General features: G+C 62.1%; 63 protein-coding genes, 3 tRNA genes and 1 pseudogene (1 of these 67 running past the window's edge). 59 read left to right on the top strand and 8 right to left on the bottom strand.

Translation table 11 applies throughout. The features are described 5' to 3' along the window. Window positions 1-236, bottom strand: partial view of an HTH-type transcriptional regulator BhcR gene (gene bhcR / locus NKJ28_RS22565; RefSeq protein ID WP_352636974.1) — the start only. It extends 622 nt beyond the left edge of the window; the window shows 236 of its 858 coding nt (coding positions 1-236); it begins with the start codon at window positions 234-236; the stop codon falls past the left edge of the window. A 203-nt stretch (window positions 237-439) separates the two neighbouring features. On the opposite strand from bhcR, the gene gcl reads away from it, so the two are divergent. From gcl to NKJ28_RS22550, 3 genes are all read left to right on the top strand, one after another. After that, window positions 440-2,221 carry a glyoxylate carboligase gene (gene gcl / locus NKJ28_RS22560; RefSeq protein WP_023680426.1) on the top strand — a complete coding sequence of 594 codons (1,782 nt, stop codon included), beginning with the start codon at window positions 440-442 and terminating at the stop codon, window positions 2,219-2,221. 23 nt (window positions 2,222-2,244) lie between these two features. After that, entirely contained in the window at window positions 2,245-3,042 is a 798-nt protein-coding gene (hyi, locus tag NKJ28_RS22555) for a hydroxypyruvate isomerase (RefSeq protein WP_352636973.1), read from the top strand. 243 nt (window positions 3,043-3,285) lie between these two features. Continuing rightward, entirely contained in the window at window positions 3,286-4,170 is an 885-nt protein-coding gene (locus tag NKJ28_RS22550; protein ID WP_352623236.1) for a 2-hydroxy-3-oxopropionate reductase, read from the top strand. A gap of 336 nt (window positions 4,171-4,506) precedes the next feature. Here NKJ28_RS22550 and NKJ28_RS22545 read toward each other — a convergent pair whose 3' ends face one another. After that, entirely contained in the window at window positions 4,507-5,364 is an 858-nt protein-coding gene (locus NKJ28_RS22545; RefSeq protein ID WP_352570931.1) for a TrmH family RNA methyltransferase, read from the bottom strand. 202 nt (window positions 5,365-5,566) lie between these two features. Between NKJ28_RS22545 and NKJ28_RS22540 the strand changes: the two genes are divergently transcribed. Both NKJ28_RS22540 and NKJ28_RS22535 read left to right on the top strand, forming a co-directional pair. Next, a tRNA-Tyr gene (locus NKJ28_RS22540) sits at window positions 5,567-5,651 on the top strand. A gap of 67 nt (window positions 5,652-5,718) precedes the next feature. Further along, window positions 5,719-5,792 (top strand) — tRNA-Gly (locus NKJ28_RS22535). A 166-nt stretch (window positions 5,793-5,958) separates the two neighbouring features. Here the strand turns inward: NKJ28_RS22535 and NKJ28_RS22530 are convergent. Beyond that, a complete protein-coding gene (locus NKJ28_RS22530; protein WP_023680430.1) occupies window positions 5,959-6,426 on the bottom strand; it encodes a YidB family protein in 468 nt (155 codons plus the stop codon). 159 nt (window positions 6,427-6,585) lie between these two features. Between NKJ28_RS22530 and NKJ28_RS22525 the strand changes: the two genes are divergently transcribed. Then, complete coding sequence (locus NKJ28_RS22525) at window positions 6,586-6,843, top strand: GlsB/YeaQ/YmgE family stress response membrane protein (RefSeq protein ID WP_023717513.1); 258 nt, start codon at window positions 6,586-6,588, stop codon at window positions 6,841-6,843. A gap of 45 nt (window positions 6,844-6,888) precedes the next feature. Here the strand turns inward: NKJ28_RS22525 and NKJ28_RS22520 are convergent, their stop codons facing one another. From NKJ28_RS22520 to NKJ28_RS22510, 3 genes are all read right to left on the bottom strand, one after another. After that, window positions 6,889-7,548 (bottom strand): N-acetylmuramoyl-L-alanine amidase, encoded by a 660-nt coding sequence (locus NKJ28_RS22520; protein WP_352636972.1) that lies wholly within the window; start codon window positions 7,546-7,548, stop codon window positions 6,889-6,891. Between the two features lie 105 nt (window positions 7,549-7,653). After that, a complete protein-coding gene (locus tag NKJ28_RS22515; protein ID WP_023680433.1) occupies window positions 7,654-8,103 on the bottom strand; it encodes a GFA family protein in 450 nt (149 codons plus the stop codon). A 33-nt stretch (window positions 8,104-8,136) separates the two neighbouring features. Beyond that, a complete protein-coding gene (locus NKJ28_RS22510) occupies window positions 8,137-9,024 on the bottom strand; it encodes a DMT family transporter (protein ID WP_023680434.1) in 888 nt (295 codons plus the stop codon). A gap of 272 nt (window positions 9,025-9,296) precedes the next feature. Here NKJ28_RS22510 and tuf (NKJ28_RS22505) point away from each other — a divergent pair, with 272 nt between their 5' ends. From tuf (NKJ28_RS22505) to NKJ28_RS22440, 14 genes are all read left to right on the top strand, one after another. Continuing rightward, on the top strand, window positions 9,297-10,472 hold the full coding sequence (gene tuf / locus NKJ28_RS22505) for an elongation factor Tu (RefSeq protein WP_254817137.1): 1,176 nt from the start codon (window positions 9,297-9,299) through the stop codon (window positions 10,470-10,472). 159 nt (window positions 10,473-10,631) lie between these two features. Then, window positions 10,632-12,347 carry a COG3904 family protein gene (locus tag NKJ28_RS22500; RefSeq protein ID WP_352636971.1) on the top strand — a complete coding sequence of 572 codons (1,716 nt, stop codon included), beginning with the start codon at window positions 10,632-10,634 and terminating at the stop codon, window positions 12,345-12,347. Between the two features lie 96 nt (window positions 12,348-12,443). Next, complete coding sequence (locus NKJ28_RS22495) at window positions 12,444-12,926, top strand: group II truncated hemoglobin (protein ID WP_352636970.1); 483 nt, start codon at window positions 12,444-12,446, stop codon at window positions 12,924-12,926. 145 nt (window positions 12,927-13,071) lie between these two features. Beyond that, complete coding sequence (locus tag NKJ28_RS22490) at window positions 13,072-13,575, top strand: hypothetical protein (RefSeq protein ID WP_352636969.1); 504 nt, start codon at window positions 13,072-13,074, stop codon at window positions 13,573-13,575. Window positions 13,576-13,652: 77 nt separating this feature from the next. Continuing rightward, a tRNA-Trp gene (locus tag NKJ28_RS22485) sits at window positions 13,653-13,728 on the top strand. Between the two features lie 363 nt (window positions 13,729-14,091). After that, window positions 14,092-14,295 (top strand): preprotein translocase subunit SecE, encoded by a 204-nt coding sequence (secE, locus tag NKJ28_RS22480; protein ID WP_023680439.1) that lies wholly within the window; start codon window positions 14,092-14,094, stop codon window positions 14,293-14,295. Window positions 14,296-14,322: 27 nt separating this feature from the next. Further along, the gene (gene nusG, locus NKJ28_RS22475) at window positions 14,323-14,850 is read left to right on the top strand and encodes a transcription termination/antitermination protein NusG (protein WP_006333333.1); all 528 of its coding nucleotides are present in this window, start codon (window positions 14,323-14,325) and stop codon (window positions 14,848-14,850) included. A gap of 160 nt (window positions 14,851-15,010) precedes the next feature. Beyond that, complete coding sequence (rplK, locus tag NKJ28_RS22470) at window positions 15,011-15,439, top strand: 50S ribosomal protein L11 (protein ID WP_023680440.1); 429 nt, start codon at window positions 15,011-15,013, stop codon at window positions 15,437-15,439. 4 nt (window positions 15,440-15,443) lie between these two features. Continuing rightward, entirely contained in the window at window positions 15,444-16,142 is a 699-nt protein-coding gene (gene rplA, locus NKJ28_RS22465) for a 50S ribosomal protein L1 (RefSeq protein WP_023680441.1), read from the top strand. Between the two features lie 392 nt (window positions 16,143-16,534). Next, a complete protein-coding gene (gene rplJ / locus NKJ28_RS22460; protein WP_008875657.1) occupies window positions 16,535-17,053 on the top strand; it encodes a 50S ribosomal protein L10 in 519 nt (172 codons plus the stop codon). A 54-nt stretch (window positions 17,054-17,107) separates the two neighbouring features. Next, on the top strand, window positions 17,108-17,485 hold the full coding sequence (rplL, locus tag NKJ28_RS22455) for a 50S ribosomal protein L7/L12 (protein WP_023680442.1): 378 nt from the start codon (window positions 17,108-17,110) through the stop codon (window positions 17,483-17,485). 283 nt (window positions 17,486-17,768) lie between these two features. After that, entirely contained in the window at window positions 17,769-21,905 is a 4,137-nt protein-coding gene (rpoB, locus tag NKJ28_RS22450; RefSeq protein WP_023680443.1) for a DNA-directed RNA polymerase subunit beta, read from the top strand. Between the two features lie 131 nt (window positions 21,906-22,036). Then, entirely contained in the window at window positions 22,037-26,233 is a 4,197-nt protein-coding gene (gene rpoC / locus NKJ28_RS22445; protein ID WP_352636968.1) for a DNA-directed RNA polymerase subunit beta', read from the top strand. Between the two features lie 84 nt (window positions 26,234-26,317). After that, window positions 26,318-26,983, top strand: a complete 666-nt coding sequence (locus NKJ28_RS22440; protein WP_352474774.1) for an O-methyltransferase — start codon at window positions 26,318-26,320, stop codon at window positions 26,981-26,983. A gap of 49 nt (window positions 26,984-27,032) precedes the next feature. Here the strand turns inward: NKJ28_RS22440 and NKJ28_RS22435 are convergent, their stop codons facing one another. Further along, on the bottom strand, window positions 27,033-27,962 hold the full coding sequence (locus tag NKJ28_RS22435; protein ID WP_352636967.1) for a Gfo/Idh/MocA family protein: 930 nt from the start codon (window positions 27,960-27,962) through the stop codon (window positions 27,033-27,035). A 123-nt stretch (window positions 27,963-28,085) separates the two neighbouring features. Next, the gene (locus NKJ28_RS22430) at window positions 28,086-28,367 is read right to left on the bottom strand and encodes a transcriptional regulator (RefSeq protein WP_352636966.1); all 282 of its coding nucleotides are present in this window, start codon (window positions 28,365-28,367) and stop codon (window positions 28,086-28,088) included. Between the two features lie 462 nt (window positions 28,368-28,829). Here NKJ28_RS22430 and rpsL point away from each other — a divergent pair, with 462 nt between their 5' ends. The 39 genes and pseudogenes from rpsL to NKJ28_RS22235 form a co-directional block, all read left to right on the top strand. After that, on the top strand, window positions 28,830-29,201 hold the full coding sequence (gene rpsL / locus NKJ28_RS22425) for a 30S ribosomal protein S12 (RefSeq protein WP_006333356.1): 372 nt from the start codon (window positions 28,830-28,832) through the stop codon (window positions 29,199-29,201). Between the two features lie 85 nt (window positions 29,202-29,286). After that, a complete protein-coding gene (gene rpsG, locus NKJ28_RS22420; RefSeq protein ID WP_008875664.1) occupies window positions 29,287-29,757 on the top strand; it encodes a 30S ribosomal protein S7 in 471 nt (156 codons plus the stop codon). 30 nt (window positions 29,758-29,787) lie between these two features. Next, window positions 29,788-31,878: an elongation factor G gene (gene fusA / locus NKJ28_RS22415; protein WP_023680448.1), complete on the top strand. Its 2,091-nt coding sequence runs from the start codon at window positions 29,788-29,790 to the stop codon at window positions 31,876-31,878. A gap of 67 nt (window positions 31,879-31,945) precedes the next feature. Next, window positions 31,946-33,121 carry an elongation factor Tu gene (tuf, locus tag NKJ28_RS22410; protein WP_254817137.1) on the top strand — a complete coding sequence of 392 codons (1,176 nt, stop codon included), beginning with the start codon at window positions 31,946-31,948 and terminating at the stop codon, window positions 33,119-33,121. A 63-nt stretch (window positions 33,122-33,184) separates the two neighbouring features. Beyond that, a complete protein-coding gene (gene rpsJ / locus NKJ28_RS22405) occupies window positions 33,185-33,493 on the top strand; it encodes a 30S ribosomal protein S10 (RefSeq protein ID WP_006205468.1) in 309 nt (102 codons plus the stop codon). Window positions 33,494-33,589: 96 nt separating this feature from the next. Further along, the gene (gene rplC, locus NKJ28_RS22400; protein ID WP_023675141.1) at window positions 33,590-34,318 is read left to right on the top strand and encodes a 50S ribosomal protein L3; all 729 of its coding nucleotides are present in this window, start codon (window positions 33,590-33,592) and stop codon (window positions 34,316-34,318) included. Beyond that, window positions 34,318-34,938: a 50S ribosomal protein L4 gene (gene rplD, locus NKJ28_RS22395; RefSeq protein ID WP_023675140.1), complete on the top strand. Its 621-nt coding sequence runs from the start codon at window positions 34,318-34,320 to the stop codon at window positions 34,936-34,938. Before rplC ends, rplD begins: the two co-directional genes overlap by 1 nt. Then, entirely contained in the window at window positions 34,935-35,228 is a 294-nt protein-coding gene (locus NKJ28_RS22390) for a 50S ribosomal protein L23 (RefSeq protein WP_023675139.1), read from the top strand. The genes rplD and NKJ28_RS22390 overlap by 4 nt, the downstream gene beginning before the upstream one ends. A 22-nt stretch (window positions 35,229-35,250) precedes the next feature. Continuing rightward, entirely contained in the window at window positions 35,251-36,084 is an 834-nt protein-coding gene (rplB, locus tag NKJ28_RS22385; RefSeq protein WP_023675138.1) for a 50S ribosomal protein L2, read from the top strand. Window positions 36,085-36,100: 16 nt separating this feature from the next. Beyond that, a complete protein-coding gene (gene rpsS / locus NKJ28_RS22380; protein WP_006205463.1) occupies window positions 36,101-36,379 on the top strand; it encodes a 30S ribosomal protein S19 in 279 nt (92 codons plus the stop codon). Between the two features lie 2 nt (window positions 36,380-36,381). Beyond that, entirely contained in the window at window positions 36,382-36,771 is a 390-nt protein-coding gene (gene rplV, locus NKJ28_RS22375) for a 50S ribosomal protein L22 (protein WP_006205462.1), read from the top strand. After that, window positions 36,771-37,496 (top strand): 30S ribosomal protein S3, encoded by a 726-nt coding sequence (rpsC, locus tag NKJ28_RS22370; protein ID WP_023675137.1) that lies wholly within the window; start codon window positions 36,771-36,773, stop codon window positions 37,494-37,496. The genes rplV and rpsC overlap by 1 nt, the downstream gene beginning before the upstream one ends. A gap of 27 nt (window positions 37,497-37,523) precedes the next feature. Continuing rightward, entirely contained in the window at window positions 37,524-37,937 is a 414-nt protein-coding gene (gene rplP / locus NKJ28_RS22365; RefSeq protein WP_006205460.1) for a 50S ribosomal protein L16, read from the top strand. 13 nt (window positions 37,938-37,950) lie between these two features. Beyond that, window positions 37,951-38,151: a 50S ribosomal protein L29 gene (gene rpmC, locus NKJ28_RS22360; protein WP_006205459.1), complete on the top strand. Its 201-nt coding sequence runs from the start codon at window positions 37,951-37,953 to the stop codon at window positions 38,149-38,151. An 11-nt stretch (window positions 38,152-38,162) separates the two neighbouring features. Continuing rightward, complete coding sequence (gene rpsQ / locus NKJ28_RS22355; protein WP_023675136.1) at window positions 38,163-38,402, top strand: 30S ribosomal protein S17; 240 nt, start codon at window positions 38,163-38,165, stop codon at window positions 38,400-38,402. Window positions 38,403-38,484: 82 nt separating this feature from the next. Beyond that, entirely contained in the window at window positions 38,485-38,853 is a 369-nt protein-coding gene (rplN, locus tag NKJ28_RS22350) for a 50S ribosomal protein L14 (RefSeq protein ID WP_006205457.1), read from the top strand. A gap of 12 nt (window positions 38,854-38,865) precedes the next feature. Next, window positions 38,866-39,180, top strand: coding sequence for a 50S ribosomal protein L24 (gene rplX / locus NKJ28_RS22345; RefSeq protein WP_254817150.1), 315 nt, complete (start codon window positions 38,866-38,868; stop codon window positions 39,178-39,180). After that, on the top strand, window positions 39,173-39,751 hold the full coding sequence (gene rplE, locus NKJ28_RS22340; protein WP_008875670.1) for a 50S ribosomal protein L5: 579 nt from the start codon (window positions 39,173-39,175) through the stop codon (window positions 39,749-39,751). The genes rplX and rplE overlap by 8 nt, the downstream gene beginning before the upstream one ends. A gap of 26 nt (window positions 39,752-39,777) precedes the next feature. After that, the gene (gene rpsN / locus NKJ28_RS22335; RefSeq protein ID WP_023675134.1) at window positions 39,778-40,083 is read left to right on the top strand and encodes a 30S ribosomal protein S14; all 306 of its coding nucleotides are present in this window, start codon (window positions 39,778-39,780) and stop codon (window positions 40,081-40,083) included. Between the two features lie 12 nt (window positions 40,084-40,095). Next, entirely contained in the window at window positions 40,096-40,494 is a 399-nt protein-coding gene (gene rpsH / locus NKJ28_RS22330; protein ID WP_006205453.1) for a 30S ribosomal protein S8, read from the top strand. Window positions 40,495-40,583: 89 nt separating this feature from the next. Next, entirely contained in the window at window positions 40,584-41,117 is a 534-nt protein-coding gene (gene rplF, locus NKJ28_RS22325) for a 50S ribosomal protein L6 (RefSeq protein WP_023675133.1), read from the top strand. A gap of 85 nt (window positions 41,118-41,202) precedes the next feature. Further along, complete coding sequence (gene rplR / locus NKJ28_RS22320) at window positions 41,203-41,562, top strand: 50S ribosomal protein L18 (RefSeq protein ID WP_023675132.1); 360 nt, start codon at window positions 41,203-41,205, stop codon at window positions 41,560-41,562. Between the two features lie 155 nt (window positions 41,563-41,717). Beyond that, a complete protein-coding gene (gene rpsE / locus NKJ28_RS22315; RefSeq protein WP_006333394.1) occupies window positions 41,718-42,281 on the top strand; it encodes a 30S ribosomal protein S5 in 564 nt (187 codons plus the stop codon). Between the two features lie 24 nt (window positions 42,282-42,305). Continuing rightward, window positions 42,306-42,503 carry a 50S ribosomal protein L30 gene (gene rpmD, locus NKJ28_RS22310; RefSeq protein WP_006205449.1) on the top strand — a complete coding sequence of 66 codons (198 nt, stop codon included), beginning with the start codon at window positions 42,306-42,308 and terminating at the stop codon, window positions 42,501-42,503. A 22-nt stretch (window positions 42,504-42,525) separates the two neighbouring features. Further along, complete coding sequence (rplO, locus tag NKJ28_RS22305; RefSeq protein WP_352451045.1) at window positions 42,526-42,999, top strand: 50S ribosomal protein L15; 474 nt, start codon at window positions 42,526-42,528, stop codon at window positions 42,997-42,999. Window positions 43,000-43,190: 191 nt separating this feature from the next. Then, window positions 43,191-44,531: a preprotein translocase subunit SecY gene (gene secY / locus NKJ28_RS22300; protein ID WP_023675130.1), complete on the top strand. Its 1,341-nt coding sequence runs from the start codon at window positions 43,191-43,193 to the stop codon at window positions 44,529-44,531. After that, a complete protein-coding gene (locus tag NKJ28_RS22295; protein ID WP_023675129.1) occupies window positions 44,528-45,139 on the top strand; it encodes an adenylate kinase in 612 nt (203 codons plus the stop codon). The genes secY and NKJ28_RS22295 overlap by 4 nt, the downstream gene beginning before the upstream one ends. A 198-nt stretch (window positions 45,140-45,337) precedes the next feature. Beyond that, on the top strand, window positions 45,338-45,706 hold the full coding sequence (gene rpsM / locus NKJ28_RS22290; protein WP_006205445.1) for a 30S ribosomal protein S13: 369 nt from the start codon (window positions 45,338-45,340) through the stop codon (window positions 45,704-45,706). Window positions 45,707-45,845: 139 nt separating this feature from the next. Then, window positions 45,846-46,235 carry a 30S ribosomal protein S11 gene (gene rpsK / locus NKJ28_RS22285; protein WP_006205444.1) on the top strand — a complete coding sequence of 130 codons (390 nt, stop codon included), beginning with the start codon at window positions 45,846-45,848 and terminating at the stop codon, window positions 46,233-46,235. A 104-nt stretch (window positions 46,236-46,339) separates the two neighbouring features. Then, a complete protein-coding gene (locus NKJ28_RS22280; protein ID WP_023675128.1) occupies window positions 46,340-47,350 on the top strand; it encodes a DNA-directed RNA polymerase subunit alpha in 1,011 nt (336 codons plus the stop codon). 116 nt (window positions 47,351-47,466) lie between these two features. After that, on the top strand, window positions 47,467-47,898 hold the full coding sequence (rplQ, locus tag NKJ28_RS22275) for a 50S ribosomal protein L17 (protein ID WP_023675127.1): 432 nt from the start codon (window positions 47,467-47,469) through the stop codon (window positions 47,896-47,898). Window positions 47,899-48,090: 192 nt separating this feature from the next. Continuing rightward, on the top strand, window positions 48,091-49,578 hold the full coding sequence (locus tag NKJ28_RS22270; protein WP_352636965.1) for a DegQ family serine endoprotease: 1,488 nt from the start codon (window positions 48,091-48,093) through the stop codon (window positions 49,576-49,578). 43 nt (window positions 49,579-49,621) lie between these two features. Further along, window positions 49,622-50,932 (top strand): replication-associated recombination protein A, encoded by a 1,311-nt coding sequence (locus tag NKJ28_RS22265; protein WP_023675125.1) that lies wholly within the window; start codon window positions 49,622-49,624, stop codon window positions 50,930-50,932. Between the two features lie 136 nt (window positions 50,933-51,068). Then, window positions 51,069-51,899 carry an aspartyl/asparaginyl beta-hydroxylase domain-containing protein gene (locus NKJ28_RS22260; protein ID WP_023675124.1) on the top strand — a complete coding sequence of 277 codons (831 nt, stop codon included), beginning with the start codon at window positions 51,069-51,071 and terminating at the stop codon, window positions 51,897-51,899. A 31-nt stretch (window positions 51,900-51,930) separates the two neighbouring features. Then, window positions 51,931-52,317, top strand: coding sequence for a fluoride efflux transporter CrcB (gene crcB, locus NKJ28_RS22255; RefSeq protein WP_352593858.1), 387 nt, complete (start codon window positions 51,931-51,933; stop codon window positions 52,315-52,317). Between the two features lie 29 nt (window positions 52,318-52,346). Continuing rightward, entirely contained in the window at window positions 52,347-52,802 is a 456-nt protein-coding gene (gene crcB / locus NKJ28_RS22250; RefSeq protein ID WP_352637028.1) for a fluoride efflux transporter CrcB, read from the top strand. Continuing rightward, window positions 52,799-53,137: a DUF190 domain-containing protein gene (locus NKJ28_RS22245; RefSeq protein ID WP_254817158.1), complete on the top strand. Its 339-nt coding sequence runs from the start codon at window positions 52,799-52,801 to the stop codon at window positions 53,135-53,137. Before crcB (NKJ28_RS22250) ends, NKJ28_RS22245 begins: the two co-directional genes overlap by 4 nt. Window positions 53,138-53,199: 62 nt before the next feature. After that, window positions 53,200-54,180: an RluA family pseudouridine synthase gene (locus tag NKJ28_RS22240; RefSeq protein ID WP_352458558.1), complete on the top strand. Its 981-nt coding sequence runs from the start codon at window positions 53,200-53,202 to the stop codon at window positions 54,178-54,180. Between the two features lie 5 nt (window positions 54,181-54,185). Then, window positions 54,186-54,308 (top strand): annotated as a pseudogene (locus NKJ28_RS22235) (EamA/RhaT family transporter); the annotation flags it as partial.

Here is a 54,308-nt window from a genome sequence, read left to right as displayed (position 1 = left end):
TGGTCGATGCCGTCGAACTCGACCATGCCATGGTTCTCCAGCGTCGTCAGCATGCGGTAGGCGGTGGATGCCGGCAGACCGGAACTGGCAGCGATCTCGCTCAGCGACAGGCCACTGCCATCGGCGACGATTGCCAGGATGCGCAGCGCCCGGTCCAGCGACTGCACCGATGCGGCCTCGGACGGCCCGTTGAAGGCGCGCGGCCGGCCGCGCTGGCGTTTTTCGGTGGTTTCCATCGGGCCATTCTTCGCCCTGTTCGCCCAAACAGGCAATGAAAAAGTTTTCCAGTGATTTACGAAGCGAATTCATGGAAAACAAAAAGGCCAATCAGTTCAACCAACAAGAGCTGTTTTCTAGAAATGGAAAAATATTCTGAAAAAATTGAAAAATCATTGGTGCGCTGGCATCATCGGCTATCAACAATTCCGTGGAGGCTGACATGGCCAGGATGCGCGCAGTCGACGCAGCGGTTCTCGTTCTCGAAAAGGAAGGCATCTCCTGTGCCTTCGGCGTGCCGGGTGCTGCGATCAACCCGCTCTATTCGGCACTGAAGGCGAGGGGCAGTATCCGCCACATCCTTGCGCGTCACGTCGAGGCGGCCTCGCATATGGCCGAAGGGTTTACCCGCGCCAGATCGGGCAATATCGGTCTGTGCATCGGCACCTCGGGTCCTGCCGGCACCGACATGATCACCGGCCTCTATTCGGCCGCTGCCGATTCAATTCCCATCCTCTGCATCACCGGGCAGGCGCCGCGCGCGCGTCTCAACAAGGAGGATTTTCAGGCCGTCGACATTGCGGCGATCGCCGCACCCGTCGCCAAATGGGCGGTCACCGTCATGGAACCCTATCTGGTGCCGATGGCGCTGCAGAAAGCGTTCCATCTGATGCGCTCGTCGCGGCCGGGGCCGGTGCTGATCGATTTGCCTGTCGATGTGCAACTGGCCGAGATCGAGTTCGATATAGATGCCTATGAGCCGCTGGTGCCGTTCAAGCCGGCAATGTCGCGCGCTCAGGCCGAGAAGGCGTTGACGATGCTGAACGCGGCGGAAAAGCCTGTCATCGTCGCCGGCGGCGGCATCATCAACGCCGATGCGTCCGATCTGCTGATCGAGTTCGCCGAGGTCACCGGCGTGCCTGTCATTCCGACGCTGATGGGCTGGGGTGCGATCCCCGACGACCACCGCCTGATGGCCGGCATGTGCGGGCTGCAGACCTCGCACCGCTATGGCAATGCCACGATGCTCGAAGCCGATTTCGTTTTCGGCATCGGCAACCGCTGGGCCAACCGCCACACCGGTTCGATCGACGTCTACACCAAGGGCAAGAAATTCATCCACGTCGATATCGAGCCGACGCAGATCGGCCGCGTCTTCGCGCCGGACCTCGGCGTCGTCTCGGACGCCGGTGCGGCGCTGAAAATGCTGCTCGACGTCGCCACCGAGTGGAGGACGGCCGGAAAATTGCGCGACTGGTCGGGCTGGGCCGGCGAATGCCGGCAGCGCAAGAAGACAATGAAGCGCAAGACGCATTTCGACCAGGTGCCGCTGAAGCCGCAGCGCGTCTACGAGGAGATGAACAAGGCGTTCGGCCGCGACACCACCTATGTCACCACGATCGGCCTGTCCCAGATCGCCGGGGCGCAGTTCCTGCATGTCTACAAGCCACGCAACTGGATCAATTGCGGCCAGGCCGGCCCGCTCGGCTGGACATTGCCGGCAGCCCTCGGTGTTCGCGCCGCCGATCCGGACCGCACAATTGTGGCATTGTCCGGCGACTATGATTTCCAGTTCATGATCGAGGAACTGGCGGCCGGCGCACAGCACAGATTGCCCTACATCCATGTCGTCGTGAACAATGCCTATCTCGGGCTGATTCGCCAGGCGCAGCGCGGCTTTTCGATGGATTTCGAAGTCAGCCTGGCCTTCGAGAACGTCAACCGGAAAGACGAGCCTGAGGCGGGCTACGGCGTCGACCACGTCGCCGTTGCCGAGGCGATGGGCTGCAAGGCGGTCCGGGTGCGCCGGCCGGGGGAATTCGCCGGTGCCTTCGAAGAGGCAAAGCGCCTGATGAACGAGCACCAGGTTCCGGTGGTGCTCGAATTCATCCTCGAGCGCGTCACCAACGTTTCGATGGGTACCGAAATCGACAAGATCACCGAATTCGAGGAGCTAGCCGAACATCACGAAGATGCCCCCACGGCGATCGTCATGCTCGATTAAGCCGCATATGAGGAACTACTGCCATGCCACGGTTTTCAGCCAATCTTTCGATGCTCTTTGGCGAGCATGACTTCCTCGACCGCTTCGATGCCGCCGCCCGCGCCGGCTTCAAGGGCGTCGAGTATATCGGCCCCTATGACCATGCGCCGGATGTCGTCGCGGCCAGGTTGAAGAAGAACGGGCTGACGCAGGTCCTGTTCAACCTGCCTGCCGGCGACTGGGCCAAGGGCGAGCGCGGCATCGCGATCCTGCCCGACCGCATCCCGGAGTTCCGGCAGGGCATTGCCAAGGTCGTCACCTATGCCCATGCGCTCGGCTGCGAGCAGGTCAACTGCCTCGCCGGCATCGCGCCGCAAGGCGTCGATCGCTCCGTGCTGGAAGACGTCTTCGCCGAAAATCTGGCTTTCGCGGCCGAAAAGCTGGAGCAGGCCGGCATCAGGCTGCTGATCGAGCCGATCAACACCCGCGACATTCCGGGCTTCTTCCTGAATTACTCGGACCAGGCTCTGGCCCTGATCGACCGCGTCGGATCGAAGAACCTGTTCCTGCAATACGACATCTATCACATGCAGATCATGGAGGGGGATCTCGCCCGTACCATAGAGGCAAACCTCAACCGCATCGCGCATATCCAGCTTGCGGACAATCCCGGCCGTCATGAGCCGGGGACGGGCGAGATCAATTTTCCTTTTCTGTACAACCACATCGACCGCATCGGCTATGCCGGCTGGATTGGCGCGGAGTATAAGCCGAAGGCGGGGACGGAAGCCGGGCTTGGCTGGTTTCGGGACGCGGCCGGGCAGGGGAGTGCGGCGGCGTAGACGCTACGTATCGCACGTCGCGTTCCTGCGCGCCCCCCTCTGGCCTGCCCTCTTTGCCAAAACTTGGCATCTCCCCCACAAGGAGGGAGATTGGATGTCACCGCCGCTTTCGCCAATTTTCGAGGTCGGGAACGTTTAAGGGCCGGCGCGGGAACTGCCGATCTCCCCACTCGTGGGGGAGATGGCCGGCAGGCCAGAGGGGGGCGCGCAGGAACGCCCCCTTAACAAGAAACGGAGAAAGACATGGACACCATCGGCTTCATCGGTCTCGGCATCATGGGCGCGCCGATGGCGGGGCATCTGCTAGACGCGGGTTATCAGGTCGTCGCCAGCGACCACCGCTCGAAGCCGCCGGCCGATCTCGTCGCCAGGGGATTAAAGACCGTCACCGGCCATGATGCCGTTGCCCGCGCGGCCGACATCGTCATCACCATGGTTCCGGATACGCCGCAGGTGGCCGATGTGCTGTTCGGCCAAAACGGCGTCGCGTCAGGCCTTACTAAAGGCAGGCTGGTCATCGACATGAGCTCGATCTCGCCGATCGCGACCAAGGAATTCGCTAAAAAGATAAACGATCTCGGCTGCGACTATCTCGACGCGCCGGTGTCGGGCGGCGAGGTCGGCGCCAAGGCGGCTTCGCTGACCATCATGGTCGGCGGTGAGGAAAAAGCCTTCGAACGCGCCAGGCCCATCTTCGAGAAGCTTGGCAAGAACATCACTCTGGTCGGGCCGAACGGCGTCGGCCAGACCACCAAGGTCGCCAACCAGATCGTCGTCGCGCTGACCATCGAGGCCGTCGCCGAAGCGCTGGTTTTTGCATCGAAAGCCGGCGCAGACCCGGCCAAGGTCAGGCAGGCGCTGATGGGCGGGCTCGCAAACTCGCGTATCCTGGAAGTGCATGGCGAGCGCATGATCAAGCGCAGCTTCGCGCCGGGCTTTCGCGTCGAACTCCACCAGAAGGATCTCAATCTGGCGCTGGAAGGCGCGAAGGCGCTTGGGGTAGCACTACCCAACACCTCGATGACGCAGCAATTGTTCAACTCTTGCGCGGCGAACGGTGGAGCAAAGGAAGATCATTCGGCACTGGTCAGGGCACTGGAGCGGATGGCTGGTCACGAGGTTGGGTGAGAGTGAAGTGAATTAGTCTGCAATACCTTCGATGGGCCGACTTCGTTCGACCGCATAGCGTATGAGATCGGCAAAACGTTTCAGAAAATCTTTGGATTCCTCCGACATTCCTTCAGTTCGCACAAGTGCCTCAACTTGCTTGGTCAAGGAAGGTAGGGATTCGATCGGAAGAGTGACGTCCTCATAGAAATCTTCGAATTTCAGTATGAGTTCAAACGCGTTTTGGTTTGCGATTGACACGATTTTTCATGATGCGCAGAGGGACCTACCGATACGCATCGATCGATATGTCCATCTGGATTGAGAACGGCAAAATCCAATGACATGCATTGCGCCCTATTTGCCGCGCGCGAACCACCGCCTCGCCGCATAAAGGCTCACCGCCGCGGCATTCGAGACGTTGAGCGAACGAATGGCGCCGGGCATGTCGAGCCGGGCGAGCGTCGTCACCGTTTCGCGCGTTTTCTGGCGCAGGCCTTTGCCCTCGGCGCCGAGCACCAGAGCGATCTTGTCACCGGCAAAGCTGGTTTCAAGTTCCGCCGGCCCGTCCGAATCCAGCCCTATCGTCTGGAAGCCGGCCTCGTGCAGCTGCCCCAGCGCATCGGCGAGGTTCTTCACCTCGATCTGGTCGATATGCTCAAGCGCGCCGGAGGCCGACTTCGCCAGCACGCCGGATTCCTGCGGGCTGTGGCGCGCCGTGGTGATCAGTGCGCCGGCGCCGAAGGCGACCGCCGAGCGCAGGATCGCGCCGACATTGTGCGGATCGGTGATCTGGTCGAGCACCAGCACCAGCCTGGTGTCGCCGAGCGCATCGAGGCGTTTCGGTTTCAGCGGCTCGGCCTCGATCACCACGCCCTGGTGCACGGCATCCGAGCCGGTGACCTTGTCGATGTCCCTTGGTTCGACCAGTTCCGCCTTGAAGGGCAAAGCGCCGAGATCGGCGATTGCCAGTCGCTCGGCAGCGTTGCGCGTCACCAGCATCTTTTTGATTTTGCGGCGCGGATTGTCGAGTGCGGCCCGCACCGTGTGCAGCCCGTAGAGCCGCACCAGCCCATCCGCCGGGTTCTCGCCGGGCGGCACCGGCTGGCGTGGCCTGAACGCCGGCGCGCCGCCGCTCTTCTCGTCGCGATGCGCGCGGCGCAGCTTGGCGTAGTGGGTGTCTTTAGGGGTCTTGGATTTGTTATCGTTGCTCATGGCCGGCTTCTATAGCCGTGTCGTCCCGTCATGGATACAGCTGCAGAAGCTGCTTGTCGGGCGAGGCGTGAGATTCAGCGCTTTTTGCCGGGCTGTTGCGGTTGACAGTTTTGGGCGCTGCCGCCATAAGGCGCTTCGCGGAAGGGCTGCTTTGGCGGCCGCGACGCGTCGATGCCTCGTTGCATGGCTCCGGCGGCAGACTGGAGAGGTGCCCGAGTGGTTAAAGGGGACGGACTGTAAATCCGTTGGCTATGCCTACGTTGGTTCAAATCCAACCCTCTCCACCACTGCCGGCCCGGAAGCCCTGAAACGCAGAGCGAGCGTCGGAGCGGATCCGATGCTTGACTGAAAGGCGCGGGTATAGCTCAGTGGTAGAGCAGCAGCCTTCCAAGCTGAATATGCGGGTTCGATTCCCGCTACCCGCTCCAGATTTCCCCCAAGCCGCGGCGCACCTCGCGCACGATGCCGAAGCAGGCACCGCCAAGCGAAGCGCTTTGCCGATAATTCAAAGTATTCGTTGCGCGTCCAGACGGACGCGCATCTTAATCTGTGTTATCGTTGTCCCGAACCGCAGGCGGCGTTGGGCGACAGGCGTCAGCTCGCGAATTTGCTGAATATGGACGCGAGCTGGTTCTGCTGCGGCACCTGCCCGTTCGGCGTCAACTGGTCGACAAGCCCTGGCAAGGCCGCGGACAATTGCTTGAGCAGATCCTGCTGGTTCAGGCCCGTCCTTTGCGCGATCTCCTGAATGATTTGTGGCCCGAGAGCACTGCCCAGATCGCTGGGGTTGATCGGCTGGTTCTGACCGGTACCGACCCACGAATTGGCAACGTTGCCGTGGCCGGCGTCCTTCAGTTTGTCGAGCAGGCCGCCCAGACCGCCGAGCAGTCCGCCATCGGCGGATGCGGTTGTATCAGGCGGGACGGGGGCAGGGCTCTGCGCCGCCTCCGGCTGGGCGGAACTTCCACCGCTCAGCATTTTTCCCACCAAAAGTGCGCCGAGCGCGATCATCAGCGGCTTGGCGACGTTGCCGCCGGGAACGGCATTGTCAAACAGTCCCATTGTGGATCTCCATGTCAAATTGCCCGTCCGTCTCCAACAATGACGCATTCATGGCGAATTTCAAGCCGGTTTGAGCTTTCCGTAATCATGATTTTCAAGTTGGCTTGAGCTTTGCTTAATAATGTGGAAGTAATCGGGTGCGGGGAACGGAGAGGAAAAATGTCAATATTAAGCTGGATTATTCTCGGCGTCATCGCCGGCTTCATAGGCAGCAAGATCGTCAATAAAAGCGGGCAAGGCCTTGTGCTCGATATCGTGCTTGGGATCGTCGGCGCCATCGTCGGCGGGCTCATCTTTAGCGCCTTTGGAGCGTCGGGCGTTACCGGGCTCAACATCTATAGCCTGATCGTCGCCGTGGTCGGTGCCGTGGTGGTCCTGTGGGCCTATCACCAGTTCAGCGGCAAGAGGGCTCTGTAGAAGCCGCTCGGCAATTGCGTCGGCATTCACCCGAATGCCGACCGCCTATCTGATCCTTTTGAGGATTTCGCGGATCAGCGTGTTGAGGCCGGCTTCCAGCCCTCTCACCATGATCGGCCATGATTCCTCGAGCAGTCGCTGCCATGCGGCATCGCGCCCGTTCCTCACCGGCAGATTTGGCATCGCGCCCATTGCCGCCGTCACGTCGCGGCGCAGCCGGTCGCCGCAGGCGCTTGCGCCGCTGATCGTCGGATCGAAGGGCAGCCGGGTGAAATCCCATTTTCCGCGTTGCTCGATGCCGAGATTGCTTTCGACCTCGGCGTGCGAGAGCACCGTTTTGGGCGTGACCTTGATGCGGTAATATTTGCAGAGTTCGGCGACAACCGTGGTCATCGCGTCCCACTGCGCCCTGGTCATCGGATAGCGGCCGGCATCGAACGGCCTTTCCTCCGCCCCGGCCATGCAGCAGAGCGAAACCCCGATCGAGCCGCCGTTGCAGTTGAGCGTGTGCGCGGCATATCCCGGTTTTACCCGGCTCGAATTGAGCGCGATCGAAGGCCGGCCCCTGACCAGGCGGCCATTCCCCTCGACCAGTATGTGATACGCATCCCTGTCGGTATCGCCGGCCGAATGCGAGCCGGCCGTCCAATGGCAAATGACGCGCCTCATCGCAACATTGGGCAACCAGTCGGGCGGCAATGCCACAGAAATCCCCGCGACATAAGTTCAGTGACGGAGCACAGTATAGTTTCGTTGGCGGCCGACGCGAAAACGAAACGATAATTTGGTTGAGCGTTTTCTAACGGTCAGCTATTCGCCGGCATCTCCGGCGACCGCGTGTTCTCTGTATTGCGGCAGATCGTCGGTGATCGTGAACCACTTCGCCTTCGAGCCGACGAAGATGTGCTGCGTCGGGCGGATGGTCGGCTCGTCGACCAGGGTTCCCATGGCGACATGCACGAAGGCACCGTCGCGGACCACGGAATAGAGCAACGAGCCGCAGGTCTTGCAATGCGCGTCATGGCCGGTTTCGTCGCCGAAGATCATGAGATTGTCCTCGCCCCTCGCCAGGCTCAGCCTGTCGCGCTCGATGCCGGCGAATGGCTTGAAGGCCGAGCCGGTGGTGCGCCGGCAGTTCGAGCAGTGGCAGTTCGTGGCATAGACGAACGCGTCCGCCACCGCGTACTGAACGGCGCCGCACAGGCACTTTCCGATAAGCCTGCGGTTGCGTGAATTCTGGTTGTCATCCGGGCTTGCCACGCGCTCCTCCTATTGTGCAGGCCGATTTCAGTTTCAAGCGACGACGGTCAACCGGCGCTTGCGCTCGTCGAGCGAGACGATGGTCAACCCGCTGGCCACCACCAGCAGGATGCCGCAGATGGCCAGCGCATTCGGGAGCTGCCGGAATACCACCAGGCCTGAAATCACCGCCCAGACGGTAAAGCAATAGTAGAACGGCGCCACCACGCTGGTCGGCCCGACGCGATAGGCCATGAAGATAAAGAAGTGGCCGAAGATCAGGAACAGTCCGGCGCCGCCCATCAGCAGCAGGTGACGGATTTCAGGCACCACCCACTGCTCGGAAACCAGATGCGCAACGCCGGCGCCGGTGAGCACCACAATCACCGCGGAAATAGCGACGATCATCCCCGGCACGTCGGCGGCGACCTTGCGTCCGGCCAGATCGCGCGCCGCGGACAGGGCGGCATTGCCTAGCGCCAGCAGGGCATAGACCGAAATCCCCTGCATCGTCGGTTGTGCAACCATCACCGCGCCGATAAAACCAAGGCCGATCAGCGCCATGCGCAGCCCGCCGATCCGTTCGCCAAACAGCATCGAGGAGCCGACCAGCATCAGCAAGGGCGTGATCTGCCCGAGCGCGGTCGAATCGGCGATCTGCATGTTGGCGAGCGCCACCACGTAGCAAAGGATAGCACCCAGTTCGAGCAGGTTCCTGCGCAAAACCTTCGCGTCGAGGATCAGCGGAATTTGCTTGCCATAGCCCAACATGAACAGCAGCGGAATGCCCCACAATGTTGCCGCAGCGCCGCGCAGGAACAGCACCTCATAGGGCGGCAGTCCCGCGGTTGCGAGCTTCATCATCGTGTCGTTGACGATGTAGGACCCGGTCGAAACGACCATGAACAGCGGGCCTCGTATGGCAGTCGGGATGAAATGCATCGGCCCACGAAATCAGACCGGCGCCAGGGCGGCAATGGGCCAGATCCGGCTGTAAATCCGACAAAGCCGTCAGCCGCCGCCGTAACCATTCCATTTGCCCTTGTTCGTTCCTATATCCGCGCCACATTCTCCGAAACCGGATCACACGTTCGGGCCGGGCGAGCGCGCTCGGCGACAAGGCACTTGTGTTTTTCGGCCTTAGTCGCTAATCGCCCCGCATTCGACTGAACTGAAGGTCCAGGCCGTCCCCAGGCCGTCCAAGGAAAGAGACTATGGCAAAAGGTAAATTCGAGCGCACTAAGCCTCATGTGAACATTGGCACGATTGGTCACGTCGATCATGGCAAGACGTCGCTGACGGCGGCGATCACCAAGTATTTTGGCGAATACAAGCGCTACGACCAGATCGATGCGGCGCCCGAAGAGAAGGCCCGCGGCATCACCATTTCGACGGCGCACGTCGAATACGAGACCGCCAACCGCCACTATGCCCATGTCGACTGCCCCGGCCACGCCGACTATGTGAAGAACATGATCACCGGTGCCGCGCAGATGGACGGCGCGATCCTGGTGGTGTCGGCCGCCGACGGCCCGATGCCGCAGACGCGTGAGCACATCCTGCTCGCCCGCCAGGTCGGCGTGCCCTCGATCGTGGTGTTCTTGAACAAGGTCGACCAGGTCGACGACGCCGAGCTGCTCGAGCTGGTCGAGCTCGAGGTGCGTGAGCTTTTGACCAAGAACGAGTTCCCCGGCGATGACATTCCGATCGTCAAGGGTTCGGCGCTTGCCGCACTTGAAGATTCCGACAAGAAGATCGGCGAGGACGCCATCCGCGAACTGATGGCTGCGGTCGATGCCTACATTCCGACGCCGGTGCGTCCGCTCGACAAGCCGTTCCTGATGCCGATCGAGGACGTGTTCTCGATCTCGGGCCGCGGCACGGTTGTGACCGGCCGCGTCGAGCGCGGCGTGGTCAAGGTCGGCGAGGAGCTGGAGATCGTCGGCATCCGTCCGACCACCAAGACGACCTGCACGGGCGTCGAGATGTTCCGCAAGCTGCTCGACCAGGGCCAGGCCGGCGACAACATCGGCGCGCTGTTGCGCGGTGTCGACCGTGAGGGCGTCGAGCGCGGCCAGGTCCTGGCCAAGCCCGGCACCGTCAAGCCGCACAAGAAGTTCGTTGCCGAAGCCTACATCCTGACCAAGGACGAGGGCGGCCGCCACACGCCGTTCTTCACCAACTACCGTCCGCAGTTCTATTTCCGCACGACGGACGTGACCGGCATCGTGTCGCTGCCGGAAGGCACCGAGATGGTGATGCCGGGCGACAACATCACCGTCGATGTCGAGCTGATCGTGCCGATCGCCATGGAAGAGAAGCTGCGCTTCGCCATCCGTGAAGGCGGCCGCACCGTCGGTGCCGGCATCGTCGTCACCATCAAAGAGTAATCGCCGGCGCTGCCGGTTGAGATCGGATGCAAAGGGGCGGTCTTCGGGCCGCCCTTTTTGATTCTGATATTCTGGCAATGGATTAACCGCATTGCTTCAAATCCTGTTGCAAGCGCCTCTGCCATAACTAGTATAGGTTGCATCGAGGGGGCTGCCCGAATGGTTCCATGGCGCCGTTTGCATAGTCAGGCATGGTGGTCGCTAGGGCTGATCTGCCTGGTGTCGTTGCTCATTGCGGGGTACGCTGATGCCCTGGCGGCAGCTATAACAGAAACCACGCCCGATCTTGGTCCGACGATGCGGTTTGTTGTCGTGCGCAGCACCGCGCCGGGCTGTGAGCCCAACTGCCCGGAATGGATCTCGGCGGAAGGCACCATAGAAGCCGGCACGCCCGCCCTGCTCAAACGCACGTTGAAGACGCTTGGTGGCCGCAAATTGCCGATCGTCGTCAATTCTCCGGGCGGCAATGTCGATGCAGCGCTTCAACTCGGCCGTATGATCCGCAAGAACAAGCTCGATATCGCTGTCGGCGCGACGATGTTTTACGGCTGCGAGCCGCAGATGAAGAATTGCCGGGCCAATGACGGCAAGGGCGCGGCCTATTTCGGGTTCAGCTATGCCAGCGGCGCCATCTGCAATTCCGCCTGTCCGCTGATGTTTGCCGGCGGAACGCGGCGCGTGGTAGGCGAATGGGCCTTTCTCGGCGTTCATCAGATCACCACGACCTACATCCGGACGAAACTGCTGTACCGCACCACCTATCGCATGGTGAAGGGCAAGAAAAAGATCCTCAGCACCCGGATCGTCAGCCGAAGAGACGCCGGCAGCTACAAGACCTACGAGATGAACAAGCCGCTGGAGAGGCGGCTATCGGCCTATCTGAAGGAGATGGGTATTGATAAGGGCGTGCTGGATATCATGAAGGCAACGCCAGCCAGCGATATAAGGCAGATCAAGCCGGGAGATATGCTGGCGATGAAGCTCGTCACCAGCCTCGAGTCCGTCGACATCCTGACGGAAGCAGCCATATGCCGGCGGAGCCCGGCGCCGGCGAACTGCAAGGAAATCCCTGCGAATGCCAAGCCGGCCGAGGTGGCAGCGATCGATGCTAAGGCCAGACCTTCTCAACCGGCTCAAGTCCCACTTTCTCAGCCGGCGAAGGTGGCACCTACCCAGCCGGTCGAGGCAGCGCCAGGGAATGGGGCGCCGGAGATGCGCTTCGTTGTGGTTCGCGGAAGCAATCCGCTGTGCAATCCCAACTGCCCGGAATGGATCTCGGCGGAAGGCGCGATTGCGCCTCAGACCCCGCAGAAGCTGCGCCAGTTGCTCGCCATGCTTGGCAACCGACGGCTGCCGGTGGTGGTCAGCTCACAAGGAGGCGACCTGTTCAGTGCTCTGGCGGTGGGGCGACTTATCCACGAAAAGAAGCTCGACATCGCCGTCGCCCGCACCGATTTCGTTGGCTGCGACCCGGGAGAGTGGAGTTGCTTGGCTAAAGAGGGCGCCTATGCCGGCCTGACCGTCGATTCGGGAGCGGCATGCGATTCGGCTTGCGCGCTCATGCTTGCCGGCGGCGTCAGACGGTTTGTCGGTCCGCAAGCGCGGCTCGGCATGTACCTGATGGGACAGCAGCAGATAATTAAGCCCTATCTCGAGGACATGGCGATTGGTCCCGGTCTGTTCGCCGCGCTCGAGCAGCGCTCGGTCGAGCGCCAGCTCGAACCCGACCTAATGCTGAAGGTTGGACTGACGACGGGGCCGCAATCGGTGGACGCGCTGACGGGCGCCACCATCTGCAAGTCGTCGCCGAAGCCCGACAACTGCCGCGTTCTGCCGTCCGCCAGCGCCGAGGCAGAGACGCCGGCGAAGCTTTAGCGCAACCTTGCACTGCCCATCGAGGCAGGTTGAGCGGCGCTCGATGTTTCCGCTATCGTCCAGCGCGGTTGAAGACCAGCATGGGAGGGATCGCGAATGAGCCAGGATGTCCCGACATTGTTTGAATGGGCCGGCGGCTCCGAAGCGCTGAACCGCCTGACCCAGACCTTCTACGACAGCGTCTCTCGGGATCCCATCGTCGGGCCGGTGTTCAAACATATGTCGCCGGACCATCCCGCTCACGTCGCAGCCTTCATCGGCGAAGTCTTTGGCGGACCGAAAACCTACAGCGAAAAGCATGGCGGCCACCGCGAGATGGTGATGCACCATCTCGGCAAGCATCTGACCGAGGAGCAGCGCCGGCGCTGGATCAATCTTCTCGCCGACGCCGCCGACGAGATCGGGCTGCCTGACGATCCCGAATTCCGCTCGGCCTTCATGGCCTATGTCGAATGGGGATCGCGGCTGGCCAAGATGAACTCCAACAAGGGCCCGACCTGCGATCCCGAGGCGGAACCAATGCCGGCCTGGGGTTGGGGCGTGCCGGGCGGCCCCTACAAGCCGCCTTCGGGAGACTGACCGGGGCGCGAATCGGTCGAAAACCCTGCCGCCAGGACCCGATTTGCGGGAAATGGGTGGCGGTGAATGGTTCGGTCCGCCAGGCTGGAACGGTTTGAGGCCACCGTGGCCGGCGGGGGCCGCGCTGAAAAACCGGAGGCCTGCGATGGGATCGGACAGCAAAGCAAATTCTGACAGCGACCGCGGACTCCGAAATCCGTTTGGCGTCATGGACGTCCCTACTCCCGACGACGAGGAGGTGTCGGCGTTCGCCGCCGGCGTGAAACCGGAGGGAACTCCAAGCGATGAAAATGCCGAGGCCTGGGGCACCGAAAGCGACCGCGACCGCAACGACACCATCGAAGGCAGCTGGTCCAGCCGTTGGAACGGCGGTGCCGATCCCACGATTCCAGGCGACAGCAAGGATAAATGGAAGTCTGGCTGGGGCGAGGTGAAGACGGCGGGAGAGAGAGTTTACCTGCTGTTCGATTGGCATAATGGCGTGCGCAAAGGGCTCATCGATGCCCGGCGCCAGGGTGCGAAAGGGCTGGTGGGAAAATACATCAATCTGACCGACCCGGAAATCGTGCGTCCCTGGGTCGGCTTGATCGTCAGCAATCAACGGATCGACGGGAAATGGCCGGGAGGACGCCTGGACTTTCGAAGATGAAGGCCGGGTAGCGCACGTCGCTCTTTACAGAGCGCGCGGAAGCTTTTAGGAAGCGCCTGCTGCGCCGACATGCGCATACGGGCATAGCTCAGTTGGTAGAGCGGCGGTCTCCAAAACCGCAGGTCGTAGGTTCGAGCCCTGCTGCCCGTGCCATTCTTCGAATGGATACCTAAAACGATTCTTTTGCGGTGCGGCCTTTGAAAACCGGCTTGTGACTTGCCATATAGCATAAGTTGCGGCATAAGGGCCGCATAGCCGGGACGGGACGACTGGATGGTTCCGAGGCGGCGTTTGGCCATAAAGCGGACACTTGCCACTTGCGTGGATCAAGAATCGGTTTTATGTAGACGAGACAGACACGCGACGCGTGGAGCTGGGAAGCCGGCTTTACGCGTCTGATTTGCATGGGCGAAATGATTGCGCTGATTCGGCGCGAACGCACGCTCAAGCGGCACGTCCCGGCCAGCGGGATCATCCAGGAGGCCCGGCCAACGGGTCTTGCAGACAGAGCGGCATATGGCTTCGAAAACCACAAATCCCTTCACCTTTCTCCAGCAGGTTCGCGCGGAGACCGCCAAGGTCACTTGGCCGTCGCGGCGCGAAACGATGATCTCGACGGTGATGGTCCTTGTGTTCGCGGTCATCGCGATGATCTTTTTCTTTACCGCAGACGTGGCCATGGGCTTTGCGGTCGAAAAAATCCTCGGCCTCGGACAGTAAGTCCGGCGATTACGGAGAAGTCTTGAAATGACCGCGCGGTGGTACATCGTCCACGCCTACTCGAACTTTGAAAAGAAGGTCGCCGAGGACATCGAGAACAAGGCCAAGCAGAAGGGCCTGTCCGCCGACATCGAGCAGATCGTGGTGCCGACCGAGAAGGTCGTCGAGATCCGCCGCGGCCGCAAGGTCGATGCCGAGCGCAAGTTCTTTCCGGGCTATGTGCTGCTGAAAGCCAATCTGACCGACGCCGTGTTTTCGCTCGTCAAGAACACGCCGAAGGTCACCGGTTTCCTGGGCGACTCCAAGCCGGTGCCGATCACCGAAGCCGAGGCCCAGCGTATCCTGAACCAGGTTCAGGAGGGCGTCGAGCGGCCGAAGCCGTCGGTGACGTTCGAGATCGGCGAAGCGATCCGCGTTTCGGATGGACCATTCGCGTCCTTTAACGGTTTCGTCCAGGAAGTGGACGAGGAGCGGGCGCGGCTCAAGGTGGAAGTTTCGATCTTCGGGCGCGCTGTGCCGGTCGATCTGGAATTCGGACAGGTCGAGAAGGGCTGATCCGAAATCCCTGCACCGGTTTCGGCGGCAGGGAAGGCGGCGCGGAGATCGCGCGGCCAAAAACGGGTGGGAGGCGAATGCGGCTTTAGCCGGCCGCGCGGACCGCACCACCAGACTGCAACCGCCGGCAAGACCGGCATGAGAAAAGGCAGGAAGAGAGATGGCTAAGAAAATTGCAGGCCAGCTCAAGCTCCAGGTTTCCGCGGGATCGGCCACGCCGTCGCCCCCGATCGGCCCGGCGCTTGGTCAGCGTGGCATCAACATCATGGAGTTCTGCAAGGCGTTCAACGCGCAGACCCAGGAAATGGAAAAGGGCTCGCCGGTTCCGGTCGTCATCACCTACTACCAGGACAAGTCGTTCACCTTCGTCATGAAGACGCCGCCGGTGAGCTACTTCCTGAAGAAGGCTGCGAACCTGAAGTCGGGCTCGAAGGAGCCGGGCAAGGTCAAGGCCGGCACGATCGGCCGCGACAAGGTGCGCGCCATCGCCGAGCAGAAGATGAAGGATCTGAACGCAAACGACGTCGAGGCGGCCATGCGCATGGTCGAGGGCTCCGCCCGCTCGATGGGTCTGGAAGTGGTGGGCTGAGATCATGGCAAAGATTGCAAAGCGTGTATCGAAGACCCGCGAAGGCATCGATCCCAACAAGGCTTATGCTTTGGGTGAGGCGCTGAAGCTGCTCAAGGATCGCTCCTCGGTGAAGTTCGACGAGACGATCGAAGTCGCGATGAACCTCGGCGTCGACCCGCGCCATGCCGACCAGATGGTCCGCGGCGTGGTCAATCTGCCGAACGGCACCGGCCGCAGCGTTCGCGTCGCCGTCTTCGCGCGTGGCGACAAGGCCGAGGAGGCCAAGGCCGCCGGCGCCGACATCGTCGGAGCCGAGGATCTGGTCGACATCGTCCAGAAGGGCACGATCGACTTCGACCGCTGCATCGCCACGCCGGACATGATGCCGCTGGTCGGCCGTCTCGGCAAGGTGCTCGGTCCGCGCGGCATGATGCCGAACCCGAAGGTCGGCACCGTAACCACCGACGTTACCGCCGCCGTCAAGGCATCGAAGGGCGGCGCCGTCGAGTTCCGCGTCGAGAAGGCCGGCATCGTTCACGCCGGCGTCGGCAAGGTCTCGTTCGACGTCAAGGCGCTGGAAGAAAACGTCCGCGCCTTCGCTGACGCGGTGACCAGGGCAAAGCCGGCTGGTGCCAAGGGCAACTACGTCAAGAAGGTGTCGGTCACCTCGACGATGGGCCCGGGCCTCAAGCTCGACGTCTCGACGCTCGCAGCGTCCTGATACGAACAATTGGATCGGCCGCTAAAACGCTGATCCGTGAAAGAATTCCGGGCCTCCGACCTGTCGGCGGCCCGGTACCGGAAGTCGAAAGGCTTCCGGACATCCTGTCCGAGATTGCAGGCGGCCCCCAAGCCTTAGGTGATGTGGGCCTTAATTCATGCGGGCCTGCATGAGACGGGTGAAGACCGGACAAAGGAGCGAAAGCTCCAATGAAAGGTTCGAACCGTGTTTGCCTTTTGTCTGCGCACCGTCCGGCTTGCCGGCAGGTGTGGCGAAAGGGGGCAGGATCCTCGAGCGTCGTTCGGGAGATCCGTTACTGGATGGCCCGGCCGGCAAAAAGGCAACCCGACGCCTGTCCTTCGTAGAGGGCAGGGGTCAACTGGAGATAGGCAGTGGACAGAGCGGAAAAACGCGAACTCGTCACGGGCCTGAATGATGCGTTTTCAAGCGCTGGTTCAGTCGTCGTGGCCCACTACGCCGGTATCACCGTCGCGCAAATGAACGACCTTCGGTCGAAAATGCGCGCCGCCGGTGGCACCGTCAAAGTCGCGAAGAACCGTCTCGCCAAAATCGCTCTTCAGGGCACGGACTCCGCATCGATCATCGAGCTGTTCAAGGGACAGACGCTGATCGCCTATTCGGAGGATCCGATTGCGGCGCCGAAGGTCGCGTCCGATTTCGCCAAGGGAAATGACAAGCTCGTCATTCTCGGCGGCGCAATGGGTACCACCTCGCTCAATGCCGACGGTGTGAAGGCACTCGCCACACTTCCGTCGCTCGATGAGCTGCGCGCCAGGCTGGTTGGCATGATCGCCACGCCGGCAACCCGGATCGCCCAGATCGTCAATGCGCCTGCGGCTTCGGTCGCGCGCGTCATCGGCGCTTACGCCCGGAAGGACGAGGCGGCATGAGGCCGTTCCTCGCTATCACAAACACACGTTCGAACCTTATGAAGGAACATTGCAATGGCTGATCTGGCAAAGATCGTAGACGACCTTTCGAAGCTAACCGTCCTCGAGGCGGCCGAGCTGTCGAAGCTTCTTGAAGAAAAGTGGGGCGTTTCCGCCGCTGCTCCGGTGGCGGTTGCCGCTGCCGGCGGCGCTGCGGCCGCTGCTGCTCCGGTCGAGGAAAAGACGGAATTCGACGTCGTCCTCACCGAGGCAGGCGCTCAGAAGATCAACGTCATCAAGGAAGTTCGCGCCATCACCGGTCTTGGCCTCAAGGAAGCCAAGGACCTGGTCGAGGCGGCTCCGAAGCCGGTCAAGGAAGCCGTTTCCAAGGCCGACGCGGACAAGTTCAAGGCCCAGCTGGAAGCAGCCGGCGCCAAGGTCGAACTGAAGTAAGCGTTGAGTACAGGCGGACGGAGTCGCGCCGTACGCCAATCCTTTCGCGTCTAAGGGAGGCTGCGTAACGCGAAGAGTGCGAAAACCTCTTTCCTGAGGGCCGCAAACCGGCCTTCAGGAAACGGGTTTTCTCCCGTTTCTGGCCCGCCGCCAATTGGCGGCGGGTGAAAAGACAAGAAGCCGCCGACAGGCGGCGGGCAACAAGACAGGGCCGCCAAGGTGGCCCGAGATGCAAGGCGAGCCGCGGCGAGGCTCGTCCCGAGAATTGAGCTAAGGAGCGACGATGGCCCAGACCCAGACTTTCAATGGCCGCAGACGCGTACGCAAGTTTTTCGGAAAGATCCCGGAAGTTGCGGAGATGCCGAACCTGATCGAGGTTCAGAAGGCATCCTATGACCAGTTCCTGATGGTGGAGGAGCCCAAGGGTGGGCGTCCTGACGAGGGACTGCAAGCAGTTTTCAAGTCGGTCTTCCCGATTTCCGATTTTTCCGGCTCCTCGATGCTGGAATTCGTGAAGTATGAGTTCGAGGGACCGAAATTCGACGTTGACGAATGCCGGCAGCGCGACCTGACCTATGCGGCGCCGCTCAAGGTGACGCTGCGCCTCATCGTGTTCGATATCGACGAGGATACCGGCGCCAAGTCGATCAAGGACATCAAGGAGCAGGACGTCTACATGGGCGACATGCCGCTCATGACCTTGAACGGCACCTTCATCGTCAACGGCACCGAGCGCGTCATCGTCTCGCAGATGCACCGTTCGCCAGGCGTCTTCTTCGACCATGACAAGGGCAAGTCGCACTCGTCCGGCAAGCTTCTGTTTGCCGCGCGCGTCATTCCCTATCGCGGTTCGTGGCTCGACATCGAGTTCGATAGCAAGGACGTCGTGCATGCCCGCATCGATCGCCGCCGCAAGATTCCGGTGACGTCGCTGCTGATGGCGCTCGGCATGGACGGCGAAGAGATCCTGTCGACCTTCTACAACAAGATCACCTACAAGCGCGCCGGCGACCATTGGCGCATCCCGTTCAACGTCGAGCGTTTCCGCGGCCTCAAGGCCGTTGGTGACCTGGTCGACGCCGACACCGGCGAAGTCGTCGTCGAGGCCGGCAAGAAGATCACCGCCCGCCAGGCCAGGGCACTTGGCGAAAAGGGTCTCAAGGCGATCAAGGCGACCGACGAGGATCTGCTCGGCAACTACCTTGCCGAGGATATTGTCAACTACGCGACCGGCGAGATCTTCCTCGAAGCCGGTGACGAGATCGACGAAAAGACGCTGAAAGTGCTGCTTGGCACCGGTGACGATGAGATCAAGGTCCTCGACATCGACCACGTCAACGTCGGCGCCTACATCCGCAACACGCTCAACGTCGACAAGAACGAGAGCCGCCAGGACGCACTGTTCGACATCTACCGCGTCATGCGCCCCGGCGAGCCGCCGACGCTCGAGACCGCCGAAGCCATGTTCAACTCGCTGTTCTTCGACAGCGAGCGCTATGATCTTTCGGCCGTCGGCCGCGTCAAGATGAACATGCGCCTCGAGCTCAAGGCCGAGGACACCGTGCGCGTGCTGCGCAAGGACGACATCCTGGCCGTGGTCAAGACGCTGGTCGAACTGCGCGACGGCAAGGGCGAGATCGACGACATCGACAATCTCGGCAATCGCCGCGTGCGCTCGGTCGGCGAGCTGATGGAGAACCAGTACCGCGTCGGCCTGCTGCGCATGGAGCGCGCGATCAAGGAACGCATGTCCTCGATCGAGATCGACACGGTGATGCCGCAGGACCTGATCAACGCCAAGCCGGCGGCTGCCGCCGTGCGCGAGTTCTTCGGTTCCTCGCAGCTGTCGCAGTTTATGGATCAGACCAACCCGCTTTCGGAGATCACCCACAAGCGCCGTCTTTCGGCGCTTGGACCGGGCGGTCTGACCCGCGAGCGTGCCGGTTTCGAAGTGCGCGACGTGCACCCGACGCATTACGGCCGCATCTGCCCGATCGAGACGCCGGAAGGCCCGAACATCGGCCTGATCAACTCGCTTGCGACCTTCGCGCGCGTCAACAAATACGGCTTCATCGAGAGCCCGTACCGCAAGATCGTCAACGGCAAGCTGACCAATGAGGTCGTTTACCTCTCGGCTATGGAAGAGGCCAAGCACCACGTCGCGCAGGCCAATGCCGAGCTCGACAAGAATGGTCATTTCGTCGACGAATTCGTCATTTGCCGCAACGCCGGCGAAGTGATGATGGCGCCGCGCGAAAACGTTGATCTGATGGATGTGTCGCCGAAGCAGATGGTGTCGGTGGCCGCGGCCCTGATCCCGTTCCTCGAGAACGATGACGCCAACCGTGCGCTGATGGGCTCGAACATGCAGCGTCAGGCCGTGCCGCTGGTGCGCGCCGAAGCGCCGTTCGTCGGCACCGGCATGGAGCCGATCGTCGCCCGTGACTCGGGCGCCGCCATCGGCGCCCGCCGCGGCGGCATCGTCGACCAGGTGGACGCGACGCGTATCGTCATCCGCGCCACGGAAGATCTCGATCCCGGCAAGTCCGGCGTCGACATCTACCGGCTGATGAAGTTCCAGCGTTCGAACCAGAACACCTGCATCAACCAGCGTCCGCTGGTGCGCATGGGCGACCGGGTCAACAAGGGCGACATCATCGCCGACGGCCCGTCGACCGAGCTCGGCGATCTGGCCCTCGGCCGTAACGTGCTGGTCGCGTTCATGCCGTGGAACGGCTACAACTACGAGGATTCCATCCTCCTGTCCGAGCGCATCGTCGCCGACGACGTCTTCACCTCGATCCACATCGAGGAGTTCGAAGTCATGGCCCGCGACACCAAGCTGGGGCCGGAGGAGATCACGCGCGACATTCCCAACGTCTCGGAAGAAGCGCTGAAGAACCTCGATGAGGCCGGCATCGTCTACATCGGTGCGGAAGTGCAGCCGGGCGACATCCTGGTCGGCAAGATCACGCCGAAGGGCGAAAGCCCGATGACGCCGGAAGAAAAGCTGCTGCGCGCCATCTTCGGTGAAAAGGCCTCGGACGTGCGCGACACCTCGATGCGCATGCCTCCGGGAACCTTCGGCACCGTCGTCGAAGTGCGTGTCTTCAACCGCCACGGCGTCGAGAAGGACGAGCGCGCCATGGCGATCGAGCGCGAGGAGATCGAACGCCTCGCCAAGGACCGCGACGACGAGCAGGCGATCCTCGACCGCAACGTCTATTCGCGTCTTTCCGACGTTCTCGTCGGCAAGGAAGCGATTGCCGGGCCGAAGGGCTTCAAGAAGGGCTCGAAGCTGTCGAAGGACACGCTCGACGAGTATCCGCGTTCGCAGTGGTGGCAGTTTGCCGTGGAGAACGAAAAGCTCCAGAGCGAACTGGAAGCCCTGCGTGGCCAGTACGACGATTCCAAGAAGGCGCTCGAGCAGCGCTTCATGGACAAGGTCGAGAAGGTGCAGCGCGGCGACGAAATGCCTCCGGGCGTCATGAAGATGGTCAAGGTCTTCGTGGCCGTGAAGCGCAAGATGCAGCCCGGCGACAAGATGGCCGGCCGGCACGGCAACAAGGGTGTCGTGTCGCGGATCGTTCCGGTCGAGGATATGCCTTTCCTCGAGGACGGCACGCATGCCGACATCGTGCTCAACCCGCTGGGTGTGCCGAGCCGCATGAATGTCGGCCAGATCCTGGAAACGCATCTGGGCTGGGCTTGCGCCGGAATGGGCAGGAAGATCGGCGATCTGATCGACGCGTACAAGACGGCGGGCGACATCAAGCCGCTGCGCAAGACGCTCGAGAGCTTCATGCCTTCCAACGACCGCAACGAGCCGGTCCGCGAATATGACGACGAGAGCATCGTTCGCCTCAGCGAGCAGATGCGCCGCGGCGTCTCCATCGCGACACCGGTGTTCGACGGCGCGCACGAGGCCGACATCAACATCATGCTGGAGCAGGCGGGCCTGCACACCAGCGGTCAGTCGCAGCTCTATGACGGGCGCACCGGCGAGCCGTTCGATCGCAAAGTGACGATGGGCTATATATATATGCTCAAGCTTCACCACCTTGTGGACGACAAGATCCACGCGCGTTCGATCGGGCCGTACTCGCTCGTTACCCAGCAGCCGCTGGGCGGCAAGGCGCAGTTCGGTGGCCAGCGCTTCGGCGAGATGGAGGTCTGGGCGCTCGAAGCATACGGCGCCGCCTACACGCTGCAGGAGATGCTGACGGTGAAGTCGGATGACGTCGCCGGCCGCACCAAGGTCTACGAGGCGATCGTCAGAGGCGACGACACATTCGAGGCCGGCATTCCCGAGAGCTTCAACGTTCTCGTCAAGGAAATGCGGTCTCTCGGCCTCAATGTCGAGCTGGAGAACACCAAGCTCGACGACAACCCGATCCGGCTGCCCGACGCGGCCGAGTAAGCAAGACGTCCGGCCGCGGTCTTCCCGCGACCGGACGCACCAAATTCTCGGCCGATGGCCGATCAAGTCGGCGGGCGTTTGGCCCGCGCTAGATGCAAGGGGTTTTCGAGGACCCCGAAAAGGAGAACGGCATGAACCAAGAGGTCATGAATCTCTTCAATCCCCAGGCGCCTGCGCAGGTGTTCGATTCCATCCGGATCTCGCTTGCCAGCCCTGAGAAGATTCTGTCCTGGTCGTTCGGCGAGATCAAGAAGCCGGAGACCATCAACTACCGCACCTTCAAGCCGGAGCGTGACGGCCTGTTCTGCGCGCGCATTTTTGGCCCGATCAAGGACTATGAGTGCCTGTGCGGCAAGTACAAGCGCATGAAATACAAGGGCGTCATCTGCGAGAAGTGCGGCGTCGAAGTGACGCTGTCGCGCGTCCGCCGCGAGCGCATGGGCCATATCGAGCTGGCGGCACCGGTCGCCCACATCTGGTTCCTGAAGTCGCTGCCGTCGCGCATCGGCACGCTGCTCGACATGACGCTGAAGGACATCGAGCGGGTCCTCTACTTCGAGAACTACATCGTTACCGAACCCGGCCTCACCGCGCTGAAGGAGCACCAGCTGCTCAGCGAGGAAGAGTACATGATGGCCGTCGACGAGTATGGCGAGGATTCGTTCACCGCCATGATCGGCGCCGAGGCGATCCACGACCTGCTGGCCGGCATGGACCTCGAGAAGATCGCCGGCGATCTGCGCTCGGAACTGGCTTCGACCACCTACGAGCTCAAGCAGAAGAAGTACCTGAAGCGGCTCAAGGTCGTCGAGAACTTCATGGAGTCCGGCAACCGTCCGGAATGGATGATCATGAAGGTGGTTCCGGTGATCCCGCCGGACCTGCGTCCGCTTGTCCCGCTGGACGGTGGCCGTTTCGCCACGTCGGATCTGAACGACCTCTATCGCCGCGTCATCAACCGCAACAACCGCTTGAAGCGGCTGATCGAGCTGCGCGCGCCCGGCATCATCGTGCGCAATGAAAAGCGCATGCTGCAGGAAGCCGTCGATGCGCTGTTCGACAATGGCCGCCGTGGCCGCGTCATCACCGGCGCCAACAAGCGTCCGCTGAAGTCGCTGTCCGACATGCTGAAGGGCAAGCAGGGCCGGTTCCGCCAGAACCTGCTCGGCAAGCGCGTCGACTATTCCGGCCGCTCGGTCATCGTCACCGGTCCGGAGCTCAAGCTGCACCAGTGCGGCCTGCCGAAGAAGATGGCGCTCGAGCTGTTCAAGCCCTTCATCTACGCCCGTCTCGACGCCAAGGGTTACTCCTCGACCGTCAAGCAGGCGAAGAAGCTGGTCGAGAAGGAGCGTCCGGAGGTCTGGGATATCCTCGACGAGGTCATCCGCGAGCATCCGGTGCTTTTGAACCGCGCACCGACGCTGCACCGCCTCGGTATCCAGGCGTTCGAGCCGATCCTGATCGAAGGCAAGGCGATCCAGCTTCACCCGCTGGTCTGCACGGCCTTCAACGCCGACTTCGACGGCGACCAGATGGCGGTCCACGTGCCGCTGTCGCTGGAAGCGCAGCTCGAAGCCCGCGTGCTGATGATGTCGACCAACAACATCCTGCACCCGGCTTCCGGTGCGCCGATCATCGTGCCGTCGCAGGACATGGTTCTCGGTCTCTACTATCTCTCGATCGTCAACCAGAACGAGCCGGGCGAGGGCATGGTGTTTGCCGACATGGGCGAACTCCAGCACGCGCTCGAGACCAAGGCGGTGACGCTGCATGCCAAGATCAAGGGGCGCTTCCGCACGGTCGACGCCGACGGCAAGGTCGTGTCGAAGATCTACGACACCACGCCTGGCCGCATGATCATCGGCGAGCTGCTGCCGAAGAATCACAACGTGCCCTACGAGACCGCCAACCAGGAGATGACCAAGAAGAACATCTCCAAGATGATCGACACCGTCTACCGCCATTGCGGTCAGAAGGAGACGGTCATTTTCTGCGATCGCATCATGGCTCTCGGCTTCAGCCACGCCTGCCGTGCCGGCATTTCGTTCGGCAAGGACGACATGCTGATCCCGGACGCCAAGATCAAGCTGGTCTCCGACACCGAGGCTTTGGCCAAGGAGTACGAGCAGCAGTACAATGACGGTCTGATCACCCAGGGCGAGAAGTACAACAAGGTCGTCGACGCCTGGGCCAAGTGCTCGGAAAAGGTCGCCGACGAAATGATGGCCCGCATCAAGGCGGTCGAGTTCGAGGACAACGGCCGTCAGAAGCCGATGAACTCGATTTACATGATGTCGCACTCCGGTGCGCGCGGCTCGCCCACCCAGATGCGCCAGCTCGCCGGCATGCGCGGCCTGATGGCCAAGCCTAGCGGTGAAATCATCGAGACGCCGATCATCTCGAACTTCAAGGAAGGCCTCACCGTGCTCGAGTACTTCAACTCGACCCACGGCGCCCGCAAGGGTCTGGCCGACACCGCCTTGAAGACGGCGAACTCGGGTTACCTGACGCGTCGTCTCGTCGACGTGGCGCAGGACTGCATCGTCAACTCGCTCGACTGCGGCACCGACAAGGGCCTCACCATGCAGCCGATCGTCGATGCCGGTCAGGTCGTCGCCTCGGTTGGTCAGCGCGTTCTCGGCCGCACCTCGCTCGACGACATCACCCACCCGGTCACCGGCGAGGTTCTGGTCAAGGCCGGAACGCTGATGGACGAGCGTGACGTGGAACTGATCGAAAAGGCCGGCGTGCAGTCGGTTCGCATCCGTTCGGCGCTGACCTGCGAGGTCAGGGTCGGCGTCTGCGCGGTCTGCTACGGACGCGATCTGGCCCGCGGCACTCCCGTCAACCAGGGCGAGGCTGTCGGCGTCATCGCGGCGCAGTCGATCGGCGAGCCGGGCACCCAGCTCACCATGCGTACCTTCCACATGGGCGGCACGGCGCAGGTGGTGGATTCCTCGTTCCTTGAAGCCTCGTATGAGGGCAAGGTCGAGATCCGCAACCGCAACGTGGTGCGCAACTCCGACGGCCAGCTGATGGTCATGGGCCGCAACATGGCGGTGCTGATCCTCGACGAGGCCGGCAAGGAACGCGCCACGCACCGCGTCACCTACGGTTCGCGTATCTTCGTCGACGATGGCGACAAGGTGAAGCGCGGCCAGCGCATTGCCGAGTGGGATCCCTATACCCGCCCGGTCCTCACCGAAATCGAGGGCAGGGTAGCGTTCGAGGATCTGGTCGATGGCATTTCCGTTCAGGAAACCGCCGACGAATCGACCGGCATCACCAAGCGCGAGGTCATCGACTGGCGTTCGACGCCACGCGGCAACGACCTCAAGCCGGCGATCGTCGTCCAGGATGCCAAGGGCAAGGTCGGCAAGCTGTCGAAGGGCGGCGACGCCCGCTTCCTGCTCTCGGTCGAGGCCATTCTTTCGGTCGAGCCGGGCGCACAGGTTCGCCCCGGCGACGTGCTGGCGCGTATCCCGATGGAAAGCGCCAAGACCAAGGACATCACCGGCGGTCTGCCGCGTGTGGCCGAACTGTTCGAGGCACGCCGTCCGAAGGATCACGCCATCATCGCCGAGATCGATGGCACGATCCGCTTCGGCCGCGACTACAAGAACAAGCGCCGCATCATCATCGAGCCGCATGACTCGACGCTTGAGCCGGTCGAATACCTGATCCCGAAGGGCAAGCCGTTCCATCTCCAGGACGGCGACGTCATCGAGAAGGGCGACTACATCCTCGACGGTAATCCGGCGCCGCACGACATCCTGGCGATCAAGGGCGTGGAGGCGCTTGCCTCCTACCTCGTCAACGAAATCCAGGAGGTCTACCGACTGCAGGGCGTGTCGATCAACGACAAGCACATCGAGGTGATCGTTCGCCAGATGCTGCAGAAGGTCGAGATCACCACGCAGGGCGATTCGACCTACATTCCGGGCGACCACGTCGACGTGATCGAGCTGGAAGAGGTCAATGAGCGCCTGGTCGAGGAAGGCAAGAAGCCGGCTGAAGGCCAACCGGTGCTGCTCGGCATCACCAAGGCCTCGCTGCAGACGCCGTCCTTCATCTCCGCCGCCTCCTTCCAGGAGACGACGAGGGTGCTGACCGAAGCTGCGGTTGCGGGCAAGACCGACATGCTGCAGGGGCTGAAGGAAAACGTCATCGTCGGCCGGCTGATCCCGGCCGGTACCGGCGGTACGATGAGCCAGATCCGGCGCATCGCCACCTCGCGCGACGAGTTGATCATCGACGAGCGCCGCAAGGCGTCCGGCGTCGAGGTCGCCGAGCCGATGCTGACCGACATGGTTAACGCGGCGCAGTAAGCGCGCAAGCAAGAGAAGATAGAAAAGGGGCCTAAGTGGCCCCTTTTCGCATTTTGGTTCCTCAATCGGATCGGAGAGGAAACGATGAGCAGGAAGATTTGGGCTTCTGTCGACGACTACATTGTCGAAGCTCTTTTCGAGGCGGATCCCGCTCTTGATGCCGTTCTGGCGGCCAACCATGATCAGGGCCTGCCGCCTATCGACGTTTCCCCAGCACAAGGCAAGCTGCTCTCACTTCTTGCGCGAATGCAGGGAGCGAGGAAGGTACTCGAAATCGGCACGTTGGGCGGTTATTCGACAATCTGGATGGCGCGAGCATTGCCGATGGATGGCAAGGTCGTGACGCTCGAGCTTGATCCGCACCACGCCAGTGTCGCGCGGTCGAACTTTGAACGGGCAGGGGTGTCTGACCGTGTGGAACTGCGGGTCGGACCGGCGCTTCAATCGCTTGCGGCCTTAGGCGCCGAGAATGCCGGGCCGTTCGACTTTATCTTCATCGACGCCGACAAGCCGAACAACCCGCACTATCTGTCCTGGGCCATGCGTCTTTCGAGGCCGGGGACCGTCATCGTCTGCGACAATGTCATCCGTGACGGCGCGGTGGTGAATGAAGATGGTCGCGACGCCAATGTCGAAGGGGCACGCGCGGCGTTCTCGTTCATCGGCAGCGACAAGCGTCTGGAAGGCACCGCGATCCAGACTGTTGGCGCCAAGGGCTATGACGGCTTTGCAATAGCGATCGTCAATTGATTTTGTGCGGTGCGCCGACCAGACCTGCGATCCGGCCGGCGCCCACTCGTCAATCGAAAAAAGCTTCCACCACATTGCGCTTGCCGAGCATGAAGGCGTCGGCGACGTGCTGCAGGGGCGCGAGATCGACGTCGGAGGTGCCGGCGCGCACGATCTCGGCGAAGCGCTTGTAGAGCATCGGATATTCGGCTTCCGGCTCCTCGTGAACGACGCGGCCATCGATGGCGAGCTTTGAGCCGCCGCCAGAAAGCACCATCGATCCGGCCTCGGTATCGGCCAGGATGTCCCAGCTTTGCGGGCCGGTCTGACGCCAATCGAGTTCCATCGTCACCGGCAGACCGTTCGAAGTGCGGAAGGCGATATGGGCGGCGATCGGGGCCGCGCGGTTTTCGGGGAAATCGAGCTCTGCCGAGCTGATGAACATCGGCGGCAGGATGTGGGTCGCGATCGACAGCGCGTTGATGCCGGGATCGAAGACGCCAAAGCCGCCGGGAGCCCAGATCCACTCCTGGTTCGGATGCCAGCGGCGCACGTCTTCCTTCCAGTTGATGGCGGCCGACCTGATCGTAGTCGAGCTGAGGAATGTGCGCGCTGCTTCGACAGCTGGCGCATAGCGCGAGTGCCAGCTGGCGAACAGGCAGACGCCGTTCGCTGCCGCCAGCGCCTTCAGGTCTTCGACCTCGCTGACCGTGGCGCCGGGCGGCTTTTCCAGGAAGACATGCTTTTTCGCCGTGAGCGCCAAGCGCGCGGCGTCGTAACGAAACTGCGGCGGCATGCACAGCGACACCGCCTCGAGCTCTGGCGTTGCGTCGAGCATCGCCTCGATCGTCGGGAAGTTCGGGATGTCCTCCACTTTGCCATGCCGGCTCGCTGCAGCAACCAGGCGATAATCCTGGTCCTTCGCCAGCGCCGGCAGATGCTGGTCACGGACGATCTTCCCCACGCCGACGATGCCGAGCTTGATGGGATTAGAGGACATGGGAGCTCCGCAGGTTGAGTGTGCTTGGTTTTGCCAGAGGTCGCTTCTTAGCAGAGAACTTGTGCCGGGCAAGTCGCCGGGCTTTGTCGCCGGCCCGCAAGATCGACCGCGATTCAGATCTCTTCAGATCGGCACATCGAACGTCACGATCGACACTTCGCCTTCGAGCGCGCCCTGATAGGCGGACAGATGCGGCTCCTCGTCGGGCACGCCGTCCATGTCGCCGATCTGGTCGAGCTCTGCCTCGGCATAACCTTCCGCGGCAAGCGATTCGAGAGCGCGGCGCACCGCCGAATCGTCGTCCGGCGCGACCAGCATCACATGCACGCCTTCCGCCTTGCCGCCTTTGCGCTTCCACACCCGGCCGGTAATAATGGTGACCGGGCGCTCCTCATTGTCATTCACGGGTTCGTACCTCCGGGCGAGGGGGTTTGGGCTGCTCATGCCGCCTTTTCGCACGAAGCACGGCCTGGAAACAGCCGCAAGCCGGTCACTTTCTGGCTTCCTCTTGAAAAACGGCGCAAGAAAATTACATGCGCTTTTCGCATGGCTGCCACGCCTCGGGTTCAGCGCAATATTTGCCGCTCCGGGGTTGACGGACAGTGGTCATACGAGTAGAAGCCGCCCAGTCAGAACCGATGTGAGGCTCTTGCTTCCGAAGCGACACGCTTTGGAGTTTGCCTCAAACAGGGTTCGTTTTACGAGCGAAAAGACATTTCCGGCGTGCATGAAGCGGCTTCCGCTTCCTCTGCCATTTGTTCGGGCAAGACCGCGAGGCGCGGTTTGTGGCCCGAATTTGCGTATGGAAGTGACGCTTTGAGCGGCCCTGACCGGGCGAGATACGGAATTGAGAGACAAGAGGGTTTAATGCCTACCGTCAACCAGCTGATCCGCAAGCCGCGCATTGCGCCGGTGAAGCGCAACAAGGTCCCGGCCATGCAGCAGAACCCGCAGAAGCGGGGCGTCTGCACGCGCGTCTACACCACGACGCCGAAGAAGCCGAACTCGGCGCTGCGCAAGGTGGCCAAGATCCGCCTGACCAATGGTTTTGAAGTGATCGGTTACATCCCCGGCGAAGGCCACAACCTTCAGGAGCACTCGGTGGTGATGATCCGCGGCGGCCGCGTCAAGGATCTTCCGGGCGTCCGTTACCACATCATCCGCGGCGTGCTCGACACGCAAGGCGTGAAGAACCGCAAGCAGCGCCGTTCGAAATACGGCGCCAAGCGTCCGAAGTGACCGAAGCGTAGCCAAGGTCGTTCCGGGCGGCGTCAAGCGACGATCCGGGATCCAGGCCACCGCGTAGAATTGAGGCAGAGAAAAAATGTCCCGTCGTCACAGTGCAGAAAAGCGTGAGATCAATCCGGACCCGAAGTTCGGCGATCTGATCGTCACCAAGTTCATGAACGCCGTCATGTATGACGGCAAGAAGTCGGTTGCCGAGACCATCGTCTACGGCGCGCTCGACCAGGTTCAGTCCAAGACCAAGCAGGAGCCGGTCACCGTCTTCCATCAGGCGCTCGACAATGTCGCGCCGCATGTGGAAGTGCGTTCGCGCCGCGTCGGCGGCGCCACCTACCAGGTTCCGGTCGACGTGCGCCCCGAGCGCCGTCAGGCATTGGCCATCCGCTGGCTGATCGCCGCCGCCCGCAACCGCAACGAGACCACTATGGTCGACCGCCTCTCCGGCGAGCTGATGGATGCGGCCAACAACCGCGGCACCGCCGTCAAGAAGCGTGAAGACACCCACAAGATGGCAGAAGCCAACCGCGCTTTCGCGCACTACCGCTGGTAAAGCGCGAACGAGACTGAAGAGGCACCTCCCATGGCCCGCGAATATAAAATCGAAGACTACCGCAATTTCGGTATCATGGCGCATATCGACGCCGGCAAGACGACGACCACCGAGCGCGTCCTCTATTACACGGGCAAGTCGCACAAGATCGGGGAAGTCCACGACGGCGCTGCGACCATGGATTGGATGGAGCAGGAGCAGGAGCGCGGCATTACCATCACGTCCGCCGCGACCACGACCTTCTGGAAGGGTCGCGACGGCAAGATGCACCGCTTCAACATCATCGACACCCCCGGCCACGTCGACTTCACCATTGAGGTCGAGCGTTCGCTGCGCGTGCTTGACGGCGCCATCGCGCTGCTCGACGCCAATGCCGGTGTCGAGCCGCAGACGGAAACCGTCTGGCGTCAGGCTGACAAGTACCGCGTGCCGCGCATGATCTTCTGCAACAAGATGGACAAGATCGGCGCCGACTTTTACCGCTCGGTCGAGATGATCGGTTCGCGCCTAGGTGCGCATGCCGTCGTCATGCAGCTGCCGATCGGCGCCGAGACCGAGTTCAAGGGTGTCGTCGACCTCGTCGAGATGAACGCGCTGGTCTGGCGCGACGAGACGCTGGGCGCTGCCTGGGACATCGTCGAGATCCCTGCCGACCTCAAGGCTCGTGCCGAAGAATACCGCGAGAAGATGATCGAGGCCGCCGTCGAAATGGACGAGACGGCGCTCGAGAATTACCTCGAAGGCAAGATGCCGAGCAACGACGAGATCCGTGCGCTCATCCGCAAGGGCACGATCGCGGTGAAGTTCTATCCGATGTTCTGCGGCTCGGCCTTCAAGAACAAGGGCGTGCAGCCGCTGCTCGACGCCGTCGTCGAATATCTGCCGTCGCCGGCCGATGTCCCGGCCATCAAGGGCGTCGACGCCAAGACCGACGCCGAGATCGAGCGTCATGCAGACGACAACGAGCCGCTGTCGATGCTTGCCTTCAAGATCATGAACGACCCGTTCGTCGGTTCGCTCACCTTTGCCCGCATCTATTCGGGCAAGCTCACCAAGGGCATCTCGGTCGACAACACCGTGAAGGGCAAGAAAGAGCGCATCGGCCGCATGTTGCAGATGCATGCGAATTCGCGCGCCGACGTGGAAGAGGCGTTTGCCGGCGACATCGTCGCCCTCGCTGGTCTCAAGGACACCACCACCGGCGACACGCTCAGTGATCCGCTGCATCCGGTCATCCTCGAGCGCATGGAATTCCCCGATCCGGTCATCCAGATCGCCATCGAGCCGAAGACCAAGAACGACCAGGAAAAGATGGGTCTCGCCCTTCACCGCCTGGCCGCCGAGGATCCGTCCTTCCGCGTCAAGACCGACGAGGAATCGGGCCAGACGATCATTTCCGGCATGGGCGAGCTTCACCTCGACATCATCGTCGACCGCATGCGCCGCGAGTTCAAGGTCGAGGCCAATGTCGGCGCGCCGCAGGTGGCCTACCGCGAGACGATCACCCGCAAGCACGAGCAGGACTACACGCACAAGAAGCAGACCGGCGGTACCGGCCAGTTCGCCCGCGTCAAGATACTGTTCGAGCCGAATCCGGAAAGCAGCGAATTCGAGTTCGAAACCAAGATCGTCGGCGGCGCTGTGCCGAAGGAATACATCCCCGGTGTCGAAAAGGGCATCAACAGCGTCATGACCTCGGGCCCGTTCGCCGGCTTCCCGATGATCGGCGTCAAGGCGACGCTGATCGATGGCGCCTACCACGACGTGGACTCGTCGGTTCTGGCCTTCGAAATCGCCGGCCGCGCCTGCTTCCGTGAAGCAGCGCCCAAGCTTGGCGTGCAGTTGCTCGAGCCGATCATGAAGGTCGAAGTGGTGACGCCGGAAGATTACGTCGGCAGCGTTATCGGCGACCTGAACGGCCGTCGCGGCCAGATCCAGGGCCAGGAAGCCCGTGGCGTGGCTGTGGTCATCAACGCGATGGTGCCGCTCGCCAACATGTTCAAATACGTGGACAACCTTCGCTCCATGAGCCAGGGCCGCGCGGCCTACACGATGCAGTTCGACCACTACGAGCCGGTCCCGACCGCGGTCGCCCAGGAAGTCCAGAAGAAATACGCGTAACTCGAAACGAGTTGCATCAGTAACTTAATTCAAGGCCCGCACGGGCTGGCAGGAATGGAGAGATCACATGGCAAAAGGTAAATTCGAGCGCACTAAGCCTCATGTGAACATTGGCACGATTGGTCACGTCGACCATGGCAAGACGTCGCTGACGGCGGCGATCACCAAGTATTTTGGCGAATACAAGCGCTACGACCAGATCGATGCGGCGCCCGAAGAGAAGGCGCGCGGCATCACCATTTCGACGGCCCACGTCGAATACGAGACCGCCAACCGCCACTATGCCCATGTCGACTGCCCCGGCCACGCCGACTACGTCAAGAACATGATCACCGGTGCTGCGCAGATGGACGGCGCGATCCTGGTGGTGTCGGCCGCCGACGGCCCGATGCCGCAGACGCGCGAGCACATCCTGCTCGCCCGCCAGGTCGGCGTGCCCTCGATCGTGGTGTTCTTGAACAAGGTCGACCAGGTCGACGACGCCGAGCTGCTCGAGCTGGTCGAGCTCGAGGTGCGTGAGCTTCTGACCAAGAACGAGTTCCCCGGCGACGACATTCCGATCGTCAAGGGTTCGGCGCTTGCCGCACTTGAAGATAGCGACAAGAAGATCGGCGAGGACGCCATCCGCGAACTGATGGCTGCGGTCGATGCCTACATCCCGACGCCGGTTCGTCCGCTCGACAAGCCGTTCCTGATGCCGATCGAGGACGTGTTCTCGATCTCGGGCCGTGGCACGGTTGTGACCGGCCGCGTCGAGCGCGGCGTCGTCAAGGTCGGCGAGGAGCTGGAGATCGTCGGCATCCGTCCGACCACCAAGACGACCTGCACGGGCGTCGAGATGTTCCGCAAGCTGCTCGACCAGGGCCAGGCCGGCGACAACATCGGCGCGCTGTTGCGCGGTGTCGACCGTGAAGGCGTCGAGCGCGGCCAGGTCCTGGCCAAGCCCGGCACCGTCAAGCCGCACAAGAAGTTCGTTGCCGAAGCCTACATCCTGACCAAGGACGAGGGCGGCCGCCACACGCCGTTCTTCACCAACTACCGTCCGCAGTTCTATTTCCGCACGACGGACGTGACCGGCATCGTGTCGCTGCCGGAAGGCACCGAGATGGTGATGCCGGGCGACAACATCACCGTCGATGTCGAGCTGATCGTGCCGATCGCCATGGAAGAGAAGCTGCGCTTCGCCATCCGTGAAGGCGGCCGCACCGTCGGTGCCGGCATCGTCGTCACCATCAAAGAGTAATTTGGACTTAAACCGATCTGTCGCGGGCGCTGCCCGCGCCGCGCCAGAACAAGGAAGTGACGCATGAACGGACAGAATATCCGCATCCGCCTGAAGGCGTTTGATCACCGGGTGCTCGACGCCTCGACACGGGAAATCGTGTCGACCGCCAAGCGCACCGGCGCCAACGTCCGCGGCCCCATTCCGCTGCCGACGCGGATCGAAAAGTTCACGGTCAACCGGTCGCCTCACGTCGACAAGAAGAGCCGCGAGCAGTTCGAGATGCGCACGCACAAGCGTCTGCTCGACATCGTCGACCCGACCCCGCAGACGGTCGATGCTTTGATGAAGCTCGACCTGGCCGCCGGTGTCGACGTCGAGATCAAGCTCTAAGGAACCAGAGGTCAGCGGGGCGACCCGCAACTCTGAAGGAACAAGAGGCGTGGAGGGGCGACAGCCCCGACAGGGAACTCTAAAGGAATTGAACCGATGCGTTCAGGTGTGATTGCAAAGAAGGTGGGAATGACCCGCATCTACAACGATGCCGGGGAACATGTTCCCGTCACTGTTCTCCAGATGGAGAACTGCCAGGTCGTGGCGCAGCGCACGCAGGAGAAGAACGGCTATACCGCCGTCCAGCTCGGCGTTGGCCTTGCCAAGGTGAAGAACACGTCGAAGGCGATGCGCGGCCATTTCGCGACCGCTTCCGTCGAGCCCAAGGCCAAGGTTGCCGAGTTCCGCGTCTCCGCCGACAACATGATCGATGTTGGCGCCGAGATCACCGTCGAGCACTTCGTCGTCGGCCAGAAGGTCGATGTGACGGGAACCACGATCGGCAAGGGTTTCCAGGGCGTCATCAAGCGGCACCACATGGGTGGCGGCCGCGCGACGCACGGCAACTCGGTGTCGCACCGTACACACGGCTCGACCGGCCAGCGCCAGGATCCGGGCAAGGTGTTCAAGGGCAAGCATATGGCCGGCCACATGGGCGACACCCGCGTCACCACGCAGAATGTCGAGGTCGTCTCGACCGACGCCGATCGCGGCCTGATCCTGATCCGCGGTGCGGTCCCGGGTTCGAAGGGTGCATGGATCCTGGTCCGCGACGCGGCCAAGGTGGCGCTTCCGGCCAATGCGCCGAAGCCCGCCGCGATCCGCGCCGTTGCGACTGACGGTGCCGCCACGAACGAGGCGCCGGCCACAGAGGGAGCGGAATAATGGACCTCAAGATTACAACGCTTGGCGGCAAGGACGCCGGCAAGCTGAAGCTCTCCGAAGAGATTTTCGGCCTCGATCCGCGCGAGGACATCCTGCAGCGCGTCGTGCGCTGGCAGCTTGCCAAGAAGCAGCAGGGCACCCACAAGGCCAAGGGTCGCGCGGAAATCGCCCGCACCGGCGCCAAGATGTACAAGCAGAAGGGTACCGGCCGCGCCCGTCACCATTCGGCTCGCGCTCCGCAGTTCCGCGGCGGCGGCAAGGCCCATGGCCCGGTCGTTCGCAGCCACGAGCACGATCTGCCGAAGAAGGTGCGTGCACTCGGCCTCAAGCATGCGCTTTCGGCCAAGGCCAAGAGCGCGTCGATCATCATCATCGACGAGCTGAAGCTGACCGAGGCCAAGACCAAGGCGCTGATCGCGAATTTCGCGACGCTGGGCCTGAGCAACGCCCTGGTGATCGGCGGCGCCGAGCTTGACAAGAATTTCAAGCTGGCGGCGACCAACATCCCGAACATCGACGTGCTGCCCATCCAGGGCATCAACGTCTACGACATTCTGCGCCGCGGCACGCTGGTCCTTTCCAAGGCCGCCGTCGAGGCTCTCGAGGAGCGCTTCAAATGACCGACCTTCGTCATTACGACGTGATCGTCTCGCCGGCGATCACCGAAAAGTCGACCATGGCTTCCGAGCAGAACCAGGTCGTCTTCAATGTCGCCAAGAAGGCGTCGAAGCCGGAAATCAAGGCCGCCGTCGAAGCGCTGTTCGGCGTCAAGGTGATGGCCGTGAACACGCTTGTCCGCAAGGGCAAGATCAAGCGCTTCCGCGGCACGATCGGCCGCCAGAGCGACGTCAAGAAGGCGGTTGTGACGCTGGCCGAAGGCCAGTCGATCGACGTCGCGACGGGTCTCTGAGCAAGGTCGCGAGGACAGAACAATGGCACTGAAAAAATTCAACCCGGTAACGCCGAGCACCCGTCAGCTGGTCATCGTCGACCGCTCGGGCCTCTACAAGGGCAAGCCCGTCAAGGGCCTGACCGAAGGCCTGACCAAGTCGGGCGGCCGCAACAATTACGGCCGCATCACGGCCCGCTTCATCGGCGGCGGTCACAAGCGCACCTACCGTATCATCGACTTCAAGCGCCGCAAGTTCGACGTCGTCGGCACGGTCGAGCGTATCGAGTACGATCCGAACCGCACCGCCTTCATCGCGCTGATCAAGTATGACGATGGCGAGCTGTCCTACATCATCGCCCCGCAGCGTCTGGCTCCCGGCGACAAGATCGTGGCCGGTGAATCGGTCGACGTGAAGCCGGGCAACGCGATGCCGCTGGCTTCGATGCCGGTCGGCACGATCGTCCACAATATCGAGCTGAAGCCCGGCAAGGGCGCTCAGGTCGCCCGTTCGGCCGGCGGTTATGGCCAGCTCGTCGGCCGCGACCAGGGCATGGCGATCCTGCGCCTCAATTCGGGCGAGCAGCGTGTCGTCCACGGCTCCTGCATGGCCACTGTCGGCGCCGTGTCTAACCCGGACCACGGCAACATCAATGACGGCAAGGCAGGCCGCACCGTGTGGCGCGGCAAACGTCCGCACAATCGCGGCGTGACCATGAACCCGGTCGACCATCCACATGGCGGCGGCGAAGGCCGCACCTCGGGTGGCCGCCATCCGGTTTCGCCCTGGGGCAAGCCGACCAAGGGCAAGAAGACGCGGTCCAACAAGGCGACCGACAAGTTCATCCTGCGCTCGCGCCATCAGCGCAAGAGCTAAGAAGAGGTAACGCCAAGTGACTCGTTCGATTTGGAAAGGCCCCTTCATCGACGGCTACCTTCTGAAGAAGGTGGACAAGGTTCGTGAAGGTGGTCGCAATGAGGTGATCAAGATGTGGAGCCGTCGCTCCACCATCCTGCCGCAGTTCGTCGGCTTCACCTTCGGTGTCTACAACGGCCAGAAGCACGTTCCCGTCTCGGTGAACGAGGACATGGTCGGTCACAAGTTCGGTGAATTCGCTCCGACCCGGACCTATTACGGTCACGGCGCGGATAAGAAGGCGAAGAGGAAATAATCATGGGCAAGGCCAAAGCTCCGCGCAGGCTTGCTGACAACGAAGCGCGCGCCGTGTTGCGCACGATCCGTATCAGCCCGCAGAAGCTGAACCTGGTTGCCGCGTTGATCCGCGGCAAGAAGGTCGCGACAGCGCTTTCCGACCTCGAATTCTCGGCCAAGCGGATTTCCGGCACGGTCAAGAAGACGCTGGAATCGGCGATCGCCAACGCGGAAAACAACCACGACCTCGACGTCGATGCGCTGATCGTGGCGGAAGCCTATGTCGGCAAGTCGATCGTCATGAAGCGGTTCCATGCCCGTGGCCGTGGGCGCGCCAGCCGTATCGAGAAGCCGTTCTCGCACCTCACGATCGTCGTTCGTGAAGTCGAAGAAAAAGGGGAGGCCGCATAATGGGCCAGAAAGTCAATCCGATCGGTCTGCGTCTCGGCATCAACCGCACCTGGGATTCGCGCTGGTTCGCGAACACCGGCGAGTACGGCAAGCTGCTGCACGAGGACATCAAGATCCGCAAATATCTTGAGAAGGAACTCAAGCAGGCTGCGATCTCGAAGGTCGTGATCGAGCGTCCGCACAAGAAGTGCCGCGTCACCATCCATGCGGCGCGTCCGGGCCTGATCATCGGCAAGAAGGGCGCCGACATCGAGAAGCTTCGCAAGAAGCTGATGGAGATGACCAAGTCCGAGACGCATCTGAACATCGTCGAAGTGCGCAAGCCGGAGATCGACGCGACCTTGGTCGCCCAGTCGATCGCCCAGCAGCTCGAGCGCCGCATCGCGTTCCGCCGCGCCATGAAGCGTGCCGTGCAGTCGGCGATGCGCCTCGGTGCCGAAGGCATCCGCATCAACTGCGCCGGCCGTCTCGGCGGCGCCGAGATCGCGCGCATGGAATGGTATCGTGAAGGCCGCGTGCCGCTGCATACGCTGCGTGCCGACGTCGACTACGGCACGGCCGAGGCGAATACGGCCTACGGCATCTGCGGCGTCAAGGTCTGGGTGTTCAAGGGCGAGATCCTCGAGCACGACCCGATGGCTTCGGAGCGCCGCGCCACCGAGGGCGATCATGCGCATGGCGGTGGTGGTGAGCGCGAACGCGGTCGCCGTCGCGAAAACGCGTAAGACATTTAGGAATTTGGAGTTAGAACGATGCTGCAGCCAAAGCGCACAAAGTTCCGCAAGCAGTTCAAGGGCCGCATCCACGGTACCGCCAAGGGCGGCACCAACCTGGATTTCGGTGGTTTCGGGCTGAAGGCGCTTGAGCCGAACCGCGTCACCGCGCGTGAGATCGAGGCGGCCCGCCGCGCGATCACCCGCGAGATGAAGCGTGCCGGCCGCGTGTGGATCCGTATCTTCCCGGACGTGCCGGTGACGTCGAAGCCGACCGAAGTCCGTATGGGTAAGGGCAAGGGCGCGGTCGACTACTGGGCGGCACGCGTCAAGCCGGGCCGCATCATGTTCGAGATCGACGGCGTCAACGAGGAAACCGCCCGTGAGGCGCTGCGTCTCGGCGCGGCCAAGCTCTCGGTCAGGACGCGCTTCGTACAGCGCATCGCAGAATAAGGACGGGCTGATCATGAAAGCCGAAGACATCCGGACCAAGACCCAGGACCAGCTGACCGACGACCTGGCCAGCCTGAAGAAGGAGCAGTTCAACCTGCGCTTCCAGAAGGCCACCGGCCAGCTTGAGAAGACCGCGCGCGTGAGGCAGGTCCGCAAGGACATTGCGCGTATCAAGACCATCGCTGCGGAAAAGTCCGCGGCCAAGAAGGCTTAAGGACGAAAACCATGCCAAAGCGCATTCTGCAGGGCACCGTCGTCAGCGACAAGAACGAGAAGACGGTTGTCGTCAAGGTCGAACGGCGCTTCACGCATCCCGTGATGAAGAAGACCGTGCGCATGACCAAGAAGTACAAGGCGCACGACGAGAACAACGCCCACAAGGTCGGCGATCAGGTGTTCATCCAGGAATCGAAGCCGATTTCCAAGGACAAGCGCTGGGTCGTGGTGTCTTCGGACCAGGCCTGATCAGGGCTAACGAAACGAATTTTGGACAGACCGGGGAGGGGTGAGAAACCCGTCCCGTTAGAAAAGAAGAAGGCGGCCAGTCATGATTCAGATGCAAACAAACCTCGACGTCGCGGATAATTCCGGCGCCCGTCGTGTCATGTGCATCAAGGTGCTGGGCGGCTCGAAGCGGAAATACGCTTCCGTGGGCGACATCATCGTGGTGTCGATCAAGGAAGCCATCCCGCGCGGCCGCGTCAAGAAGGGCGATGTGATGAAGGCGGTCGTGGTTCGCACGGCCAAGGACATCCGCCGCCCGGACGGCAGCGTGATCCGTTTCGACAAGAACGCAGCCGTTCTCGTCGACAACAAGAAAGAGCCGATCGGCACGCGTATCTTCGGACCGGTTCCGCGCGAACTCCGCGCCAAGAACCACATGAAGATCATCTCGCTCGCGCCTGAAGTGCTGTAAGGAGCCGGACCAATGCAAAAGATTAGAAAAGGCGACAAGGTCGTCGTGCTGGCCGGCAAGGACAAGGGCCGTTCGGGCGAAGTCCTTTCGGTACAGCCGAAGGATGACACCGCGCTGGTGCGCGGCGTCAACCTGATCCGTCGTCACCAGAAGCAGTCCCAGTCCCAAGAGGGCGGGATCATCACCAAGGAAGCGCCGATCCAGCTGTCGAACATCGCGCTGGCCGACCCCAAGGATGGCAAACCGACCCGCGTCGGCTTCATCTTCCAGAAGGACGGCAAGAAGGTGCGCGTCGCCAAGCGCTCGGGAGAAGTCATCAATGGCTAAGGCTCAAACCAAGCAGGCAACTGCCCAGAACACGCCGCGCCTCAAGCAGGTCTACAACGAGACCATCCGCAAGGCGCTGCAGGAGCAGTTCGGCTACGAGAACGAGATGCAGGTTCCGCGCATCGACAAGATCGTGCTGAACATGGGCGTCGGCGAGGCGACTGGCGATTCGAAGAAGCCTTCGATCGCGGCGGAAGACCTTGCGATGATCGCCGGCCAGAAGGCCGTTGTCACCCGCGCCCGCAACTCGATCGCCGGCTTCAAGGTCCGCGAGAAGATGCCGATCGGCGCCAAGGTCACGCTGCGCAAGGAACGCATGTACGAGTTCCTCGACCGCCTCGTGAACATCGCACTGCCGCGCGTCCGCGACTTTCGCGGACTTAATCCGAAGAGCTTCGATGGCCGTGGCAACTATGCCATGGGCATCAAGGAACACATCGTGTTTCCGGAGATCAACTACGACAAGGTTGATCAGATCTGGGGCATGGACGTCATCGTTTGTACGACTGCGAAGACGGACGACGAAGCCAGGGCATTGCTCAAGGCCTTCAACTTCCCCTTCCGCCAGTAACGGCAGCGAGAAAAGGAAAATCTGAAATGGCAAAGACCAGCTCAGTCGAGAAGAACAACAGGCGCCGCAAGCTTGCGGACCAGTTCGCTGCCAAGCGCAAGGTGCTCAAGGCGATCATCATGGATCAGTCCAAGCCGATGGAAGAGCGCTTCCGCGCCCAGCTGAAGCTTTCGGCGCTGCCGCGCAACTCGGCCAAGACCCGCATCCGCAACCGCTGCGAAGTCACCGGACGTCCGCGTGCCTATTATCGCAAGCTCAAAGTATCGCGTATCGCGCTTCGTGATCTCGGCAATAACGGCCAGATCCCGGGCCTGGTCAAGTCGAGCTGGTAAGGAGGACATAACATGTCATTGAGCGATCCTCTCGGCGATATGCTGACCCGCATCCGCAACGCGTATGGCCGCAAGAAGTCGAGCGTTTCGACGCCGGCCTCGCGCCTGCGTACCCGCGTCCTCGACGTGCTGAAGGCGGAAGGCTATATCCGCGACTACAGCCAGACCGACTTCGACAACGGCAAGTCCGAAATCGAGATCGAGCTGAAGTATTTCGATGGTGCGCCGGTGGTGCGCGAAATCGCTCGGGTCTCGAAGCCCGGCCGCCGCGTCTACGTTTCGGCCAAGTCGATACCGCACGTCGCCAACGGCCTCGGCATCGCCATCCTTTCGACGCCGAAGGGCGTGATGGCCGACCACGAAGCGCGTGAACAGAATGTCGGCGGGGAAATCCTCTGCCAGATCTTCTGATCTGGTATGTGACCCGGTTGGAAACAGGTTTTCGGGATCTAGTCCCGAAAGCCGAGACCTGAAACAAGAGAAGTGACGAGGACAACAAAATGTCTCGTATTGGAAAGAAACCCGTTTCGCTGCCGCAGGGCGTGACCGCGACCGTCAACGGCCAGACCGTGACGGCGAAGGGTCCGAAGGGCGAGCTGAAGTTCGTGGTGAACGACGAAGTGCTGGTCAAGATGGAAGGCAGCGAGATCGCTGTCCAGCCGCGCGACCAGACCAAGACTGCCCGTTCCAAGTGGGGCATGTCACGCACGCAGATCGTCAACATCCTGCAGGGCGTCAAGGACGGCTTCGAAAAGAAGCTCGAGATCACCGGCGTCGGCTATCGTGCCGCCATGCAAGGCAAGAACCTGCAGCTGGCGCTCGGCTTCAGCCATGACGTCGTCTACGAGACGCCGCAGGGCGTGACGATTTCGGTGCCGAAGCCGACGGAAATCACGGTGACCGGCATCGACAAGCAGCAGGTCGGCCAGGTCGCCGCCGAGATCCGCGAGTATCGCAGCCCCGAGCCCTACAAGGGCAAGGGCGTTCGCTATGCTGGCGAGAAGATCGTCCGCAAGGAAGGCAAGAAGAAGTAATTTTAACGCCGCGGGGAGCGGTCGCGGGAGGCTCGTCCTACCGCATATGGTTGCCCCCGTTTTTTGAAGGCAAGGAACTGATATCATGGGCTCGAAAGAATCCACCCAACGCCGCGCCCAGCGCGTCCGCCGCCAGATCAAGAAGGTTGCCGGCGATCGTCCGCGCTTGTCGGTCCATCGCACGTCGAAGAACATCTACGTCCAGGTGATCGACGACGCCAAGGGCCACACCATCGCGGCTGCTTCGACGCTCGAGAAGGAGCTCAAGGGCTCGCTCAAGACCGGCGCCGACACCGCGGCTGCAGCTGCCATCGGAAAGCTGATCGCCGAACGCGCCTCGAAGGCCGGCGTCAAGGAAGTCGTCTTCGACCGCGGCGCCTATATCTACCACGGCCGCGTCAAGGCGCTGGCCGAGGCTGCCCGTGAAGGTGGTCTGAGCTTCTAGAGCATGATCCCGAACCGAAGGTCAGCGCAGCAAAAAGTTGCAGACTTTTCGGATAAGATCATGCGAAGGAAAAAAGAGTTTTCGCCCCCGGCGACCCGCAGAGGTGCCGGATATCATCATCAACCGTGCTTCCGGAAAAAAACAAGGAACAGGATATGGCACAGGAACGTAGGGATGGCGGCCGCGGCCGTGATCGCGAAGAGCGCGACGACGGCATGGTCGACAAGCTCGTCCACATCAACCGTGTCGCCAAAGTCGTCAAGGGCGGCCGGCGCTTCGGCTTTGCGGCACTTGTCGTCGTCGGCGACCAGAAGGGCCGCGTCGGCTTCGGCCACGGCAAGGCGCGCGAAGTGCCGGAGGCGATCCGCAAGGCGACCGAATCGGCCAAGCGCGACATGATCTTCGTGCCGCTGCGCTCAGGCCGCACGCTGCACCACGACGTCGAGGGACGCTGGGGCGCGGGACGCGTTCTGCTGCGCGCCGCCAAGCAAGGTACCGGCATCATCGCCGGCGGCCCGATGCGCGCCGTTTTCGAGACGCTCGGCATGCATGACGTGGTCGCCAAGTCGATGGGTTCTTCGAACCCCTACAACATGGTTCGCGCCACTTTCGACGCGCTGAAGAGCCAGATGCATCCGAAGGATGTGGCTGCCGCGCGCGGCATCAAGTATTCGACCCTTCAGGCCCGCCGCGGCACCGCCGTTGCGGCTGAAGAATAGTCGACGCTGACCAGGGATCTGACCATGGCCAAGAAAGCAACCAAGACCATCACCGTCGAGCAGATCGGTTCGCCGATCCGCCGGCCGAAGGAGCAGCGCGCAACGCTGGTCGGCCTCGGCCTCAACAAGATGCACAAGCAGCGCACGCTGGAGGATACGCCCTCGGTGCGCGGCATGATCGCTGCCGTCCAGCATCTCGTCCGCGTCGTGGACGAGGGCTGAGCCAGAGCGCAGGAGAACCCAGATGAAACTCAATGATCTGCGTGACAAGGACGGCGCGACGCACTCCAAGAAGCGTCTCGGCCGTGGCATCGGTTCCGGTTCGGGCAAGACCGCCGGTCGCGGCGTCAAGGGCCAGAAGGCGCGCTCCGGCGTCGCCGTCAACGGCTTCGAGGGTGGCCAGATGCCGCTCTACCGCCGCCTACCGAAGCGCGGCTTCAACAATATCTTCGCCAAGAGCTTCACCGTCGTGTCGCTGGCCCGCATCCAGGCGGCGCTCGATGCCAAGAAGCTCGACGCTAAGACAGTTGTAACGGCCGAGGCGCTGGTTGCGGCAGGTGTCATCCGTCGCGTCAAGGACGGCGTGCGCATCCTTTCGGATGGCGACATCAAGGCCAAGCTTGCCTTCGACGTTGCCGGTGCTTCCAAGGCCGCGGTCGAGAAGATCGAAAAGGCCGGCGGCTCGGTGAAGTTGCCTGAGCAGGCAGCCGCCGAGTAACGGCAATTTGAAGCACGGTCGGCAAAGGTGGAATTCGGTTTTGCCTGCGGTCGTGCTTTGATCCGACAGATGTGGCGGCCGCATCAACGCGGCCGCTTGCATGTTTGCAGTCCGGAGCTTATCTCGTGAGCTTCGGTGACACGCGCCGCCTGAGCTGCGGGCATCGAGCGTGACCAAGCGGAGAATCAGGCATGGCTTCGGCTGCTGAACAACTGGCCTCGAATCTGAATTTTTCGGCCTTCGCCAAAGCCGAGGATCTGAAGAAGCGCATCTGGTTCACCATCGGTGCGCTGCTCGTCTACCGCCTTGGCACCTATATTCCGCTGCCCGGCATCAATCCCGATGCTTTCGCCCAGGCCTTCTCGTCGCAGAGCAAGGGCGTGCTCGGCATGTTCAACATGTTCGCCGGCGGCGCCGTGCAGCGCATGGCGATCTTTGCCCTCGGCATCATGCCCTATATCTCGGCCTCCATCATCATGCAGCTGATGACCTCGGTCATTCCGTCGCTGGAAGCGCTGAAGAAGGAAGGCGAGCAGGGCCGCAAGATCATCAACCAGTACACGCGCTACGGCACCGTGCTTCTGGCGCTGGTTCAGGCGTACGGCATTTCGGTCGGGCTTGAGGGCGGCAACGGCATCGTCAACGATCCCGGCATGTTCTTCCGCATCTCTACCGTCGTCACGCTGGTCGGCGGCACCATGTTCCTGATGTGGCTTGGCGAGCAGATCACTGCTCGCGGCATCGGCAACGGCATTTCGCTGATCATCTTCTCCGGCATCGTCGCCGGCCTGCCGCGCGCCATCTCCGGCACGCTGGAGCTTGGCCGCACCGGCGCCTTGTCGACCGGCCTGATCCTGGCGATCATCGTGCTGGCCATCATCGTCATAGCGCTGATCGTCTTCTTCGAGCGCGCCCAGCGCCGCCTGCTGATCCAGTATCCCAAGCGCCAGGTCGGCAATCGCATGTTCCAGGGCGATACCTCGCATCTGCCGCTGAAGCTTAACACCTCCGGCGTCATTCCGCCGATCTTCGCCTCGTCGCTGCTGCTGCTTCCGGCAACGGTTGCCGGCTTCTCGCAGACCACCAATATGCCTGCATGGGCCAGCACCATCCTGGCGGCGCTCGGCCACGGCCAGCCGCTCTATATGGCCTTCTACGCGGCGATGATCGTGTTCTTCGCCTTCTTCTATACGGCGATCGTCTTCAATCCGAAGGACACCGCCGACCAGCTCAAGAAGCATTCGGGCTTCATCCCGGGCTATCGTCCGGGCGAGCGCACTGCGGACTATATTGACTATGTGCTCACCCGCATCACCGTCGTCGGCGCCATTTATCTGGTGCTGGTGTGTCTGCTGCCCGAGTTCCTGATTTCAGCGACTGGCGTACCGTTCTACCTTGGTGGCACTTCGCTCCTGATCGTGGTCAGTGTAACGCTCGATACGGTGGCGCAGATTCAGGGTCACCTGATCGCGCACCAGTATGAGGGCCTGATCAAGAAGTCGAAGCTGCGCGGGGGGAAAAAGGCCAGATGAGGTTGATATTGCTTGGACCGCCGGGGGCGGGCAAGGGGACACAAGCACTAAGACTGGTAGATCGACACGGCATCCCACAGCTTTCCACGGGGGACATGCTGCGTGCTGCTGTCCAGGCTGGCACCGAAGTCGGCAAGCGCGCCAAGGCGGTGATGGACGCTGGCGAACTGGTGTCCGACGCTATCGTCAACGCCATCGTGGCCGAGCGCATCGATCAAGCTGATTGCGCAAACGGCTTCATCCTTGACGGGTACCCGCGAACCCTGGTGCAAGCGGACGCCGTTGAGGAAATGCTGTCGGATCGCGGACTGGAGCTCGATGCTGTCATCGAATTTGTCGTCGATGACAAGGCGCTGGTTGGCCGAATCGTCAAGCGCGCCGAAGACGCCAAGGCCGCAGGCCTGCCGGTGCGCAAGGACGACAGCCCAGCGGTGTTCGAGGAACGCTTGAGGGAATATTACAAGAAAACCTCGCCGCTGATCGGCTACTACTACGCCAAGGGCAAGCTCAGGGGCGTCGATGGCATGGCCGACATCGATGCGGTGACGCAGCAGATCGAGGCGGTGCTCAGGGCGACGACCCGGAAAGTTGGCCAGGCGGCCGGCTAGAGAATCGAACGATTGCGCTTGACTGGAGCGGTCCGCTGGGGTATGGCGGCCCGTCTTCCTATCAGGCATGAGGCTTGCTTGTCCGCAAGGGCAAGGCCGGCCGCTTTGAACTGGAAACTCCCGCAAGGGCCGGCCTCCACCGGACGCGGGGCAACTTGAAGCGCCGGCTCGTCCGGCCTATATGGAGAAGAGAAGAACATGGCTCGTATAGCCGGCGTCAATATTCCGACCAACAAGCGCGTCGTCATCGCGCTTCAATACATTCACGGCATTGGCAAGAAGTTCGCCCAGGAGATCGTCGACAAGGTCGGCATCCCGGCCGAGCGTCGCGTCAACCAGCTGACCGACGCGGAAGTGCTGCAGATCCGCGAGACCATCGACCGCGACTATCAGGTCGAGGGCGATCTGCGCCGCGAAGTGTCGATGAACATCAAGCGACTCATGGACCTCGGCTGCTACCGCGGCCTGCGTCACCGCCGCTCGCTGCCGGTTCGTGGTCAGCGCACGCATACCAATGCGCGCACCCGCAAGGGCCCGGCTAAGTCGATTGCCGGAAAGAAGAAGTAATTTAGGGCAGTAAGGGAGTAGGGCAGTAAGGCAATAGGAACGGCAGACATACTGCCCTACTGCCATATTCCCCTACTGCCTTCTCCCTGGTGGAGCCGCTGGCATTACGGCGGTGTAGAGATCAACTGAAAGGACCATCATGGCCAAGGAAGCCGCTCGTGTTCGCCGTCGCGAACGCAAGAACATCTCGTCGGGCGTTGCCCACGTCAATTCGACCTTCAACAACACGATGATCACCATCACCGACGCGCAGGGTAACTCGATTGCCTGGTCGTCGGCCGGAGCCCAGGGCTTCAAGGGATCGCGCAAGTCGACCCCGTTCGCTGCCCAGATGGCCGCAGAAGATGTTGCCAAGAAGGCCCAGGAACACGGCATGCGCATGCTCGAGGTCGAGGTCTGTGGACCCGGCTCCGGTCGTGAATCGGCGCTGCGCGCGCTGCAGGCTGCCGGCTTCACCATCACCTCGATCCGTGATGTGACGCCGATCCCGCACAATGGCTGCCGCCCGCGCAAGAAGCGCCGCGTCTAAAGAATTTACCGAACGCCGCGCGAGCGCCTCAAGGGCGCTCCTCCACGGCATTCCAGGTCGCCCGCCACGATTGGATGGTGGCGGGACAACGGAAGGAAAGCACTATGATCCAGAAAAATTGGCAAGAACTGATCAAGCCGAACAAGATCGAGTTCTCGTCGAAGAAGAAGACGCTGACCACGCTGGTCGCCGAGCCGCTCGAGCGCGGCTTCGGCCTCACCCTCGGCAACGCGCTGCGCCGGGTGCTTCTGTCTTCGCTGCGTGGCGCGGCTGTAACCGCCGTGCAGATCGACGGCGTTCTGCATGAATTCTCGTCCATCGCCGGCGTCCGCGAGGACGTGACCGACATCGTTTTGAACATCAAGGAAATCGCCATCCGCATGGAAGGCGACGGCCCCAAGCGCATGGTCGTCCGCAAGCAGGGACCGGGCGCGGTTCTCGCCGGCGACATCCAGACGGTCGGCGACGTCGAGATACTCAATCCCGACCACGTCATCTGCACGCTGGACGAAGGCGCCGAAATCCGCATGGAATTCACCGTCGATACCGGCAAGGGCTATGTCCCGGCCGACCGTAACCGCGCCGAGGACGCGCCGATCGGGCTGATCCCCGTCGACAGCCTGTATTCGCCGGTCAAGAAGGTCTCCTACAAGGTCGAGAACACCCGCGAGGGCCAGGTTCTCGACTATGACAAGCTGACCATGACCATCGAGACCGACGGTTCGATTTCGGGCGAGGACGCGGTGGCCTTCGCCGCTCGCATCCTGCAGGACCAGCTCGGCCTGTTCGTCAATTTCGACGAGCCGCAGAAGGAAGTCGCCGCCGAACAGGTTACCGAGCTTGCCTTCAACCCGGCGCTGCTCAAGAAGGTCGACGAGCTCGAGCTTTCGGTGCGTTCGGCCAACTGCCTGAAGAACGACAACATCGTCTATATCGGCGACCTGATTCAGAAGACCGAAGCCGAGATGCTGCGCACCCCGAACTTCGGCCGCAAGTCGCTGAACGAGATCAAGGAAGTCCTGGCGGCGATGGGCCTGCATCTCGGCATGGAAGTGCCGGACTGGCCGCCGGAAAACATCGAAGACCTCGCCAAGCGTTACGAAGACCAATATTGAGCATGATCCCGAACCGAAGGTCAGCGCAGCAAAAAGTTGCAGACTTTTCGGACAAGATCATGCGGCTAACCAACTGGGGCTCAGGCCTCTTGAAACCGCAATGAAGGAGAAGAGCCATGCGCCACGGATTTAAAGGCCGCCGGTTCGCCCGCAGCATAAGCCATCGCAAGTCGATGTTTGCCAACCTTGCCGTGTCGCTTATCGAGCACGAGCAGATCCTCACCACGCTGCCGAAGGCGAAGGATTTGCGTCCGATCGTCGAGAAGTTGGTGACGCTCGGCAAGCGCGGCGACCTGCACGCCCGCCGCCAGGTTATTGCCCAGATCGGCAATGAAGGCGTCGTCAAGCGCCTGTTCGATACCATCGCGCCACGTTATGCCACCCGCAACGGCGGCTATCTGCGCATCATGAAGGCCGGCTTCCGCCACGGTGATAACGCGGCAATGGCGGTCATCGAGTTCGTCGACCGCGACACCTCGGCCAAGGGCGCCGGCGACCGTGCCCGCATCGAGGCCGAAGGCACCGAAGAGGAAGCCGCAGCCGCATAAGGCTCGGTTTTCCTGAGAAGTTCAAAAGGGGCCTCCGGGCCCCTTTTTCTGTTTCCGAAGGTACCGGGCGGGCTGGTAGAGGTTTTGTCACCGGTTTTTGCGGCGACTACCCAAAATAATCCGATTTCAGCGGCTTAGCCTTTCATTTTGCACAATCGTCAGGACAATGGCGCCCGACTTGGAGGATTCGGAATGCGCGTTAAACGGCTGTCCATTGTTCTGATCTGCGCCTTGATGGCGTTGGCCGTCGTGCCGGCGGCCAGGCACGCGCTGGCGGAGGAGGCCAAGCCAGATCCCGGTCTGTCCGACGTGCTAACCGATCTGCTGCATGGCGTCGAAGGCGAAAACGCCACTTCAGGCCCCGACAAGCGCGTGCCGTTCGGCCGAGAGGAGGTGCAACTGTCCTTCGCGCCGCTGGTCAAGCAGACGGCGCCGGCCGTGGTCAATGTCTACGCCTCGCAGACCGCCAAGGTGACGTCACCCTTCGACGGCGATCCGTTCTTCGAGGAGTTCTTCGGCCGCTCGCAGCCGCGCGCGCAGTCTTCGCTCGGTTCGGGGGTGCTGGTCGATCCCACCGGTGTCGTGGTCACCAATTTCCACGTCGTCAAGGACGCTGACCAGGTCAAGGTCGCGACCGCCGACGGGCGCGAATTCGACAGCAAGGTGCTGCTCAAGGATGAGACGCTCGACCTCGCCGTGCTCAAGATTTCTTCTGACAAGCCGTTCCCGGTGATCGCTATCGGCGATTCCGACGCGCTCGAGGTCGGCGATCTGGTGCTGGCGATCGGCAATCCGTTCGGTGTCGGCCAGACCACCACCAGCGGCATCATTTCGGCGGTGGCGCGCAGCCATATCGGCGTCTCCGATTCCAGCTTCTTCATCCAGACCGACGCCGCCATCAATCCCGGCAATTCCGGTGGCGCGCTGGTCAACATGGGAGGGCAACTGATCGGCATCAACACGGCGATCTATAGCCGTAGCGGCGGCTCGATCGGCATCGGCTTTGCCATCCCTTCGAACATGGTTCGCGCCTTCGCCGACGCGGCCAAGGCCGGGCTCGACTTCTTCGAGCGGCCGTATGCCGGTGCCGAGTTCGAGGCGGTGACGCCGCAGCTTGCCGAATCGCTCGGCATCGACAAACCGACCGGTGCGCTGGTTTCTTCGGTCGAAGAGGCGGGACCCGCCGCCAAGGCAGGGCTCAAGCCGGGCGACGTAGTGCTGTCGCTCAACGGCAAGCCGGTCGAGAGCGTCGGGGCGCTGGACTACCGGATGGCGACGCTGTCGATTGGTACGAATGCCAGCTTCGGCGTTCTGAGCAAGGGTCAGCAGGCGACGATGGACATCGCGCTGGAACGGCCGCCTGAGGGCGCCAAAGCTGCGGAACTCACATTGCGCGGCCGCAGCCCGTTTTCCGGTGCCAAGGTTGCTGAACTGTCGCCACGGCTTGCCCAACGGCTCGGTCTGCGCACCGATGTCAAAGGCGTCACCGTGGTCGACATCAACCGCGATTCGCCTGCTGCCGATTTTGGCTTCCAGCCAGGCGACATCGTGCGTGAGGTCAATGGCCTGACGATCGACAAGGCGGCGACCTTGGAACAGGTAGCCCAGCAGGATACGCGCTGGTGGCGCTTTACCGTCGAGCGCGGCGGGCAGATACTGCGCCAGGTGTTGCGTTACTGAGCCCGAACGTCAGCATGATCGGGCTCCAGGCAGAAGAAGTTGCATGGCCGATCTGTTCAGTGTCGATGAACCGGAAAAGACGCCGCCCGGCAGGCCGCTGGCGGACCGTCTGCGCCCGAAGAACCTCGGCGAGGTCGTCGGCCAGGAGCATCTGACCGGACCCGACGGCGCGCTGACGCGGCTGATCGGCTCCGGCTCGCTCGGCTCGATGATCTTCTGGGGCCCGCCCGGCACCGGCAAGACCACGGTCGCACGGCTGCTTGCCGGCGAGACAAGCCTCGCCTTCGAACAGATCTCGGCGGTGTTTTCCGGCGTTGCCGACCTGAAGAAAGTGTTCGAGGCAGCGAAGCTGCGCCGCTCCAACGGCCGCCAGACACTGCTGTTCGTCGACGAGATCCATCGCTTCAACCGCGCCCAGCAGGACAGTTTTCTGCCCGTGATGGAAGACGGCACCGTCGTGCTGGTCGGCGCCACCACGGAGAATCCGTCCTTCGAGCTTAACGCCGCGCTGTTGTCGCGCGCGCGTGTGCTGGTCTTTCACTCACTCGGCGAGGACAGTATCGCCAAGCTGCTGGCGCGGGCCGAGGAGGCAGAGGGCAGGGCGCTGCCGCTCGATGAAGACGCGCGGGCGATGCTCATCCGCATGAGCGACGGCGACGGCCGCGCGGCATTGACGCTCGCCGAAGAGGTCTGGCGCGCAGCGAAATCAAAGGAGGTGTTCGGCGCCGAAGCCCTGCAGCGCATCGTCCAGCGCCGCGCGCCGATCTACGACAAGGGACAGGACGGCCACTACAATTTGATCTCCGCCTTGCACAAATCGGTGCGCGGCTCCGACCCCGACGCGGCACTCTACTATCTCGCCCGCATGTTCGACGCCGGCGAAGATCCGCTTTATCTCGGGCGCCGGTTGGTGCGCATGGCGATGGAGGATATCGGGCTGGCCGACCCGCAGGCGCTCGTCGTCGCTAACGCCGCCAAGGACGCCTATGACTATCTGGGCTCGCCCGAGGGCGAACTGGCCTTCGCCGAGGCGACCGTCTATCTAGCCACCGCGCCGAAATCCAATGCAGTCTATACCGCGTTCAAGGCCGCCACACAGGCAGCGAAGGAATTCGGTTCGCTGCTGCCGCCCAAGCACATTCTCAATGCGCCGACCAAGCTGATGAAACAGGAAGATTACGGCGCCGGCTATCGCTACGACCACGACGAGCCCGACGCTTTTTCCGGCCAGGACTATTTTCCGGAGAAGATGGGAAGGCAGACATTCTACGACCCGCCAGAGCGCGGCTTCGAGCGCGATATCAGGAAGCGGCTGGATTATTGGGCGAAGCTGCGCAGCGAGCGGGAAAAGTAGCTGCCGACCGCACAGTGGTGTGATCGCCGTTGTCTGGCGGGATAAAAAACCCTATCAAGATGCGCCTTCGGCTGGCGGACAGGCCAGAAACGTACCGACGATATTCAGAACGGAATCGCGCCTGGCGCGTGGAAAAATGACAAAAAAATCTCGCAAGACCCTTCGGAAGTTCGCCATAGCGATCCCGCTGCTGGCGCTCGGCTTCTATTTCATTCCCATCCTGACGACAATTTTCATTGTCCTCGGGCTGGTCGACGTGTTGCGCAATGACAACAAGAACTGGGCCCTGTTCAGTGGTTATTTTCTCGGCAACGGCATCTTCACCTGGCTGCTTTCGCCCTTCAATCTGCTGGTCGATCTGCTGTGCTACAGAAACCGCGGTGTGTGGAAACTGGACCAGTTTCCTCCGGACTATCAGCGTGAGGTCAACGAGGTTCTCGACGTCTTCAAGGCGCGCAAGGACGAGATCATCGCCGATATCGACGCCAATTTCGGCAGCGGCCGGCGCGGCATGTATGTCTACCAGTGGTATGGCAAGCACAAGATCGACAACGTCGCCGAATTCAACAAGGATTTCAAATATATCAAGACCATCGCCGTGTCGGTGTTCAGGGGCAAGGAATCGACCTCCTGGCATTTCGGACCGCTGCGGCTCAGCCTGCGCATTCTCTACAATCTTCTCCCGGTGAAGGCCGAGGTTTTCGTCGAGTGCAACAACGCCAGGAACTACTGGCACGACAATCCGCTCTATATTTTCGACGACACGCTGCTGCACCGCTCGGTCAACGAATATGATGGGCGCCGCTACTGCGTGTTCATGGACATCATCCGGCCATCGCCATTCCCCGGCCTGATCGCCGCTCTTCTCGCCATCGTTTCGGTCAGCGTCGAGCGCATCAATGCCATGTTCTACAAGAACTGGAAGATGATCGGCTCCAGCAAGCCGAAGAAGGCCGGAGCCGCCTGACACCGTGGTGTGACCGGCGCGAGGGAGCACGATGTATCATCTGTTGCTTGTCTGCCTTGGTGGCGCGATCGGTGCAATGGCCCGCTTCTTCCTGTCCGGCTTCGTCGCCCGCCGGGTCGGCGAGACCTTTCCCTGGGGCACTATGGCCGTCAACGTCTCGGGAGCGTTTGCAATCGGTGTCGTTGCGCATGCGGTGGCGCGCGACGGCATGCCCGCCATCTGGGCCTTTACCGTTACCGGCGGCCTCGGCTGCTACACCACGGTTTCTTCCTTCAGCCTGCAGACGCTGGCGCTGGCGCGCGAGGGCGAATGGCGGCGCGCCGGCGGAAATGTGCTGCTTTCGGTTTTTCTGAGCCTCGGCGGCGTGACGCTGGGCTTTGCTGCGGGAAGTCTTCTGATTGGCGGCGGGGCGCCGTGAGCGGCCCGCGGAAGCTTCGCTACGACGGCATGGCGAGGCGTGCGGCGCACCTCATTGGCTGGCGCAGAAGGAGCCAGACGGTTCGGCTCTATGCGACCGTGGCCGCAGGCAGCATGATCGGCGGTGTGTTGCGGGCGCTTGCCTCATCGACGAGCACTGCCCTGTGGGGCGCTGGATTTCCCTTCGGCACGCTCCTCGTCAACATTGTTGGCTCGTTCCTCATCGGCTTCTACGCGACATTGACGGGACCGGATGGTCGCGTCTTCGCCGGTCCGCTGCAACGTCAATTCTTCATGGCCGGCTTCTGCGGCGGCCTGACGACCTTCTCCGCTTTCAGCCTTGAAACACTCACCCTCGCGCAAGGCGGGAGGCTTGTGGCGGCGGGACTCAATATCGCGATCTCCGTGGTGGCCTGGCTTGCCGCCGTCTGGCTTGGCCACATCTTTGCAGTTCGGCTCAACCGGCTGAGAGGGTCCAGGCAATGAAGATACCAACACAGGCACAATTGCTGCGCATATTTATCGGCGAAAACGACAAGGCAGATGGCCGTCCGCTGTATGAGGTTATCGTGCTGAGGGCCCGCGAAATGCAGATCGCCGGCGCGACCGTCCTGCGCGGCGCGATGGGGTTCGGCCATTCCAGCCGGCTTCACACCACGAAGATCCTCCGCCTATCGGAGGATCTGCCACTCGTCATCGAGATCGTCGATGACGAGGAAAAATTGGCCGCTTTCCTGCCCGTGCTTGAAACAATCATGACAAGTGGTTTGATTACGCTGGAGAAAGTTCAGGTTCTGCAATATGGAACCGACAACGAATAACCGAGTGAGATTGCGGGTACCGGCGAATGCCGTTGCATGCCTGCAAAACGGCGATTGGAATCATGGCAGGCGTTGAACAGATCACAGTGGACGCCGGCGAGGCGGGCATGCGGCTCGACCGCTGGTTCAAGAGCCATTTCCCCGGTCTCGGTTTCGGTCATCTGCAGAAGCTGCTGCGTTCCGGCCAGATCCGCGTCGACGGCGGCAGGGTGAAGGCCGATACCCGCGTCGAAGCCGGCCAGACGGTGCGAGTGCCGCCGCTCGAAGTCGACAAGAAAGGTGAAAGCCCACTCACCGGTCATTCGATCCGCAACCAGGGCGACGCCGATGTCCTGGCCAAGATGCTAATCCATGAGGACCCGAAGGTCTTCGTCTTCAACAAGCCGGCCGGCCTGGCGGTGCAAGGCGGCTCTGGCGTCACCCGCAATGTCGACGACATGCTGGAAGCCTGGCGCAACCAGAAGGGCGAGAAGCCGCGTCTGGTGCACCGGCTCGACCGCGACACGTCGGGTGTGCTGGTTGTCGCTCGTACAAGGCTCGCCGCCATGAAGCTCGCCGAAGCGTTCCGGGCGCGTGAGACGAAGAAAACCTACTGGGCGCTGGTCAAGGGCGTGCCGCCGAAGCGCGAGGACAAGATCTCGACCTGGCTGATCAAGGAACCGACGCCCGACGGCGATCGTGTGCGCATCGCCAAGCATGGCGAAAAGGGCGCCGATCACGCCGTGTCCTATTATCGCATCGTCGAGCAGGCGGCGCAGACCCTGTCCTGGCTGGAGATGGAACCCTATACCGGGCGCACCCACCAGCTTCGCGTCCATGCTGCCCATATCGGTTGCCCGATCATCGGCGACCCCAAATATTTCGAGGCCGACACCAATTGGGATTTTCCAGGCGGCATGCAGAACCGGCTGCATCTGCACGCGCGCCGCATCGTCATCCCGCATCCCGACAAGGGCTTTGTCGACGTCACCGCACCGATGCCGCCGCATATGCGCCAGAGCTGGAACTTGCTCGGTTTCGACGACGCGAGCGCGGAGGACTAGCGGCGGTGGGCGTCGCCACAGATACGCTCGACCGTCGTGACGCGGTCGATCTGGCGGCCGCCGCCATCATGGTCGGGCTGACCTTTTCGTGGGGCCTGAACTACGTTGCCGCCAAGATCTCGTATGCC

It is taken from the genome of Mesorhizobium sp. M0145 (assembly GCF_040322355.1).
GTDB lineage: Bacteria > Pseudomonadota > Alphaproteobacteria > Rhizobiales > Rhizobiaceae > Mesorhizobium.
Note: the sequence above shows the minus strand (reverse complement) of the source record. Positions and strands in the feature narration are given on the sequence as shown.

Bases quoted from the DNA above. Each gene is read 5' to 3' on its own strand.
- NKJ28_RS22245 (WP_254817158.1), top strand. From the start codon at position 52,799: ATGAAGATACCAACACAGGCACAATTGCTGCGCATATTTATCGGCGAA.
- NKJ28_RS22265 (WP_023675125.1), top strand. From the start codon at position 49,622: ATGGCCGATCTGTTCAGTGTCGATGAACCGGAAAAGACGCCGCCCGGC.
- rpsE (WP_006333394.1), top strand. From the start codon at position 41,718: ATGGCACAGGAACGTAGGGATGGCGGCCGCGGCCGTGATCGCGAAGAG.
- NKJ28_RS22390 (WP_023675139.1), top strand. From the start codon at position 34,935: ATGACCGACCTTCGTCATTACGACGTGATCGTCTCGCCGGCGATCACC.
- rpsM (WP_006205445.1), top strand. From the start codon at position 45,338: ATGGCTCGTATAGCCGGCGTCAATATTCCGACCAACAAGCGCGTCGTC.
- rplO (WP_352451045.1), top strand. From the start codon at position 42,526: ATGAAACTCAATGATCTGCGTGACAAGGACGGCGCGACGCACTCCAAG.
- NKJ28_RS22240 (WP_352458558.1), top strand. From the start codon at position 53,200: ATGGCAGGCGTTGAACAGATCACAGTGGACGCCGGCGAGGCGGGCATG.
- rplE (WP_008875670.1), top strand. From the start codon at position 39,173: ATGGCTAAGGCTCAAACCAAGCAGGCAACTGCCCAGAACACGCCGCGC.
- crcB (WP_352637028.1), top strand. From the start codon at position 52,347: ATGGCGAGGCGTGCGGCGCACCTCATTGGCTGGCGCAGAAGGAGCCAG.
- rplX (WP_254817150.1), top strand. From the start codon at position 38,866: ATGCAAAAGATTAGAAAAGGCGACAAGGTCGTCGTGCTGGCCGGCAAG.
- gcl (WP_023680426.1), top strand. From the start codon at position 440: ATGGCCAGGATGCGCGCAGTCGACGCAGCGGTTCTCGTTCTCGAAAAG.
- NKJ28_RS22510 (WP_023680434.1), bottom strand. From the start codon at position 9,024: ATGCATTTCATCCCGACTGCCATACGAGGCCCGCTGTTCATGGTCGTT.
- rpoB (WP_023680443.1), top strand. From the start codon at position 17,769: ATGGCCCAGACCCAGACTTTCAATGGCCGCAGACGCGTACGCAAGTTT.
- rplD (WP_023675140.1), top strand. From the start codon at position 34,318: ATGGACCTCAAGATTACAACGCTTGGCGGCAAGGACGCCGGCAAGCTG.
- rplC (WP_023675141.1), top strand. From the start codon at position 33,590: ATGCGTTCAGGTGTGATTGCAAAGAAGGTGGGAATGACCCGCATCTAC.
- fusA (WP_023680448.1), top strand. From the start codon at position 29,788: ATGGCCCGCGAATATAAAATCGAAGACTACCGCAATTTCGGTATCATG.
- NKJ28_RS22435 (WP_352636967.1), bottom strand. From the start codon at position 27,962: ATGTCCTCTAATCCCATCAAGCTCGGCATCGTCGGCGTGGGGAAGATC.
- rplA (WP_023680441.1), top strand. From the start codon at position 15,444: ATGGCAAAGATTGCAAAGCGTGTATCGAAGACCCGCGAAGGCATCGAT.
- NKJ28_RS22500 (WP_352636971.1), top strand. From the start codon at position 10,632: ATGGTTCCATGGCGCCGTTTGCATAGTCAGGCATGGTGGTCGCTAGGG.
- NKJ28_RS22270 (WP_352636965.1), top strand. From the start codon at position 48,091: ATGCGCGTTAAACGGCTGTCCATTGTTCTGATCTGCGCCTTGATGGCG.
- rpmC (WP_006205459.1), top strand. From the start codon at position 37,951: ATGAAAGCCGAAGACATCCGGACCAAGACCCAGGACCAGCTGACCGAC.
- NKJ28_RS22545 (WP_352570931.1), bottom strand. From the start codon at position 5,364: ATGAGCAACGATAACAAATCCAAGACCCCTAAAGACACCCACTACGCC.
- rpsQ (WP_023675136.1), top strand. From the start codon at position 38,163: ATGCCAAAGCGCATTCTGCAGGGCACCGTCGTCAGCGACAAGAACGAG.
- rplR (WP_023675132.1), top strand. From the start codon at position 41,203: ATGGGCTCGAAAGAATCCACCCAACGCCGCGCCCAGCGCGTCCGCCGC.
- rplQ (WP_023675127.1), top strand. From the start codon at position 47,467: ATGCGCCACGGATTTAAAGGCCGCCGGTTCGCCCGCAGCATAAGCCAT.
- NKJ28_RS22280 (WP_023675128.1), top strand. From the start codon at position 46,340: ATGATCCAGAAAAATTGGCAAGAACTGATCAAGCCGAACAAGATCGAG.
- NKJ28_RS22550 (WP_352623236.1), top strand. From the start codon at position 3,286: ATGGACACCATCGGCTTCATCGGTCTCGGCATCATGGGCGCGCCGATG.
- rpsJ (WP_006205468.1), top strand. From the start codon at position 33,185: ATGAACGGACAGAATATCCGCATCCGCCTGAAGGCGTTTGATCACCGG.
- NKJ28_RS22260 (WP_023675124.1), top strand. From the start codon at position 51,069: ATGACAAAAAAATCTCGCAAGACCCTTCGGAAGTTCGCCATAGCGATC.
- NKJ28_RS22295 (WP_023675129.1), top strand. From the start codon at position 44,528: ATGAGGTTGATATTGCTTGGACCGCCGGGGGCGGGCAAGGGGACACAA.
- rplF (WP_023675133.1), top strand. From the start codon at position 40,584: ATGTCTCGTATTGGAAAGAAACCCGTTTCGCTGCCGCAGGGCGTGACC.
- tuf (WP_254817137.1), top strand. From the start codon at position 9,297: ATGGCAAAAGGTAAATTCGAGCGCACTAAGCCTCATGTGAACATTGGC.
- rplV (WP_006205462.1), top strand. From the start codon at position 36,382: ATGGGCAAGGCCAAAGCTCCGCGCAGGCTTGCTGACAACGAAGCGCGC.
- secY (WP_023675130.1), top strand. From the start codon at position 43,191: ATGGCTTCGGCTGCTGAACAACTGGCCTCGAATCTGAATTTTTCGGCC.
- rplB (WP_023675138.1), top strand. From the start codon at position 35,251: ATGGCACTGAAAAAATTCAACCCGGTAACGCCGAGCACCCGTCAGCTG.
- rpsC (WP_023675137.1), top strand. From the start codon at position 36,771: ATGGGCCAGAAAGTCAATCCGATCGGTCTGCGTCTCGGCATCAACCGC.
- rpmD (WP_006205449.1), top strand. From the start codon at position 42,306: ATGGCCAAGAAAGCAACCAAGACCATCACCGTCGAGCAGATCGGTTCG.
- rplL (WP_023680442.1), top strand. From the start codon at position 17,108: ATGGCTGATCTGGCAAAGATCGTAGACGACCTTTCGAAGCTAACCGTC.
- rpsH (WP_006205453.1), top strand. From the start codon at position 40,096: ATGTCATTGAGCGATCCTCTCGGCGATATGCTGACCCGCATCCGCAAC.
- rpsG (WP_008875664.1), top strand. From the start codon at position 29,287: ATGTCCCGTCGTCACAGTGCAGAAAAGCGTGAGATCAATCCGGACCCG.
- tuf (WP_254817137.1), top strand. From the start codon at position 31,946: ATGGCAAAAGGTAAATTCGAGCGCACTAAGCCTCATGTGAACATTGGC.
- secE (WP_023680439.1), top strand. From the start codon at position 14,092: ATGGCTTCGAAAACCACAAATCCCTTCACCTTTCTCCAGCAGGTTCGC.
- rpsN (WP_023675134.1), top strand. From the start codon at position 39,778: ATGGCAAAGACCAGCTCAGTCGAGAAGAACAACAGGCGCCGCAAGCTT.
- NKJ28_RS22530 (WP_023680430.1), bottom strand. From the start codon at position 6,426: ATGGGACTGTTTGACAATGCCGTTCCCGGCGGCAACGTCGCCAAGCCG.
- rplP (WP_006205460.1), top strand. From the start codon at position 37,524: ATGCTGCAGCCAAAGCGCACAAAGTTCCGCAAGCAGTTCAAGGGCCGC.
- NKJ28_RS22490 (WP_352636969.1), top strand. From the start codon at position 13,072: ATGGGATCGGACAGCAAAGCAAATTCTGACAGCGACCGCGGACTCCGA.
- NKJ28_RS22525 (WP_023717513.1), top strand. From the start codon at position 6,586: ATGTCAATATTAAGCTGGATTATTCTCGGCGTCATCGCCGGCTTCATA.
- NKJ28_RS22440 (WP_352474774.1), top strand. From the start codon at position 26,318: ATGAGCAGGAAGATTTGGGCTTCTGTCGACGACTACATTGTCGAAGCT.
- rplK (WP_023680440.1), top strand. From the start codon at position 15,011: ATGGCTAAGAAAATTGCAGGCCAGCTCAAGCTCCAGGTTTCCGCGGGA.
- rpsK (WP_006205444.1), top strand. From the start codon at position 45,846: ATGGCCAAGGAAGCCGCTCGTGTTCGCCGTCGCGAACGCAAGAACATC.
- nusG (WP_006333333.1), top strand. From the start codon at position 14,323: ATGACCGCGCGGTGGTACATCGTCCACGCCTACTCGAACTTTGAAAAG.
- NKJ28_RS22495 (WP_352636970.1), top strand. From the start codon at position 12,444: ATGAGCCAGGATGTCCCGACATTGTTTGAATGGGCCGGCGGCTCCGAA.
- hyi (WP_352636973.1), top strand. From the start codon at position 2,245: ATGCCACGGTTTTCAGCCAATCTTTCGATGCTCTTTGGCGAGCATGAC.
- rpoC (WP_352636968.1), top strand. From the start codon at position 22,037: ATGAACCAAGAGGTCATGAATCTCTTCAATCCCCAGGCGCCTGCGCAG.
- crcB (WP_352593858.1), top strand. From the start codon at position 51,931: ATGTATCATCTGTTGCTTGTCTGCCTTGGTGGCGCGATCGGTGCAATG.
- rplN (WP_006205457.1), top strand. From the start codon at position 38,485: ATGATTCAGATGCAAACAAACCTCGACGTCGCGGATAATTCCGGCGCC.
- rpsL (WP_006333356.1), top strand. From the start codon at position 28,830: ATGCCTACCGTCAACCAGCTGATCCGCAAGCCGCGCATTGCGCCGGTG.